The organism is Stenotrophomonas sp. 62841_Sma, from assembly GCF_056482945.1.
Genome location: NZ_CM151224.1, coordinates 762,950 through 818,048, shown reverse-complemented (window position 1 = coordinate 818,048; position 55,099 = coordinate 762,950). Strand labels below are relative to the sequence as shown.

The 55,099-nt window shown below is 67.6% G+C and carries 57 protein-coding genes (1 of these 57 only partly in view); 33 read left to right on the top strand and 24 right to left on the bottom strand.

Annotated features, from left to right (window positions below):
- Positions 1-199: 199 nt before the first annotated feature.
- A complete protein-coding gene (locus tag ACZK5G_RS03685; protein WP_478465383.1) occupies positions 200-1,660 on the bottom strand; it encodes an NAD(P)(+) transhydrogenase (Re/Si-specific) subunit beta in 1,461 nt (486 codons plus the stop codon).
- Complete coding sequence (locus ACZK5G_RS03680; RefSeq protein WP_005408173.1) at positions 1,657-1,977, bottom strand: NAD(P) transhydrogenase subunit alpha part 2; 321 nt, start codon at positions 1,975-1,977, stop codon at positions 1,657-1,659. The genes ACZK5G_RS03685 and ACZK5G_RS03680 overlap by 4 nt, the downstream gene beginning before the upstream one ends.
- A 98-nt stretch (positions 1,978-2,075) precedes the next feature.
- Between ACZK5G_RS03680 and ACZK5G_RS03675 the strand changes: the two genes are divergently transcribed.
- The 3 genes from ACZK5G_RS03675 to ACZK5G_RS03665 are packed head-to-tail and all read left to right on the top strand — an operon-like array spanning position 2,076 to position 3,448.
- A complete protein-coding gene (locus tag ACZK5G_RS03675; RefSeq protein WP_478465381.1) occupies positions 2,076-2,660 on the top strand; it encodes an RNA polymerase sigma factor in 585 nt (194 codons plus the stop codon).
- Positions 2,657-2,983: a hypothetical protein gene (locus ACZK5G_RS03670; protein WP_197617095.1), complete on the top strand. Its 327-nt coding sequence runs from the start codon at positions 2,657-2,659 to the stop codon at positions 2,981-2,983. The genes ACZK5G_RS03675 and ACZK5G_RS03670 overlap by 4 nt, the downstream gene beginning before the upstream one ends.
- A gap of 3 nt (positions 2,984-2,986) precedes the next feature.
- Entirely contained in the window at positions 2,987-3,448 is a 462-nt protein-coding gene (locus ACZK5G_RS03665) for a DUF3106 domain-containing protein (protein WP_279912948.1), read from the top strand.
- 100 nt (positions 3,449-3,548) lie between these two features.
- Here the strand turns inward: ACZK5G_RS03665 and ACZK5G_RS03660 are convergent, their stop codons facing one another.
- Complete coding sequence (locus tag ACZK5G_RS03660) at positions 3,549-4,628, bottom strand: NAD(P) transhydrogenase subunit alpha (RefSeq protein WP_478465380.1); 1,080 nt, start codon at positions 4,626-4,628, stop codon at positions 3,549-3,551.
- Between the two features lie 52 nt (positions 4,629-4,680).
- Entirely contained in the window at positions 4,681-7,002 is a 2,322-nt protein-coding gene (locus ACZK5G_RS03655; RefSeq protein ID WP_049422876.1) for a DUF1631 domain-containing protein, read from the bottom strand.
- Positions 7,003-7,333: 331 nt separating this feature from the next.
- Here ACZK5G_RS03655 and ACZK5G_RS03650 point away from each other — a divergent pair, with 331 nt between their 5' ends.
- The 4 genes from ACZK5G_RS03650 to ACZK5G_RS03635 are packed head-to-tail and all read left to right on the top strand — an operon-like array spanning position 7,334 to position 10,203.
- Positions 7,334-7,915, top strand: coding sequence for a nitroreductase family protein (locus tag ACZK5G_RS03650; protein ID WP_049399990.1), 582 nt, complete (start codon positions 7,334-7,336; stop codon positions 7,913-7,915).
- Positions 7,912-8,862, top strand: coding sequence for a 5'-3' exonuclease (locus tag ACZK5G_RS03645; protein ID WP_478465378.1), 951 nt, complete (start codon positions 7,912-7,914; stop codon positions 8,860-8,862). Before ACZK5G_RS03650 ends, ACZK5G_RS03645 begins: the two co-directional genes overlap by 4 nt.
- Positions 8,859-9,413 (top strand): NUDIX hydrolase, encoded by a 555-nt coding sequence (locus ACZK5G_RS03640; RefSeq protein WP_075675308.1) that lies wholly within the window; start codon positions 8,859-8,861, stop codon positions 9,411-9,413. Before ACZK5G_RS03645 ends, ACZK5G_RS03640 begins: the two co-directional genes overlap by 4 nt.
- Positions 9,406-10,203 carry an N-formylglutamate amidohydrolase gene (locus ACZK5G_RS03635; RefSeq protein ID WP_478465376.1) on the top strand — a complete coding sequence of 266 codons (798 nt, stop codon included), beginning with the start codon at positions 9,406-9,408 and terminating at the stop codon, positions 10,201-10,203. Before ACZK5G_RS03640 ends, ACZK5G_RS03635 begins: the two co-directional genes overlap by 8 nt.
- A 71-nt stretch (positions 10,204-10,274) precedes the next feature.
- On the opposite strand, the gene ACZK5G_RS03630 is transcribed toward ACZK5G_RS03635, so the two are convergent.
- Positions 10,275-10,946, bottom strand: a complete 672-nt coding sequence (locus ACZK5G_RS03630) for a DUF7716 domain-containing protein (RefSeq protein ID WP_478465374.1) — start codon at positions 10,944-10,946, stop codon at positions 10,275-10,277.
- A complete protein-coding gene (locus ACZK5G_RS03625; RefSeq protein WP_478465372.1) occupies positions 10,943-12,355 on the bottom strand; it encodes an MFS transporter in 1,413 nt (470 codons plus the stop codon). Before ACZK5G_RS03625 ends, ACZK5G_RS03630 begins: the two co-directional genes overlap by 4 nt.
- 105 nt (positions 12,356-12,460) lie before the next feature.
- On the opposite strand from ACZK5G_RS03625, the gene ACZK5G_RS03620 reads away from it, so the two are divergent.
- Positions 12,461-13,345 carry a LysR family transcriptional regulator gene (locus ACZK5G_RS03620; protein WP_478466484.1) on the top strand — a complete coding sequence of 295 codons (885 nt, stop codon included), beginning with the start codon at positions 12,461-12,463 and terminating at the stop codon, positions 13,343-13,345.
- A gap of 139 nt (positions 13,346-13,484) precedes the next feature.
- Here ACZK5G_RS03620 and pip read toward each other — a convergent pair whose 3' ends face one another.
- Together pip and prmC are read right to left on the bottom strand one after the other, a co-directional pair.
- Entirely contained in the window at positions 13,485-14,426 is a 942-nt protein-coding gene (pip, locus tag ACZK5G_RS03615) for a prolyl aminopeptidase (RefSeq protein ID WP_478465370.1), read from the bottom strand.
- Positions 14,427-14,474: 48 nt separating this feature from the next.
- Positions 14,475-15,332, bottom strand: coding sequence for a peptide chain release factor N(5)-glutamine methyltransferase (gene prmC / locus ACZK5G_RS03610; RefSeq protein ID WP_478465369.1), 858 nt, complete (start codon positions 15,330-15,332; stop codon positions 14,475-14,477).
- 350 nt (positions 15,333-15,682) lie between these two features.
- On the opposite strand from prmC, the gene ahpC reads away from it, so the two are divergent.
- The 5 genes from ahpC (at position 15,683) to ACZK5G_RS03585 (ending at position 20,647) form a co-directional block, all read left to right on the top strand.
- Positions 15,683-16,246: an alkyl hydroperoxide reductase subunit C gene (gene ahpC / locus ACZK5G_RS03605; protein WP_004144811.1), complete on the top strand. Its 564-nt coding sequence runs from the start codon at positions 15,683-15,685 to the stop codon at positions 16,244-16,246.
- 225 nt (positions 16,247-16,471) lie between these two features.
- Positions 16,472-18,064, top strand: a complete 1,593-nt coding sequence (gene ahpF, locus ACZK5G_RS03600) for an alkyl hydroperoxide reductase subunit F (RefSeq protein WP_478465367.1) — start codon at positions 16,472-16,474, stop codon at positions 18,062-18,064.
- Positions 18,065-18,149: 85 nt separating this feature from the next.
- Positions 18,150-19,112: a LysR substrate-binding domain-containing protein gene (locus ACZK5G_RS03595; RefSeq protein WP_032129919.1), complete on the top strand. Its 963-nt coding sequence runs from the start codon at positions 18,150-18,152 to the stop codon at positions 19,110-19,112.
- Between the two features lie 123 nt (positions 19,113-19,235).
- Positions 19,236-19,640 carry a nucleoside diphosphate kinase regulator gene (rnk, locus tag ACZK5G_RS03590; protein WP_005408156.1) on the top strand — a complete coding sequence of 135 codons (405 nt, stop codon included), beginning with the start codon at positions 19,236-19,238 and terminating at the stop codon, positions 19,638-19,640.
- Between the two features lie 50 nt (positions 19,641-19,690).
- Positions 19,691-20,647 carry a transaldolase gene (locus ACZK5G_RS03585; protein WP_049399989.1) on the top strand — a complete coding sequence of 319 codons (957 nt, stop codon included), beginning with the start codon at positions 19,691-19,693 and terminating at the stop codon, positions 20,645-20,647.
- 593 nt (positions 20,648-21,240) lie between these two features.
- On the opposite strand, the gene msrA is transcribed toward ACZK5G_RS03585, so the two are convergent.
- Both msrA and ACZK5G_RS03575 read right to left on the bottom strand, forming a co-directional pair.
- Complete coding sequence (gene msrA / locus ACZK5G_RS03580; RefSeq protein WP_432593201.1) at positions 21,241-21,906, bottom strand: peptide-methionine (S)-S-oxide reductase MsrA; 666 nt, start codon at positions 21,904-21,906, stop codon at positions 21,241-21,243.
- A 30-nt stretch (positions 21,907-21,936) separates the two neighbouring features.
- A complete protein-coding gene (locus ACZK5G_RS03575) occupies positions 21,937-22,200 on the bottom strand; it encodes a putative signal transducing protein (RefSeq protein ID WP_478465365.1) in 264 nt (87 codons plus the stop codon).
- Positions 22,201-22,459: 259 nt separating this feature from the next.
- Here ACZK5G_RS03575 and ACZK5G_RS03570 point away from each other — a divergent pair, with 259 nt between their 5' ends.
- The 6 genes from ACZK5G_RS03570 to ACZK5G_RS03545 all read left to right on the top strand — a co-directional run bounded on the left by ACZK5G_RS03570 (position 22,460) and on the right by ACZK5G_RS03545 (position 27,831).
- Complete coding sequence (locus ACZK5G_RS03570) at positions 22,460-24,208, top strand: glutamine--tRNA ligase/YqeY domain fusion protein (RefSeq protein WP_336686015.1); 1,749 nt, start codon at positions 22,460-22,462, stop codon at positions 24,206-24,208.
- Between the two features lie 43 nt (positions 24,209-24,251).
- Positions 24,252-24,905 carry a hypothetical protein gene (locus tag ACZK5G_RS03565; RefSeq protein WP_478466482.1) on the top strand — a complete coding sequence of 218 codons (654 nt, stop codon included), beginning with the start codon at positions 24,252-24,254 and terminating at the stop codon, positions 24,903-24,905.
- A 50-nt stretch (positions 24,906-24,955) separates the two neighbouring features.
- Positions 24,956-25,678, top strand: coding sequence for a DUF6348 family protein (locus ACZK5G_RS03560; RefSeq protein WP_478465363.1), 723 nt, complete (start codon positions 24,956-24,958; stop codon positions 25,676-25,678).
- Between the two features lie 98 nt (positions 25,679-25,776).
- On the top strand, positions 25,777-26,337 hold the full coding sequence (locus ACZK5G_RS03555) for a nucleoside deaminase (RefSeq protein WP_004154307.1): 561 nt from the start codon (positions 25,777-25,779) through the stop codon (positions 26,335-26,337).
- A complete protein-coding gene (rlmM, locus tag ACZK5G_RS03550; protein ID WP_478465362.1) occupies positions 26,321-27,388 on the top strand; it encodes a 23S rRNA (cytidine(2498)-2'-O)-methyltransferase RlmM in 1,068 nt (355 codons plus the stop codon). Before ACZK5G_RS03555 ends, rlmM begins: the two co-directional genes overlap by 17 nt.
- Before the next feature lie 47 nt (positions 27,389-27,435).
- Positions 27,436-27,831: an EF-hand domain-containing protein gene (locus ACZK5G_RS03545; protein ID WP_478445450.1), complete on the top strand. Its 396-nt coding sequence runs from the start codon at positions 27,436-27,438 to the stop codon at positions 27,829-27,831.
- A gap of 202 nt (positions 27,832-28,033) precedes the next feature.
- Here the strand turns inward: ACZK5G_RS03545 and ACZK5G_RS03540 are convergent, their stop codons facing one another.
- A complete protein-coding gene (locus tag ACZK5G_RS03540; protein WP_049398145.1) occupies positions 28,034-29,215 on the bottom strand; it encodes a UbiH/UbiF family hydroxylase in 1,182 nt (393 codons plus the stop codon).
- Positions 29,212-30,420: a 2-octaprenyl-6-methoxyphenyl hydroxylase gene (gene ubiH, locus ACZK5G_RS03535; RefSeq protein ID WP_032129910.1), complete on the bottom strand. Its 1,209-nt coding sequence runs from the start codon at positions 30,418-30,420 to the stop codon at positions 29,212-29,214. The genes ACZK5G_RS03540 and ubiH overlap by 4 nt, the downstream gene beginning before the upstream one ends.
- A 106-nt stretch (positions 30,421-30,526) precedes the next feature.
- Between ubiH and ACZK5G_RS03530 the strand changes: the two genes are divergently transcribed.
- From ACZK5G_RS03530 to ACZK5G_RS03480, 11 genes are all read left to right on the top strand, one after another.
- Complete coding sequence (locus ACZK5G_RS03530; protein WP_049398144.1) at positions 30,527-31,111, top strand: hypothetical protein; 585 nt, start codon at positions 30,527-30,529, stop codon at positions 31,109-31,111.
- Positions 31,112-31,119: 8 nt separating this feature from the next.
- Positions 31,120-31,674 carry a cob(I)yrinic acid a,c-diamide adenosyltransferase gene (locus ACZK5G_RS03525; RefSeq protein ID WP_049398143.1) on the top strand — a complete coding sequence of 185 codons (555 nt, stop codon included), beginning with the start codon at positions 31,120-31,122 and terminating at the stop codon, positions 31,672-31,674.
- Between the two features lie 9 nt (positions 31,675-31,683).
- On the top strand, positions 31,684-32,622 hold the full coding sequence (locus ACZK5G_RS03520; protein WP_010481827.1) for a histone deacetylase family protein: 939 nt from the start codon (positions 31,684-31,686) through the stop codon (positions 32,620-32,622).
- A gap of 89 nt (positions 32,623-32,711) precedes the next feature.
- Positions 32,712-35,192 carry an LPS-assembly protein LptD gene (gene lptD, locus ACZK5G_RS03515; protein WP_478465360.1) on the top strand — a complete coding sequence of 827 codons (2,481 nt, stop codon included), beginning with the start codon at positions 32,712-32,714 and terminating at the stop codon, positions 35,190-35,192.
- Positions 35,189-36,535 (top strand): peptidylprolyl isomerase, encoded by a 1,347-nt coding sequence (locus ACZK5G_RS03510; RefSeq protein WP_032129906.1) that lies wholly within the window; start codon positions 35,189-35,191, stop codon positions 36,533-36,535. Before lptD ends, ACZK5G_RS03510 begins: the two co-directional genes overlap by 4 nt.
- Before the next feature lie 3 nt (positions 36,536-36,538).
- Positions 36,539-37,519: a 4-hydroxythreonine-4-phosphate dehydrogenase PdxA gene (pdxA, locus tag ACZK5G_RS03505; RefSeq protein ID WP_049398141.1), complete on the top strand. Its 981-nt coding sequence runs from the start codon at positions 36,539-36,541 to the stop codon at positions 37,517-37,519.
- The gene (gene rsmA, locus ACZK5G_RS03500) at positions 37,516-38,319 is read left to right on the top strand and encodes a 16S rRNA (adenine(1518)-N(6)/adenine(1519)-N(6))-dimethyltransferase RsmA (protein WP_049398140.1); all 804 of its coding nucleotides are present in this window, start codon (positions 37,516-37,518) and stop codon (positions 38,317-38,319) included. The genes pdxA and rsmA overlap by 4 nt, the downstream gene beginning before the upstream one ends.
- A gap of 13 nt (positions 38,320-38,332) precedes the next feature.
- Positions 38,333-38,716, top strand: a complete 384-nt coding sequence (gene apaG / locus ACZK5G_RS03495; RefSeq protein ID WP_005412297.1) for a Co2+/Mg2+ efflux protein ApaG — start codon at positions 38,333-38,335, stop codon at positions 38,714-38,716.
- 15 nt (positions 38,717-38,731) lie between these two features.
- Positions 38,732-39,757: a symmetrical bis(5'-nucleosyl)-tetraphosphatase gene (locus ACZK5G_RS03490; protein ID WP_478465358.1), complete on the top strand. Its 1,026-nt coding sequence runs from the start codon at positions 38,732-38,734 to the stop codon at positions 39,755-39,757.
- Positions 39,754-40,407: a DUF1287 domain-containing protein gene (locus ACZK5G_RS03485; protein ID WP_478465356.1), complete on the top strand. Its 654-nt coding sequence runs from the start codon at positions 39,754-39,756 to the stop codon at positions 40,405-40,407. Before ACZK5G_RS03490 ends, ACZK5G_RS03485 begins: the two co-directional genes overlap by 4 nt.
- Positions 40,408-40,707: 300 nt before the next feature.
- The gene (locus ACZK5G_RS03480; RefSeq protein WP_032130373.1) at positions 40,708-41,673 is read left to right on the top strand and encodes an IS110-like element ISStma4 family transposase; all 966 of its coding nucleotides are present in this window, start codon (positions 40,708-40,710) and stop codon (positions 41,671-41,673) included.
- A gap of 38 nt (positions 41,674-41,711) precedes the next feature.
- Here ACZK5G_RS03480 and ACZK5G_RS03475 read toward each other — a convergent pair whose 3' ends face one another.
- From ACZK5G_RS03475 to ACZK5G_RS03435, 9 genes are all read right to left on the bottom strand, one after another.
- Positions 41,712-42,203: a dihydrofolate reductase gene (locus ACZK5G_RS03475; RefSeq protein ID WP_478466480.1), complete on the bottom strand. Its 492-nt coding sequence runs from the start codon at positions 42,201-42,203 to the stop codon at positions 41,712-41,714.
- Positions 42,204-42,208: 5 nt separating this feature from the next.
- Positions 42,209-43,003, bottom strand: coding sequence for a thymidylate synthase (locus ACZK5G_RS03470; RefSeq protein WP_253145621.1), 795 nt, complete (start codon positions 43,001-43,003; stop codon positions 42,209-42,211).
- Positions 43,000-43,887 (bottom strand): prolipoprotein diacylglyceryl transferase, encoded by an 888-nt coding sequence (lgt, locus tag ACZK5G_RS03465; protein WP_478465354.1) that lies wholly within the window; start codon positions 43,885-43,887, stop codon positions 43,000-43,002. Before lgt ends, ACZK5G_RS03470 begins: the two co-directional genes overlap by 4 nt.
- A gap of 51 nt (positions 43,888-43,938) precedes the next feature.
- Positions 43,939-44,433, bottom strand: coding sequence for a TPM domain-containing protein (locus ACZK5G_RS03460; RefSeq protein WP_060380614.1), 495 nt, complete (start codon positions 44,431-44,433; stop codon positions 43,939-43,941).
- Complete coding sequence (locus tag ACZK5G_RS03455; protein WP_100437906.1) at positions 44,433-45,320, bottom strand: TPM domain-containing protein; 888 nt, start codon at positions 45,318-45,320, stop codon at positions 44,433-44,435. Before ACZK5G_RS03455 ends, ACZK5G_RS03460 begins: the two co-directional genes overlap by 1 nt.
- A gap of 3 nt (positions 45,321-45,323) precedes the next feature.
- Positions 45,324-45,944 (bottom strand): LemA family protein, encoded by a 621-nt coding sequence (locus ACZK5G_RS03450; protein WP_032130538.1) that lies wholly within the window; start codon positions 45,942-45,944, stop codon positions 45,324-45,326.
- Between the two features lie 531 nt (positions 45,945-46,475).
- On the bottom strand, positions 46,476-47,636 hold the full coding sequence (locus tag ACZK5G_RS03445) for an MFS transporter (RefSeq protein WP_032129923.1): 1,161 nt from the start codon (positions 47,634-47,636) through the stop codon (positions 46,476-46,478).
- Positions 47,637-47,856: 220 nt separating this feature from the next.
- The gene (locus ACZK5G_RS03440) at positions 47,857-48,606 is read right to left on the bottom strand and encodes a TerC family protein (protein ID WP_004144462.1); all 750 of its coding nucleotides are present in this window, start codon (positions 48,604-48,606) and stop codon (positions 47,857-47,859) included.
- Positions 48,607-48,638: 32 nt separating this feature from the next.
- Positions 48,639-49,034 carry a diacylglycerol kinase gene (locus ACZK5G_RS03435; RefSeq protein ID WP_032129924.1) on the bottom strand — a complete coding sequence of 132 codons (396 nt, stop codon included), beginning with the start codon at positions 49,032-49,034 and terminating at the stop codon, positions 48,639-48,641.
- A 213-nt stretch (positions 49,035-49,247) separates the two neighbouring features.
- Here ACZK5G_RS03435 and ACZK5G_RS03430 point away from each other — a divergent pair, with 213 nt between their 5' ends.
- A complete protein-coding gene (locus ACZK5G_RS03430; protein WP_478465352.1) occupies positions 49,248-49,949 on the top strand; it encodes an SGNH/GDSL hydrolase family protein in 702 nt (233 codons plus the stop codon).
- 231 nt (positions 49,950-50,180) lie between these two features.
- On the opposite strand, the gene ACZK5G_RS03425 is transcribed toward ACZK5G_RS03430, so the two are convergent.
- The 3 genes from ACZK5G_RS03425 to ACZK5G_RS03415 all read right to left on the bottom strand — a co-directional run bounded on the left by ACZK5G_RS03425 (position 50,181) and on the right by ACZK5G_RS03415 (position 53,053).
- Entirely contained in the window at positions 50,181-51,452 is a 1,272-nt protein-coding gene (locus ACZK5G_RS03425; RefSeq protein WP_032129926.1) for a sensor histidine kinase, read from the bottom strand.
- Between the two features lie 155 nt (positions 51,453-51,607).
- Positions 51,608-52,321 (bottom strand): response regulator transcription factor, encoded by a 714-nt coding sequence (locus ACZK5G_RS03420; protein ID WP_002811889.1) that lies wholly within the window; start codon positions 52,319-52,321, stop codon positions 51,608-51,610.
- Positions 52,322-52,408: 87 nt separating this feature from the next.
- The gene (locus tag ACZK5G_RS03415; RefSeq protein ID WP_049422849.1) at positions 52,409-53,053 is read right to left on the bottom strand and encodes an arylesterase; all 645 of its coding nucleotides are present in this window, start codon (positions 53,051-53,053) and stop codon (positions 52,409-52,411) included.
- 75 nt (positions 53,054-53,128) lie between these two features.
- Here ACZK5G_RS03415 and ACZK5G_RS03410 point away from each other — a divergent pair, with 75 nt between their 5' ends.
- Together ACZK5G_RS03410 and ACZK5G_RS03405 are read left to right on the top strand one after the other, a co-directional pair.
- Positions 53,129-53,776 carry an ABC transporter ATP-binding protein gene (locus ACZK5G_RS03410; RefSeq protein WP_154262358.1) on the top strand — a complete coding sequence of 216 codons (648 nt, stop codon included), beginning with the start codon at positions 53,129-53,131 and terminating at the stop codon, positions 53,774-53,776.
- Positions 53,773-55,099: the 5' portion of an ABC transporter permease gene (locus ACZK5G_RS03405; protein ID WP_478465350.1), read on the top strand. Its footprint extends 1,190 nt past the window's final position; 1,327 of the gene's 2,517 nt are visible here — the first part of the coding sequence; the start codon lies at positions 53,773-53,775; the stop codon falls past the right edge of the window. The genes ACZK5G_RS03410 and ACZK5G_RS03405 overlap by 4 nt, the downstream gene beginning before the upstream one ends.

Sequence of the window (55,099 nt, the reverse complement as noted above, 5' to 3'; positions counted from 1 at the left end):
CGTGCGGACCAAGGTCCGCACCTACCGGGCGCAGCCGCCATGCGTGGATTCGGTAGTGCCGGCCGCTGGCCGGCAGAAGCGTGCGGACCAAGGTCCGCACCTACCCGATGCAACCACCACGCATGGATTCGGTAGTGCCGGCCGCTGGCCGGCAGAAGCATGCGGACCAAGGTCCGCACCTACCCGATGCAGCCGCCGCTCAATGCCCGCCGTCGAGCGCCTTCAGTTCGCTCACCAGCGAGGCCGCCGCTTCCGCACCATCGCCGTACAGCATGCGGGTGTTGTCGGCGTAGAACAGCGCATTCTCGATGCCGGCAAAACCGGTGCCCTTGCCGCGCTTGATCACCACCACGTTGCGCGCGTTGACCACATCCAGCACCGGCATGCCGTAGATCGGGCTGGCCGGGTCGGTACGCGCGACCGGATTGACCACGTCGTTGGCCCCGATCACCAGCACCACATCGGTGTTGGCGAATTCCGGGTTGATGTCGTCCATGTCGGCGATCAGGTCGTAGGGCACACCCGCTTCGGCCAGCAACACGTTCATGTGCCCAGGCATGCGCCCAGCCACCGGGTGGATCGCGAACTTCACCTTCACCCCGCGCTGGCCCAACCGCTGTGCCAGCTCCCAGATCTTGTGCTGGGCCTCGGCCACGGCCATGCCGTAGCCGGGCACGATCACCACGCGTTCGGCGAAGGCCATCATCGCCGCCACGTCAGCTGCTTCGATCGGCTTCTGCGAACCGGAAATCGCCTGCGCCTCGCCCGCCGCAGCGCCGCCGAAATTGGAGAACAGCACGTTGCGGATCGGCCGGTTCATCGCCTTGGCCATCAGCCGGGTCAGCAGGATGCCCGCCGCGCCGACCATCATGCCGGCGATGATCAGCGCCTCGTTGCCCAGCACATAGCCTTCGAACGACACCGCCAGGCCGGTGAACGCGTTGTACAGCGAGATCACCACCGGCATGTCGGCGCCACCGATCGGCAGCGTCATCAGCACGCCCAGTGCCAGTGCCAGCACGAAGAACGCGACGATCGCCCAGGTGTTGAGCGTGCTGGCCGCGATGATCGCCAGCACCACCACCGCCAGTGCCACCAGCAGGTTCATCACCTGCTGGCCCGGCCAGGTCACGCGCTTGTCCAGGCGGCCATCGAGCTTGGCCCAGGCAATCACCGAGCCGGACAGCGACACCGCACCGATGGCCGCGCCGACCACCGCCAGCAGCAGCACCATGCCCGAGGGTTGGCGGGCAGCGAGGTCGGCCAGCGCCTGTGCGCTCCAGTGGCTGGTATCACGGTTGGCGAGGAAGGCGTAGCGCAGCAGTTCCACTGCACCGATGGCCGCGGCCGAGCCGCCGCCCATGCCGTTGTACAGCGCCACCATCTGCGGCATGTCGGTGATGGCAACCTTGCCGGCCGACCACCAGGCCAGGCCCGCGCCAAGCAGCAGCGCCACCAGGATCAGCGGCACGTTATGCAGTTCGGGCAGGAAGAACGTCGCCACCGTGGCCAGCAGCATGCCCAGCCCGGCCCAGCGGATGCCGCTGCGCGCGGTCAGCGGCGAGGCCATGCGCTGCAGGCCCAGCAGGAACAGCGTGGCGGCGACGAGGTAGCTGGCCTTGACCAGCCAATCGAGCAGTTCGACGGTGCTGATGTTCAAGCCTGCGGCTCCTTCGGCTCGTCCTTGCCGCCCTTGGGCGCGCTCGGCTTGAACATTTCCAGCATGCGCGCGGTGACCACGTAGCCACCGGCGGCGTTGCCGGCACCAAGCACCACGGCGAGGAAGCCCAGGGCTTTCTCCAGCGGTGTCTGCGCGTGCCCCAGCACCACCATCGCACCGATCAGCACGATGCCGTGGATGAAGTTGGAGCCCGACATCAGCGGGGTATGCAGGATCACCGGCACCCGCGAAATGATCACGTGGCCGGCGATGGCTGCCAGCATGAAGATGTACAGCGCTACGAACCCGTCACTCACCGGCAACGCTCCTGCTCTGTCTTCGTCGTCCCATCATAACCATGGGCTGAACCCGGTGCGCGCCCGGCGTCAACCGAAGCCGCGCTCACGCGTTGTCGATGGTGACCCCGAGCGAGGAACCGTACCCTGTGCTGGTGAGCAGCCCCGTCCCCCCGAGCGCCGAGACCGATGCCCTGCCGGCGTCGCTGGAGGCGTTCCTGGCCAGTGTTGGCCCGAGCGCGTTCCGCTTCGCCGAGGCCGGCCTGCGCCAGCGCGAAGACGCCATGGACGCGGTGCAGGACGCGCTGCTGCGCATGCTGGACTACGCCGACAAGCCGGCTGCCGAATGGGCCCCGCTGTTCTGGAGCATCCTGCGCCGGCGCGTGATCGACGTGCAGCGCCGGCGCCGCTTCCGACTGCCGTTCTGGCGCGACAACCAGGACGCGGAAGGCGGCGAGATCGACTGGGCCGACCCCGGCCCGGACCCGGCACAGGCGCACGAACAGCGCCAGCAGTACCAACAGCTGGTGGACGCGTTGCGCCGCCTGCCCGCCCGCCAGCGCGAGGCCTTCACCCTGCGCGTGCTGCAGGACCTGGACGGGGCCACCACCGCCCGCGCCATGGGCTGCAGCGAAGGCGCGGTAAAAACCCATCTGGCACGCGCCCGCCAGGCGCTGCAGGATTATCTGGAGACCCATCCGTGAACCGCTCCCTGCCTTCCGATGACACCCTGCGCAGCCTGCACGCGCAGTCGCTGCAGGCGTTGTCGCCGGCAACGCTGGCCCGGCTGCGCCAGGCTCGCCATGGCGCCATGGCCGCCCATCGCGGGCGCTGGCGCTGGTGGCTGGCCAGTGCCTGTTCACTGGTGGTGGCACTGGGTATCGGCCTGCAGTTCACCGGCCACGGCACCCTGACGGGCCCTGCGCCGGCACCTGTGCTTGCCTCGGCAGAAGACAACAGCGCGCTCTACGACGAAAATCCCGATCTGTACCTGTGGCTGGGCGATACCGACCTGGCGATGGAGTGAATCATGTCCCGACTGCACACCCTGCCCCTGCTGATGACCCTGTTGCTGCTGCCGGCCTTCCCGGCACTGGCGCAGAGCGCCGCGCCCGCATCTGCCGCACGCCCTGCGCCGGCCGCACCGCTGCCGGCGTGGGAACACCTGAGCGAAGCGCAGCGCGAATCCCTGCTGGCGCCGCTGCGCGACCGCTGGAACAGCGCCGATGCCGGCCAGCGCCAGCGCATGCTTTCGCATGGCCAGCGCTGGCAGTCGATGAGCCCTGAGGAGCGTGACAAGGCCCGCCGTGGCCTGCGCCGTTTCGAGCACATGAACCCGGAACAGCGTGAGCAGGCCCGGGCCCTGTTCGGTCAGATGCGGAACATGCCGCCGGAACAGCGCGACGCCCTGCGCGAGCGCTGGTCGCAGATGACGCCGGAACAACGCAAGGACTGGGTGCGCGACAACCCGCCGCCGGCGAAGCCGCGGTAACGCCGGCATCCGCAGGGTGGGTGCGGACCCTGGTCCGCACGCTGGGCCGTTCCTCCACGCATGGCGTGGATCTACCGGGAAGGCAACCGGCGCTGCCGGCTCACGCCTGCCAGCGTGTCTTCGCCAGCAACTCGTCGTCCCAGTCGAAACTGAGCTCCCCTTCGCGCACGAACAAGGCGACGAAGTTGAGCAGGTTGCGCGCGTACATCTCGCTGGCCTGGGTCGCGCCGCGGCTGGCCAGGCCCAGCGGGCCATCGATGGTCACGCCCTGATGTTCGATGCACTGCCCCGGCTGGGTCAGTGCGCAGTTGCCGCCGCTCTCTGCCGCCAGATCGACAATGACGCTGCCGGTGGCCATGCCTTCCACCATCGCGGCAGTCACGATCGTCGGCGCCGGTCGCCCCGGTACCGCTGCCGTGCAGATCACCACATCCACGCTGCGCAGGTGGTCGGCCAGCCGGCGCTGCTGCTCGGCGCGTTCCTCATCGGTCAACGCACGCGCATAGCCGCCTTCACCGGCTGCACTCACACCAAGATCAAGGAAGCGCGCGCCCAGCGACTGGATCTGCTCGCGGGTTTCCGGGCGCACGTCGAAACCTTCCACCTGTGCACCGAGACGACGTGCGGTAGCGATGGCCTGCAGACCGGCCACACCGGCACCGATCACCAGCACCTTGGCCGGGCGCACGGTACCGGCGGCGGTGGTCAGCATCGGGAAGAAACGCGGCGCACGCTCGGCCGCGATCAGTGCCGCCTTGTAACCGGCCATGCCGGCCTGCGAGCTGAGTACATCCATCGCCTGCGCGCGGGTGGTGCGCGGCAGCTGCTGCAGTGGGAACAGGTGCAGGCGGTCGCCAGCGGCCAATGCCGCAAGCGCCGGATCACTGGCCGGAATCAGCAGGCCGACCACGCTGGCAGCGGGCTTGAGCTGCTCCAGGACCGCCACCGGCGGTGCCTGCACGCACAGCAGGATATCGATCTCGGCCCAGCGACCTTCATCGAACACACGTGCACCGGCGTCGTCATAGGCAGCATCGGTAAATCCCGCCGCCAGACCGGCGCCGGCCTCATACCAGACAGTGATGCCCAAGGCACCGAGCTTGCGCGCGGTTTCCGGCGTCAACGCCACGCGCCGTTCGCCCGGCGCGGTCTCCTTGATCCCCAGCAACGCCACGGCCATGCAGGTCCCCGCTGATCGGTGAGTTTTCCCGATCCTAGCAGGCGGCCACGGCTCAGTGCAGTGTTGCGCTGCCCGGGTCCAGCCGATCGATCACACCCTGCATCGCGCTGTCGAAGGCGCCATCGTCGACGTGGGCGCGCAGGCGGCCCAGCCGCACCATCACCGCCAGTTCTTCCGGCGAGGCCACGCAGAAGCGCACGCCGCGGCGGTTGACGAACAGCAGGCGCGAGGAAATCGGGCTGACCCAGGACAGCTTGCCGGCCTGCACCTTGCCGTCCTTGTCGACGAAGTCCAGCCAGTTGCCGATTTCCATGCGTCGGAAGCGGTCGGCGTCGGCGTTGTCGAAATCGTCGGCGTCGATCTGCCCGCCGAGCTCCACCGCTGGCGACTCAGCCACCGGCGGCGCCGGCAAGGCAACCTGCGGCAGCTCCGGCAGCGCGCGCTGCAGTTCCGGTCGCGATTCCGCAATGCCCTGCAGGGTGTCGTGCAGGGCGTCGATGGCACCGGTGGCGGCATCGCCGTGCACGCCGACACTGGCAAATACCTTGGCCAGCACCGGCTGCCAGGCCTGCAGCCACGGCTTGCCGACGATCTGGCGGCGGGCCTCGGCCACTTCCTCCAGCAGGCCGTCAGCCAGGCTCAGTGCCTCGGCCACCGACGCGCCCTCCTCGCCCTCGCGCAGCAGCGCCAGGGTCAGGTGGTGCTGCCATGGCTGGCGCAGGAACTCAGCGATGGCCGGCGGCAGGGTGGCATCGCCGATGCGGCGATCCAGTTCGGCACCCGCCCGGCTGCGGGCCATTTCCAGCTTCTCCTGGCCGCGCTGCGTTTCGGCGGCGCGGCGCTCGGCGATTTCCACGCGGCGGCGGTGCTGCACGAGGAACTCGCGGAATTCTTCTTCCAGGGTCAGGAAGATCGCCAGGTTCTCGTTGAACTCAGCCACCAGGCGCTCGATGATTTCCTCGACCTTGGCCATCAGCATGCGCTCGGCCTGGCTTTCGCCGGTATTGCCCTCGCAGGCTTCGGCCAGCGAGTTGAGCAGCTTGCGGGCCGGGTGGGTCTTCTGCACGAACATGCGGCGGTCGAGCATCGCCACCTTGACGAAGGGCACCACCAGGCGGCCGATCAGCTCGCGCGAGCGGCCCTCCAGTTCGCGTTCGTCCAGCATCACGTCGAACAGCATGCCGACCAGATCGATCGCATCTTCGTCCTGCGGGTCCAGCCGGGTCTGGCCAGGATCGACGCCGAGACGGGTGGCGCTGGACAGCACTTCACTCTTCAGCCGCTGCGCCAGTGATTCGCCGTCCTCGCCGATGGCCGCACGCAGGGTGGCGCTGGGCGTGGCCTGCAGCAGCGACAGCACCGACATCATCTCGCGCTGGCTCAACGGGCGGTGCTGACCAACCGCGACCTGCGCGGCCGAGGTGGCGTCCTCGCGGACATGACGGGTCTGCTGCAGCAGCTCATGCAGGGCCTCCAGCAGCATTCCCTGCTGGCCGGCATACGCCTCGCCGTTGCCGGCATCCTCGCTCCCGAGGTGCTGCTGCATGTGGCCACGGCGCTCGGACCAGCGCGCAGCGAAGCGCTGTGCCCAGGCCGGCGCGGCCTGTTCATCATCGCTGAATTCGGATTCGAAGCCCGCCGCGTGGCGCGGCTCGACCAGATCGTCCGACCCGGGCGCCATGCGCGGGTCGGGCGCGGCCGACAATGGACGCCGCGGCGCCCCCATCTGCGACATCACGCCAGCGGCGGCCAGCTGCTCGTCCAGCTTCTCGTAGATGCGGCCCACCGGCGCGCGCAGGTCGCGCTCGCACAGCTTGATCAGCACCAGGTGCACTTCCGGCGCCAGTTCGCAGCCGGCAAAGGCCTCATGGATGGCCACGCCCAGATGTTCGGGGCTGACCGGGTTGTGATCGGCATCCAGCTCGGCGCCGCCGATCAGGCGGCCGAGGCGGCGGTCCAGCCGCGCCAGCACCGGCTTGAAGTCACGCAGCAGCACGGTGGCGAAATTGCGCACCGCCAGCCGCGATTCCAGTACATGTTCAGCCAGCAGGCTCAGGCCATCCTCGGCCGGCCCGGACAGGGTGGCTTCGGCCGACAACGGCTCGCCACTGGCCAGTGCATCCCAGGCCCGCTGCAGGTGGCCGGCGAAGGCGGCGGCGATGTCCTCACGGCGACGGCGCAGCTCGCGCATCGCATCCAGGAACAGCAGCTGCGACGAGCCAGCATTGCCGGCGCGGTCGAACAGTGCATCGTCGAAACGCGCCAGTGCGGCCCCGAAGGCCTGGCACAGCGCCGGCAGGACCATGTCCCGGGCACGCTGAAGCTGGACCGGGTCACGGCCCGGCGATCCCATCGGTGTGGGCGCGCTCATCATTCGGGAAGGCTCCCCACCTTCTCTGGTACGACAGACAGCATGGACATCGCGACGGCCGGCACACCCCATGTACCGGTACGTCGATGGTAGGCCGGCCAGCCCGTCACGGACAGTGAAACAGTCCTCACTTCAAACCTCATGACCGGCGGCCCGGCAAGATAGATATCGTAAGCCGTGCGAGGCCCACGAGGCGAGAGGAAGCGGTCGTCCCTTTCCCGCCAGTGGCATGATGTTCATCACAGTTTGATATTCAGGGGCGGGACGCGACACAGACGGCGTCATTGACCACCCCGACTATAATCAAACACCCGTGATGACCGGTTCAGACTCCATGCCCGACCCCGCTGCCCTGCTTGCCCTGGATGCCCGCCGCTCGGTGCCCTCGCGGCAACTGGGCGAGCCCGGACCGGATCCGGCCACCCTGCAGCGCATGCTGGCCTCGGCCGTGCGCGTGCCCGACCACGGCAAGCGCGTACCGTTCCGCTTCCTGAAGATTGCCGGCGATGCACGTCACACTCTGGGCGACTTCCTGGCCGAGCGCAGCCGCCAGCGCGACCCGCATGCCGGCGAGGCGGTATTCGAGAAGGACCGCCAGCGTTTCAGCCATGCGCCGCTGGTGATCGTGGTGGTGGCCAGCCCGCGGCCGGACCCGAAGGTGCCCGAGCAGGAACAGCTGATGACCGCCGGCTGCGTCTGCTTCGCCCTGCTGCAGGCCGCGCAGGCGCTGGGCTTCGGCGCGCAGTGGCTGACCGCCTGGATGGCCTTCGATCCGGCGGTACAGGCCCACCTGGGCCTGGTCGAAGGCGAACGCATCGCCGGCTTCATCCACATCGGTACACCCAAGGCCGATGTACCTGAGCGCGAGCGCCCCGATCCGGCGGCCCTGCTGCGCGACTGGACGCCACCGGCATGAGCCTGCCGGCACCACCGCCATCGCTGTATCTGGTCGACGCCAGCATCTACGTGTTCCGCGCCTGGCACTCGCTGCCGGACCAGTTCCAGGACGCGCAGGGCTGGCCGACCAACGCCGTGCACGGCTTCGCCCGCTTCCTGCTCGATCTGCTCGAACGCGAGCGCCCGCGGCACATCGCCATCGCCTTCGACGAAGCACTCGACAGCGGCTTCCGCCACCGGCTGTATCCGGCCTACAAGGCCAATCGGGACCCGGCGCCGGAAGCGCTCAAGCGTCAGTTCGTACACTGCAAGGCGCTGTGCGCGGCGTTGGGCCTTGCGGTGCTTGCCCACCACGAATACGAAGCCGATGACCTGATCGGCAGCGCCCTGCACGTGCACCGTGGCAGCCACCGCGGGGTGATCATCTCCGCCGACAAGGACCTGTCGCAGCTGCTGCTGGATCACGACGAGCAGTGGGACTACGCACGCAACCAGCGTTGGGACGTAGCCGGAGTGAAGGCGCGGCACGGCGTGCACGCGCACCAGATCGCCGATTACCTGGCACTGTGCGGCGATGCGGTGGACAACATTCCCGGTGTCAGTGGTGTCGGCAGCAAGTCCGCCGCCGTGCTGCTGGCCCACTTCGGCAGCATGGATGCGCTGTACGAACGCCTGGACGAAGTGCCGTTCCTGCGCCTGCGCGGCGCGGCACAGATGGCGGTGCGCCTGCGCGAGCAGCGCGAGCACGCCCAGCTCTGGCGCCAGCTGACCACCATCGCGCTGGACGCGCCGCTGGACGGCAGCCAGCCCGGGCTGCTGCGCCAGGCAGCCGATCCGGAGCTGCTTGGTGGCCTGTGCCAGACCCTGCGCTTCGGCCCGATGACCCGCCGCCGGCTGTTCGATGCCGCCGGCGTGGCCGACCCCGTTCCCACTCCATCCTTTTCCAATTCCAGCGAGCCCGCATGAGCCAGCGCAACACCGAAGCCCCGCGCGTCGTCTATGAAGGCAAGTACCAGCGCATGCTGGTGCGCGGCACCTGGGAATACAGCGAACGCACCCACGCCGGTGGCCTGGCGGCGATCATCATCGCCGTCACCCCGGAGGACAAGGTGCTGTTCGTCGAGCAGTTCCGCGTGCCGCTGCAGGCACCCACCATCGAGATGCCGGCCGGCCTGGTCGGCGACATCGATGCCGGCGAGTCGATCGAAGTCTCGGCCGTGCGCGAACTGGAAGAAGAAACCGGCTGGACCGCCGATCACGCCGAAGTGCTGATGATCGGCCCGACGTCGTCCGGTGCCAGCAGCGAGAAGATCGCCTTCGTACGCGCCACCGGCCTGCGCCGGATCGGCGAAGGTGGCGGCGATGACAGCGAAGACATCACCGTGCACGAGATTCCGCGCGCGCAGGCGGCAGCGTGGCTGGTGCAGAAGATGGGCGAAGGCTACGAGCTGGATGCCAAGCTGTGGGCCGGCCTGTGGATGATCGAGCACCACCTGGACGGGCGCCCGCGTGGCTGACGCCGACCTGCATGCGCTGCCGGCGCTGCTCGGCGCCGACGACCCGGCAATCTACGCGATTCACCGGCCGCAGGGCGCTTCGCCGTATCTGCTGCTGGCCGACCATGCCGGCCAACAGGTGCCGGGTGCCCTCGCCGGCCTGGGCTTGCCACAGGCCGAACTGGATCGCCACATCGGCTGGGACATCGGCATTGCCGGCACCACCCGCGCGCTGGCCGAACGGCTGGATGCCTGGGCGATCGAACAGACCTATTCGCGGCTGCTGATCGACTGCAACCGCCCACTGGCCTCGCCGACGCTGATTCCGGAAGTAAGCGACCACACCGTGGTCCCGGGCAATGCCGGGCTGTCGGCGGCGCAGCGGCAACAGCGCATTGATGCGATCCACGCGCCGTACCACGCACGCATCGACGCCGAACTGGACGCACGCCGCGATGCGGGTCGCCCCACCCTGCTGGTGATGATGCACAGCTTCACGCCAGCGATGAACGGCATGCAGCGGCCGTGGCATGCCGGCGTGCTGTACCACCAGGACACGCGCTTTGCGCATGCACTGCTGCAGGCACTGCGCGACGAAGGCGACCTGGTGGTGGGTGACAACGAACCCTATTCGGTCAGCAGCACCAGCGACTACGCGGTGCCGGTGCATGGCGAAGGCCGCGGGCTGGTGCACGTGGAACTGGAGATCCGCCAGGACCTGATCGCCGATGCCGCCGGGCAGCAGGCATGGGCGGAGCGGCTGGCGCGGATCTTCAGCGCGCTGCAACCGCAGTTGCTGGCCCTGGCATGATCCCATCCACGCATGGCGTGGATCTACTCGCGATACCCCAGTAGATCCACGCCATGCGTGGATGGTGTTGTTCAATGCAATACGGGCGCGTCCATCCACGGGAACGGCTTGAAGCCGTACACCTGTACGGTCGCGCCGATGGCTTCGAATTCATCCTTGATGGCCTGCGCGCGGTTGCGATCCAGGGCTTGCCCCAGCAGCAGGGGCAACGCACGGCAGCGTGCCAGCGCTTCACCCACCGGCACCTCGTGCTGGTGCGCCACGGCCTGCGCCGTGGCCTTCAGCTGTTCATCCCCGCACGCCAGCAACCACAGGTCGAACGACGTAAAGATGTCCGCCCCAACACCGGCATAGCGCGCGGCCAGTCGGTCAGCCTCCGTAGCTTCCCCCAGCGCTTCGTCGACACCTTCTACTTCCAGGAACGCGTCGTGCTCGCAGTAGTGCTCCAGAGCCTTTGCGTACTCCTCCACAGTGGATAGCGGACGCTGGCGCTTCTGTACAAAAAGCACACCCGCAAAGTTGCCAGGTTCGAGATACTCGCGCAGCCCAAGCGCGCGCGCCTCGGCCGGCACCTCGTCGTCGTCATCAAAGGCGGCTTCCTCATCGGGCGGCAACCAGAAGCGCGCCTGCATCGGCTCGCCGTCGGTGGCGTACACCCAGCCGAAGGACAGGGATACGTCGTAGTCATCATTGCAGGCAGCGAACGCGTGCAGGGTCTGTTGCAGGTCGAGCAGTTCGATCATGCGTTGTTGGCCTGTCCATCAAGGGAACTGCAGTCTACCGGTGCCGGGCGCAGGCCCAGCGCGATGACCACGCCGAACAGGGCGAACAGCGCGGCGCCGTACTCGGAACGGACCAGCCCGGCCAGCGCACTGGGCGAGCCTGCAACGCCGGCGCCGGCATTGGCCACCATCACCAGCACTGCAAGCCCCAGGGCACCGCCGATCTGCTGCGCGGTTGCCGCCATGCCAGATGCGACACCCTGCTGTGCAGCCGGCACGCCCTGCCCGGCCACGATCCACATCGAGGTCCAGGTCATGCCCTGACCGATGCTCAGCACAACGACGCCCGGCAACAGCGGCCAGAAGTTCCAGGCGTACGGCAGGGTTGCCGCCACCCAGGCGATGCCGATGGCACCGGCCAGCTGGCCGAGCACCAGCACCTTGCGTGCGCTCCAGCGCTTCAGCGCCCACTCGGCCAGCTGGATGCCCACGGTGCATACCGCGGTGGCCGGCAGGAACGCCAGGCCGGCCTGCAGCGGACTCCAGCCGTAGCCGTCCTGGAAATACAGCGCCATGAAGTAGTACTGCACGCCATAGCTGCTCATGAAGGCGAAGGTGAGGCCGAGCGCGGCACGCAGGCCGGGCAGGCGCAACAGCGAAAACTGCATCAGCGGGTCACGGCTGCGCTTTTCGATCTGTACGAACACCGTCAACAATACGGCTGAAAGCAGCAGGCAGATGAGCGTAGCCGGCGCCGTCCAGCCCCACTCCGGCCCTTGCACCAGGGTGGTGACCAGCAGGCTGCCGCCGGCGGTGACGGTGAGGCAACCGGCCAGATCGAAGGAACGGCCCTGCACGCGTGGACCATCGGCCGGCAGCCATGTACCGGCCGCGACCGCGCACGCCGTGGCCAGCGGCACGATCACCGCCAGCACCGCCGGCCAGCCGAACGCCTGGGTCAGCACGCCACCGAGCAGCGTGCCCAGCGCCAGGCCGACCGCGCTGGCCATGCTCCAGATCGCCAGCGCACGATTGCGTATCGGGCCTTCGGCGTACAGCGTGTTGATCAGCGCCAGCGTGGCCGGGAACAGCAGCGCCGCCCCGACGCCTTGTGCGGCGCGCGCGATGATCAACAGCGTGGCGTTCGGCGCCAGCGCACCGAGCAGCGAGGCCAGCGCGAACAGCAGCATGCCCAGCCGGTAGAAGCGGCGGCGGCCGATGAGGTCGGCGGCACGGCCACCCAGCAGCAGGCTGCCGCCGAAGGCCACGGTGTAGGCACTGACCACCCATTGCAGCTGCTGCGCGTTGATCTGCAGCGCGCGGCCCATGTCATGCAGGGCAACGAAGATGATGGTGGCATCCAGGGCGATGATCAGCTGGGCGGTGGCCAGCAGGGTCAGCGCCCAGCGCGGGTATTTGAGGGGAGGCATCGGCGGTCTGGCGCGGTGGGGGAGCGCAGTCTCATTGATGCAGCCCAATCAATAAACCCCTAAGCGACCATATCTGTCATGATTTTCAGCATGAATGCAGCCTCGATGGACCTCAATGCGGTGCGCATGCTGGTGCAGGTGGCCGAAGCCCGCAGCTTCACCGTGGCCGCCGGCCAGCTCGGCCTGAGCCAATCCGGCCTGTCGCGCGCGATCGGAAGGCTGGAAGCCACGCTGGGGGTGAAGCTGCTGCAGCGGAACACCCGCAACGTGGCGCTGACCCCGGATGGCCGCCAGTTCGTGGAACAGGTGGCACCACTGCTGACCGGCCTGGACGATGCCGAACGGCAACTGGCCGACCGCCCGTGCACGCCCTCGGGCACATTGAAGATCAGTGCGCCGTCGATGTTCGGGCGCAAGGTGCTGGTGCCGATGCTGGCGCCGTTGCTGCAACAGCATCCGCAGCTGCAGGTGGAAGCGGTGCTCAGCGACCGCCTGGTCGATCTGGTCGAGGAAGGCTTCGATGCCGCGCTGCGCACCGGCGTCATCGCCGACCAGCGCATCGTCGCGCGGCCATTGCGGCCGCTGCGCTGGGTGACGGTGGCCAGCCCCGCCTATCTGGCCCGCTGTGGCGCACCGGACGATGTGGCCGCGCTGCAGGACCATGCCTGCCTGGCGGTGCGCAACCTGCGCAGTGGCCGGCTGGTGGACTGGCAGTTCCTGCAGGACGGGCAACTGCGCGAGTTCACGCCGCCGACGCGGATGGTGTTCGACAGCGGCGATCCGCTGGTGGAAGCGGCCATCGCCGGTATCGGCATCGTGCAGGTGATGGATTTCGCCGTGGCCGATGCGTTGGCCGATGGCCGCCTGCAGCGCGTGCTGCAGCCGTTCGAAGGCCGCAGCCGCGAACTGTCATTGATCTACCCACCGTCGCGCCAGCATTCGCCGAAGTTGCAGGTACTGGCCGACGCGTTGCTGGCCGGGGAGTGGTAGCGCCGGCCGCTGGCCGGCGTCTCCAGCAATCCAACCGTCTCAGGTTTGCCGGCCAGCGGCCGGCACTACCCGGCTGCGGTAGATCCACGCCATGCGCGGATGAGGGCCGATAGCACCGGGCATGGCCCGGCGTTACCGATCAGGCGAAGCTATCGGTGGCGCGCACCAGCGCGTCCACGTTTTCGGCTTCGAACGCCGAGTGGCCCGAAGCCGGCGTAATTTCCAGCTTGGCCTTCGGCCACACCCTGGTCAGGTCCCAGGCGTTGGCCAGCGGGCAGACCACGTCATAGCGGCCGTGCACGATCACGCCGGGAATGTCAGCGATGCGGTGCGCGTCGCGCAGCAGCTGGTCTTCCACCTCGAAGAAGCCGCCGTTGACGAAGTAATGGTTCTCGATGCGGGCAAAGGCCAGCGCGAAGTGCGGGTCTTCGTGGCTGTTGATGAAGTCGTCGTCGACGTGCAGGAAGCTGGTCGCGCCTTCCCACACCGCCCAGGCTTTGGCCGCTTCCAGGCGGGTGGTTTCGTCTTCGCTGGTCAGGCGGCGGTGGAAGGCCGAGATCAGGTCATGACGCTCCACCGACGGAATCGGCTTGAGGTAGTGCTCCCACGCATCCGGGAACAAGCGGTTGGCGCCTTCCTGGTAGAACCATTCCAGCTCCCAGCGACGCAGCATGAAGATGCCGCGCAGGACCAGTTCGGTCACGCGCTGCGGGTGGGTTTCGGCATAGGCCAGCGCCAGGGTCGAACCCCAGCTTCCGCCGAACACCTGCCAGCGATCAACCTTGAGGTGCTCGCGCAGCTTCTCGATATCGGCGACGAGGTCCCAGGTGGTGTTGTCCACCAGGTCCGCGTGCGGGGTGGAACGGCCGGCACCGCGCTGGTCGAACAGGATGATGCGGTACTTGGACGGGTCGTGGAACTGGCGCATCTTGTCGCTGCAGCCGCCGCCCGGGCCACCGTGCAGCATCACCACCGGCTTGCCGTCCGGGTTGCCGCACTGTTCGAAGTACAGCGTGTGGCGGTCGTCGACCTTCAGGGTGCCAACGTCGTAGGGGGTGATGGCGGGGTACAGCGTACGCATGCTTGCAGCTCCAGGGTGATGCCCTGCCGGGGCAGGAGAACCTCCATTCTAGGCCGGACGCCGGCCCAGGGTGATGCGGTCGCGCTGCTCCAGATCCTGTACGGTCTGCACCTCCGTAAAACCCGCCGCGTCGAACAGCGCGCGGATCGCCGCGCCCTGGTCCCAACCGTGCTCGATCAGCAGCCAACCGCCGGGCAGCAGGTGGGCCTGGCCACCGTCTACGATGCGACGGATGTCATCCAGGCCATCCACGCCGGAGGCCAGCGCGGTGGCCGGTTCAAAACGCAGGTCGCCCTGCTCCAGATGCGGGTCGTCGCTGGCGATATAGGGCGGGTTGCTGGCGATCAGGTCGAAGCGCAGGCCTTGCAGCGGCGCATACCAGTCGTGCCCGCCCTCGGCGAAGCGGACGTTGTGCAGTTCATGGCGAGCAGCATTGCGCGCGGCCACGGCCAGCGCGCCCGGGCTGGCATCGGTAGCCAGCACCTGCGCTTGGGGCCGTTCGCTGGCCAGTGCAAGTGCAATCGCACCGCTGCCGGTGCCCAGGTCAGCCAGCTGCAGCGCCTGGTCCTGCGGCAGGCGCCCCAGCGCCAGCTCGACCAGCAGTTCGGTTTCCGGGCGCGGGATCAGCGTGGTTGGATCGACTTCCAGGTCCAGCGTCCAGAAACCGCGGCGGCCGGTCAGGTAGGCCACCGGCTCGCCGGCCACGCGGCGGGCCAGCAACGCTTCGAAGGTGGCCTGGTCGGCGGCGGCCAGCGGATCGGTGGCATGTGCGAACAGCCAGCTTCGCGGGCGGTCCAGCACATGCAGCAGCAGCAGTTCGGCCTCGTGGCGGGCCTCGACGCCGCCGAGGCGGGTACTGGCCTCGGCCACGACCTGGCGCAGGGAAGGTTCGGGTTGGAAAGGCATTCCGTAATTGTAGAGCCGAGCCCATGCTCGGCTGCTTCTGGCGCAGTCGAGCTACACATCCACAGGTCCGCAGTCGAGCATGACTCGACTCTACAAAAGGCTGCAATCCGTTCAGGTTCTGCCCGAGCGGATAAGGAGGGACTATTGGCCCTATTCAGCCGTTCCGGAAGATTTTCCTTGTCACACAGGCAGTTGCAGGATGAAAGCGTCCGGGTTCAGTACCTGCTCAGTACATTTTGATAGACTGCATCTATCAAATAGATGCAATCAATGGATTGTTCTTATCGATAGCGAGTCGGTACTCTAGGTCCTGTCGATTCACCCACTCCCCTTCACCCAGAGGAAAAACGATGTCCCTGATCAACACCCAGATCCAGCCGTTCGAAGCCAATGCTTACCTGAATGGCGAGTTCATCAAGGTTTCCGACAGCACCCTGAAGGGCCAGTGGTCGGTCCTGATCTTCATGCCGGCCGCCTTCACCTTCAACTGCCCGACCGAGATCGAAGACGCCGCTGACCATTACGCCGAGTTCAAGAAGGCCGGCGCCGAGGTCTACATCGTCACCACCGACACCCACTTCTCGCACAAGGTGTGGCACGAAACCTCGCCGGCCGTCGGCAAGGCCCAGTTCCCGCTGGTCGGCGACCCGACCCACCAGCTGACCAACGCCTTCGGCGTGCACATTCCGGAAGAAGGCCTGGCCCTGCGCGGCACCTTCATCATCAACCCGGAAGGCGTGATCAAGACCCTGGAGATCCACTCCAACGAGATCGCCCGTGACGTCTCCGAGACCCTGCGCAAGCTGAAGGCTGCCCAGTTCACCGCCGCCAACCCGAACCAGGTCTGCCCGGCCAAGTGGAAGGAAGGCGAGAAGACCCTGACCCCGTCGCTGGACCTGGTCGGCAAGATCTAAAGCGGTACCGGCCTGCCGTGGCCCCACGCCACGGCGCGCCTTTCATCCCCGTGCCGGTCCCCCCGCCGGCGTGGGGGTGAACCCAAGACAGCCAACGCTCGCCCGCCTTGGCCAGCCAGCCCCTTCCACGGTCGCTGTCTTGGGTTCACCCCTACCCCCTGCTGGTCCGCTACCTTCTACAGCGGTGCCACGCCCCCTGTTTGCCTGAAGCCAGGAGATGACCCGATGTTGGACGCCAACCTGCAGTCGCAGCTGAAGACCTATCTGGAGCGCGTGACCCGCCCGATCCAGATCACCGCGCACGCCGACGACGGCGCCAAGTCGCAGGAAATGCTGGAACTGCTGCAGACCCTGGACAGCCTGTCGGACAAGATCTCGCTGCAGGTGCTGCGCGATGGCCAGGGCCGCGTGCCGTCCTTCGACCTGGGCACCCCGGGCCAGGATATCCACCTGACCTTCGCCGGCCTGCCGATGGGCCACGAGTTCACCTCGCTGGTGCTGGCTCTGCTGCAGGTCGGCGGCCACCCGTCCAAGGCCACCGCCGAGCTGATCGAGCAGGTGCAGAACCTGGAAGGTGAATACAGGTTCGAAACCTACTTCTCGCTGTCCTGCCAGAACTGCCCGGACGTGGTGCAGGCGCTGAACCTGGCCGCGGTACTCAACCCGCGCATCCAGCACGTGGCCATCGACGGTGCCCTGTTCCAGGACGAAGTCGAGAAGCGCGAGATCATGTCGGTGCCGACCGTGTACCTCAACGGTGAAGTCTTCGACCAGGGTCGCATGACCCTCGAGCAGATCGTCGCCAAGCTGGATACCAACGCCAGCAAGCGCGATGCCGAGAAGATCGCCGCCAAGGATGCCTTCGACGTGCTGGTGGTGGGCGGTGGCCCGGCCGGCGCGGCAGCAGCGATCTATGCTGCACGCAAGGGCATCCGCACCGGCATCGCCGCCGAACGTTTCGGTGGCCAGGTGCTGGACACCATGGCGATCGAGAACTTCATCTCGGTGAAGGAGACCGAGGGCCCGAAGCTGGCCACGGCGCTGGAACAGCACGTGCGCGAGTACGAGGTGGACATCATGAACCTGCAGCGCGCCAGTGCGCTGGTGCCGGCCGGTGAAGACGGCCTGGTGCAGGTGCAGCTGGAGAACGGCGCGGTGCTGAAGTCGCGCTCGGTGATCCTGTCCACCGGCGCGCGCTGGCGGCAGATGAACGTGCCGGGCGAAGACCAGTACCGCAACAAGGGCGTGGCCTACTGCCCGCATTGCGATGGTCCGCTGTTCAAGGGCAAGCGCGTGGCGGTGATCGGCGGCGGCAACTCCGGCGTGGAAGCGGCCATCGACCTGGCCGGCATCGTGTCGCATGTAACCCTGCTGGAGTTCGATTCCAGCCTGCGCGCCGATGAAGTGCTGCAGAAGAAGCTGCGCAGCCTGGGCAACGTCACCGTGCTGACCAGCGCGCAGACCACCGAAGTGCTGGGCGACGGCAGCCGCGTCACCGGCCTGGTCTACAAGGACCGCGTCGGCGGCGATGCCCACCGCGTCGAGCTGGAAGGCATCTTCGTGCAGATCGGCCTGCTGCCCAACACCGAGTGGCTGAAGGACACCGTGGCGCTGTCGCCGCGTGGCGAGGTCGTCATCGATGACCGCGGCCAGACCAACCTGCCGGGCGTGTTCGCTGCTGGCGATTGCACGACGGTACCCTACAAGCAGATCATCATTGCCATGGGCGCCGGTTCGACCGCCGCACTGAGCGCGTTCGACCACCTGATCCGCTCGTCGGTGAGCAGCAGCAGTGGTGCCGTTGCTGAAGCTGCCTGATCCACCGTTCCCAGATCACCGGGAACATTGTCTGCCTGTCGGGTAACCATGCCGTCAGCCGGTCCGTTACCCCTGGGGTGTAAGGATGAACCTACGTGATCTGAAGTACCTGGTAGCCCTGGCCGACCACAAGCATTTCGGCCGGGCTGCCGCCTCCTGCTTCGTCAGCCAGCCGACGCTGTCCACGCAGATCCGCAAGCTGGAAGAAGAGCTGGGCCTGCCGCTGGTGGAACGTGCACCGCGCAAGGTGATGCTGACCCCGGCCGGCCAGGAAGCAGCAGCACGGGCACGGGTGATCGTGTCCGAAGTGGAACAGCTGAAGGAAGCGGCACGTCGCAGCCGCGATCCGGAAGCCGGTACGGTGCGCCTGGGGATCTTCCCGACCCTGGGCCCGTACCTGCTGCCGCATGTGATTCCGCGCATCCGCGATCGCTTCCCGGAGCTGGAACTGCTGCTGGTCGAGGAAAAGAGCGATGTGCTGCTGGACCGCCTGCGCGAAGGCAAGCTCGACGCTGCACTGCTGGCCCTGCCGGTGATCGACGACCAGCTGCATGCCGAGTTTCTGTTCGAGGAACCCTTCCTGCTGGCCGTATCCGGGCGCCACCCGCTGGCCCGTCGCGAACACCTGGACGTGCAGGAGCTGGCCACGCAGAAGCTGCTGCTGCTGGAAGATGGCCATTGCCTGCGCGACCAGGCACTGGAAGTCTGCCGCCTTTTCGGCGCGAACGAGAAGTCCGAGTTCCGCGCCACCAGCCTGGAAACGCTGCGGCAGATGGTCGCCGCCGACGTCGGCATCACCCTGCTGCCGAGCCTGTCGGTGCAGCCGCCGGTGCCGCGCTCGAACAACATCCGCCTGCTCGACTTCACCGGCGAAGGACGCCCCAGCCGCCGCATCGCCATGATCTGGCGCCGCAGCTCGGCCATGAACGACTTCCTGATGGAGCTGGCCGATCAGTTCAAGCGCCTGCCGCAGGCGCTGTTCACCCTGGAAGCGGTCAACGCCGCCGGCGACACGACCGCCCTGCCCGGCCCCGCGCTGAACGGCTGAACCCCCGCAGCACCGGCCTGGAATCGGCAGGAGTCGATTCCAGTCGCATTTGTCCCCACAATACAGACAGGCGGCGCCAGCAGGTGCCGCCTTTTGCATGGCTTTCAACCAAGGAGCTTCACCATGAGTACCGCCAGCGGCCTGCCGCCGTCGATCACCGTTTCCACCTTCGACATGGACCGCCTGGACGCCATGCTCGAATCCCCTGCGCTGAGCCAGACGCCTGCCGCGCTCGCGCTTGCTGAAGAACTCAACCGTGCCACCGTGCTGGCACCGGACCAGATTCCCGAAGGCATCGTCATGATGCATTCGCGCGTGGAGTGCGAAGATGAAGTGTCGGGCGAGAAGCACGTCCTGACCCTGGTCTTCCCCCGCGAAGCCAACGTCGATGAAGGCAAGGTTTCCGTGCTGGCCCCGGTCGGCAGTGCCCTGCTCGGCCTTTCGATCGGCCAGAGCATCGACTGGAACGCGCCCGGCGGCCGCAAGCTGCGCCTGCGCGTGACCGCGGTCCACAACGACCGTCCCTGATTACCGCTGCGCACCGCGCGCGATTCGATCCCCCTGCACCAGGAGCCGTAATGAGTACCCCGTCCAAACTGTCCCAGCTGCGCGAACTGTCCGTGGTCGTTGCCGATACCGGTGACTACGAGGCGATCAAGCGCCTGCAGCCGGTGGACTGCACCACCAACCCGACCCTGGTGAAGAAGGCGCTGGACCTGCCGGTCTACGCCGAGCTGATCGAACGCGAACTAGCCTGGGGCCGCCAGCAGAGTGGCGACCGCGAAGCCGTGGTGCACGCCGTGGCCGACCGCCTGACCATCGGCGTCGGCGCGCTGCTGAGCACGCTGGTGCCGGGCCGCGTGTCCACCGAAGTGGATGCCGACCAGGCCCACGACACCGCTGCCACCGTAGCCAAGGCCCGCCAGTTCATCCAGATGTACGCCGATGCCGGCGTGCCGCGCGAGAAGATCCTGATCAAGATCGCCGCGACCTGGGAAGGCGTGGAAGCCGCGCGCATCCTGCAGGCCGAGGGCATCGACTGCAACCTGACCCTGATCTTCAACCCGACCCAGGCGCTGGCCTGCAGCGAAGCCGGCGCGTTCCTGATCTCGCCGTTCGTCGGCCGCATCCTGGACTGGTACGTGGCCAACGGCCAGACCCCGGCCAACATCGATGAAGACCCGGGCGTGAAGTTCGTGCGCGGCGTGTATGCCGAATTCAAGCGCCGCGGTTCGCCGACGGTGGTGATGGGCGCCTCGTTCCGTTCGACCGCGCAGATCGAAGCGCTGGCCGGCTGCGACCGCCTGACGATTTCGCCGGACCTGCTGGAGAAGCTGGACGCCGACCACGGCGAGCTGCCGCGCAAGCTGGTGGCCGGTGCGGCGGATGGCGCGGCGGTGACCCCGATCGATGCGGCGAAGTTCGCAGCGGATCTGGCGGCCGATCCGATGGCGACCGAGAAGCTGGCGACCGGCATCGATGCGTTTGCCAAGGATCTGCAGGCGCTGCGCGAGCGCATTCGTTCGGAACTGTGATTCCGGCGAACGGCTGAGCCCCTCGTGGCGGATCGATTTGTAGAGTCGAGCTTGCTCGACTGACTGCTAAAGCAAAAGCCGCGCTGGGTCGGGCGGGTTGGGTTCGCGGGAGACGCCGTGAATCCGTCCCTGGAGGCTTGGCCGCCGCATCCATGCGGCGGACACTCCCGCGAACCCAACCCGCCCGCCCTCTGACAGTTTCCGGCGGCCGCCCGCCACGGATGAAAGAAAGAAGAGCAAAGCGGGTCGCGCGCTTCGCTTGCTCGCAGCCGAGCATGGCTCGGCTCTACAGAAAGCACTGCAGGACCAAACAAAAAGGACGCGGCGAAGGCCGCGTCCTTTTTGTTTTCCTTCAGTTCGTCAGTTACCCATGCTCTTGCCCACCGTCACCGGGAAACTGTCGGGGGTGGGGCGGTGTGGGTTGGCAGGACCGTTGGCGCCATGGATGGCGCCATCGAGCCCCCAAGGACGGGTTTACGGCGTGTCCTGCCAACCCACACCGCCCCGCCCAACCCGCAGAAACGCAGAGCCGCTTTGGCTTTGGCTTTGGCTTCTGCCGTAGATTCTGCCCGCCGCAGGCGGACCACCGCGCGTCAGCGCGGCGCCTCCACATCCAACCCGATCGGGCAGCTCACCCCGGTGCCGCCGATGCCGCAGTAACCGTTCGGGTTCTTCGCCAGGTACTGCTGGTGATAGTCCTCGGCGTAGTAGTACGCCGGTGCCGGGTACTCGATCTCGGTGGTGATCGGGCCGTAGCCGGCCGCATCCAGCTGCGCCTGGTAGGCCTCGCGGCTGGCCAGCGCGGTGGCGTACTGCGCCTCGTCGGTGGCGTGGATCGCCGAACGGTACTGGGTGCCGGTGTCGTTGCCCTGGCGCATGCCCTGGGTCGGGTCGTGGCTTTCCCAGAACAGCTGCAGCAGCCGCTCCAGGCTCACCACCGCCGGGTCGAACACCACCTGCACCACTTCGGTGTGGCCGGTCAGGCCCGAGCACACCTCTTCATAGGTCGGGTTCGGGGTGATGCCGCCAGCATAGCCCACCGACGTACTGTACACGCCCGGTTCGGTCCAGAACTTGCGCTCGGCGCCCCAGAAGCAGCCCAGCGCGAAACGGATCTGCTGCAGGCCGGCAAAACGGTCCTTCAGCGGATGGCTGTTCACGAAGTGCTGGTTGCTGTGCAGCGGCAACGGCTGCTCGCGGCCCGGCAGTGCTTCTTCCGGGCGCGGCAGGCGCTGCTTGAAGGCGCCGATGCCGAGGATGCCCTGGCCAATTCCCAACATGATGCGCTCCTACGCCGGAAGGCCGGCTATGTCGTCTGCATCGGAAATGGGGGCGTCCGGCGCGTGGCCCAAGTCCAGCGCGGCCACGATGTCCTCGGCCTGCGGCCGTGCCGCATCAGGGATGCCCACCCGCAGCACGCCGAACAGTGGCAGCTCGCCCATGCCGCCCAGCAACGACTCGCCGAACACGAAGGCCGGGACGCCGGCATCCTCCAGCGCGTGCTTGACCAGGTGGGCGTCGAACAGGTTGTCGGCCTTGTACACGATGTGCATGCGGCAGCTCCGTGGGACAGGGTTCCAGCATACGCCCGGGGGCTGAATGGTGGTGGTGACGGCGCATGACCGTTCTGCCGGCCAGCGGCCGGCACTACCCAATTGCACGGCGATCCACATTCCGCCGGCCAGCGGCCGGCGCTACCGGGAAGGGGGCCTGGTAGTGCCGGCCGCTGGCCGGCATCCCCACACCCTACCGGGCAGCCCTGCCCCGTACGCGTTAGACTGGCGATCTTTCTGCCTTTCTTTTCGCCGACTCATGTCCGAGCACACCCCCGCCAGCCCCGAGACCCCCGCCGACAGCCACGAAAAGCGCGATTTCATCCGCCAGATCGTGCGCGAGGACCTGGCCAGCGGAAAGCACCAGGCGATCAAGACCCGTTTCCCGCCGGAACCGAACGGCTACCTGCACATCGGCCATGCCAAGTCGATCTGCCTGAACTTCGGCATCGCCGGCGAGTTCAGCGGCGTCTGCAACCTGCGCTTCGATGACACCAACCCGGCCAAGGAAGACCCGGAATACGTGGCCGCGATCCAGGATGACGTGCGCTGGCTGGGCTTCGAGTGGAACGAGCTGCGCCACGCCTCGGACTATTTCCAGACCTACTACCTGGCCGCCGAGAAGCTGATCGAACAGGGCAAGGCCTATGTCTGCGACCTGTCGGCCGAGGAAGTGCGCGCCTACCGCGGCACCCTGACCGAGCCGGGCCGCCCGTCGCCGTGGCGCGACCGCAGCGTCGAGGAAAACCTCGACCTGTTCCGCCGCATGCGCGCCGGTGAATTCCCGGATGGCGCGCGCACCCTGCGCGCGAAGATCGACATGGCCAGCGGCAACATCAACCTGCGCGATCCGGCGCTGTACCGCATCAAGCACGTCGAGCACCAGAACACCGGCAACGCGTGGCCGATCTACCCGATGTACGACTTCGCGCACGCGCTGGGCGACTCGATCGAGGGCATCACCCACTCGCTGTGCACGCTGGAATTCGAAGACCACCGCCCGCTGTACGACTGGTGCGTGGACAACGTCGATTTCGCCCATGACGACACGCTGACCCAGCCGCTGGTCGACGCCGGCCTGCCGCGCGAAGCCGCCAAGCCGCGCCAGATCGAGTTCTCGCGCCTGAACATCAACTACACGGTGATGAGCAAGCGCAAGCTGATGGCGCTGGTTACCGAGCAGCTGGTGGACGGCTGGGAAGACCCGCGCATGCCGACCCTGCAGGGCCTGCGTCGCCGTGGCTACACCCCGGCCGCGATGCGCCTGTTCGCCGAGCGCGTGGGCATCAGCAAGCAGAATTCGCTGATCGACTTCAGCGTGCTGGAAGGCGCGCTGCGCGAAGACCTGGACAGCGCCGCGCCGCGCCGCATGGCCGTGGTCGACCCGGTCAAGCTGGTGCTGACCAACCTGCCGGAAGGCCACGAAGAACAGCTGACCTTCAGCAACCACCCGAAGGACGAGAGCTTCGGCAGCCGCGAAGTGCCGTTCGCACGCGAAGTGTGGATCGACCGCGAGGACTTCGCCGAAGTGCCGCCGAAGGGCTGGAAGCGCCTGGTCCCGGGTGGCGAAGTGCGCCTGCGCGGTGCCGGCATCATCCGCTGCGATGAAGTGATCAAGGATGCCGACGGCACCATCACCGAGCTGCGTGGCTGGCTGGATCCGGAATCGCGTCCGGGCATGGAAGGCGCCAACCGCAAGGTCAAGGGCACCATCCACTGGGTCAGCGCCGTACATGGCGTGCCGGCCGAGATCCGCCTGTACGACCGCCTGTTCTCGGTGCCGAACCCCGACGACGAATCGGAAGGCAAGACCTATCGTGATTACCTCAATCCGGAATCGCGCCGCACCGTCACCGGCTATGTCGAACCGGCCGCGGCCAGCGCTGCGCCGGAGCAGTCGTTCCAGTTCGAACGCACCGGCTACTTCGTGGCCGACCGCCGCGACCACACCGAAGCCAAGCCGGTGTTCAACCGCAGCGTGACCCTGCGCGACACCTGGTCGGCCTGAGGACCTGCGCGGGCGCCAGCACGGCGCCCGCATGACCCCGACGATGATCACCGCCCTCTCCGTCCTGCTCTGGTTCATCTCGCAGCATCCGCTGCTGACGTTCTTTTCGGCGATGGTGCTGGCCGGGCTGGTCTCGTGGTGGCGGCGCTTTCCAGGCTACGCCATCGTGGTGTTCCCGCTGGCGATGCTCAACATCTTCCTCGGCCACTTCCTCAACGCCGCCTTCCTCAACGTGGTGGGCGAGCGTGGTGAAGCGGTGATCGTGAAGTCCGAGCGCACCAGTTCGACGATGAACGAGCAGTACATCTGGCGCTACGAAGGGGTGCTGCGCACCGCCGAGGGCCGCGACGTGGAGGTGGTGTTCCACACCAACACCGCCTCGCTGTGGCCGCTGGAGAACGCGATCCGCATCCCGGCGCCCGACCAGCCGTTCGTGGTCAAGTACACGCCGGGTTTCCCGCGCAACTTCGTCATCCTCACCAATGAATCGCCGCACGGCATCGCCCAGGCCCGGGCCAGCGCGCGCGAGCGGGTGGAAGTGGCGGCGCGCAAGCTGCACTTCAGCCCGGGCAATGCCGATTTCCGCGCGGACTATCGCCGCGAGCTGGAAACCTGGCTGCGCGACCACGGCAACGATCCGCAGCAGCAGTCCGACGCGCAGCGATATCGCGCCGAACTTGACGCGCTCGACCGCTAGATCCCCAGGCCTTGCCTGGATGTTCCACCCCATCCATCCACAGGCCTGACATGACCACGACCTCCACCGACCTCCTCCCGCTGCTGCAGCAGGTCCTGCAGGAGGCCGGCATCGCCAGCCACGTCGACGGCGACGCCCTGCTGCTGGACAGCGGCCTGCGCCTGACCCCGCATGCGATGGCCGCGCACGCGCGCGACAACGGCGGCTGGCAGACCTCTACCGTCATCGAGAGCCAGCATCCGCTGCTGTTCGCCGATGGCCTGTTCGAGTACCAGCACGCCAACGGTGCCGATGAGCAGGCATCGCTGCTGTCCGGCTTCCAGACCTGGGTGCGGGTGGACCTGGCGACGCTGCAGACCGCGATCGGCGCCGAAGACGCGCAGGGCCTGCCGATGATGGGCCTGACCTATCCGGCCGGTGACGATGGCGAGGAACACGAGCGCACCGTGGTGCTGGGGCCGTTGGCGCACTACCGTGCACAGGAGGTGGATGCCTCCACCTGCAGCGAAGACGATCATGGTTCCTGCCCCTGCTGCCTGTTCACCCGCAGCATGGACGCCTTCGACGAGCTGCTGAAGGCCCGCCAATTCCTCGCCATCCGCCTGTTCGCCTCGCGCGATGCCGACGGCCTGTGCGAAGCCGACTGCCGGGTCAACGGCCACGACTTCGCCGCCGCCCTGCCCCTGCTGCGCGCCTATGCCGCCAGCTGGCCGCAGGCCGGGCTGGAGTTCCGCAAGCAGTACGTAGTGATCCGCACCGGCTCGCCGGGCTGACCCGCCGCCACACCCGATACAGGCCGGTGCAGCTACACTGCGCGCCGGTTTCCCAAGCAACCGCACCTTCTTCCATCCCATTACGAGGCACCCCCGCGATGCTGTACGCGCAAGTCCACCTGACCCTTCCCGCCTGGATCCACGACCAGATCGACCTGGATCGTCGATATCCGGGCGATGAGGCCAAGGTCGCGCTGGCGATCGAGCTGTCGCGGCTGAACGTCGAGCACGCCAGTGGCGGCCCGTTCGGCGCCGTGGTGTTCGGCCCGGATGACAAGGTCATCGCCGCCGGCGTGAACCGGGTGATGCCGCACGCGACCTCGCTGGCGCACGCCGAGAACATGGCCTACATGCTGGCCCAGCAGCGCCTGCAGACCCCGCGCCTGAACGCGGTGCTGTCGCCGGTCACCCTGGCCACCAGTTCGCAGCCGTGCTGCCAGTGCTACGGCGCCACCGTGTGGGCCGGCATCGACCGCCTGCTGATCGGTGCCAACTCGGCCGACGTCGAAGAGCTGACCCCGTTCGACGAAGGCCCGCTGCCGGCCGACTGGGTGGGTGAACTCAACAAGCGCGGCATCGAAGTGGTGCAGGGCCTGAACCGCGACGCCGCGCGCAGCGTGCTGCGTGCCTATGGGGAAAGCGATGGCGCCCGTTACTGAGACCGGCATCGGCCTGCTGTGCCTGTGCCGGCAGGGCTTCGAGCCCGAGCTGGCCGGCGAACTGCAGTTCCGCGCCGGTGAAGCCGGTTTCGCCGGTTATGCGCGCACCCAGCGCAATGATGGCTACTTGCTGTTCATGTGCGACGAAGCTGCGGCACTGGCGCCGCGCCTGCGCTGGCGCGAACTGATCTTCGCGCGGCAGAAGCTGGTGGTGCTGGCCGAGCTGCCGCAGCTGGACCCAGCCGACCGCATCACCCCGATGCTGGAGGTGCTGGCCGATGCGCCGCGCTTCGGTGACCTGTGGGTGGAACATCCCGATTCGGACGCCGGCAAGCCGCTGTCCGGGCTGGCCCGTGCCTTCGGCAATGCGCTGCGCCCGGCGCTGCGCAAGGCCGGCAAGCTCACCGACAAGCCGAACGACCGCCTGCCGCGCCTGCACGTGGTGTTCGTCGACGGCACCCACGCCTTCGTCTGCGTAGCCGACCCGGCCGACAGCGCACCGTGGGCATTGGGCATCCCGCGATTGAAGCTGCTGCCCGAAGCGCCGTCGCGTTCGGCACTGAAGCTGGACGAAGCCCTGCTGACCCTGCTGGCGCCGGAAGAACGCGAAGCGCTGGCCAGGCCCGGCATGCGCGCGGCCGACCTGGGTGCCGCACCGGGCGGCTGGACCTGGGTCCTGACCCGCCAGCACATGCACGTGCTGAGCATCGACAACGGCCCGCTGCGCCAGCACGTGCTGGACACCGGCCTGGTCGAGCACCTGCGCGCCGATGGCTTCCACTGGCACCCGGAACAGCCGCTGGACTGGATGGTCTGCGACATGGTCGAGCAGCCGCGGCGCGTGGCCGAACGCATGGCCACCTGGTTCCGCGAAGGCTGGTGCAGGCACGCGATCTTCAATCTGAAGCTGCCGATGAAGAAGCGCTGGGACGAAACCCGCTTGTGCCTGGACCTGTTCCAGGAGCAGGCCGGCAAGCCGCTGGTGGTCCGCGCCAAGCAGCTCTATCACGACCGTGAGGAGATCACGGTACTGGCCTCGCCGCTGCGCTGAGGAACATGCCCGCCGGGCATGGCCCGGCGCTACCGAGGAAGGGAACCATGCGATACCACCCGCTCGCCATGCTGATCACCGTGCTGGCAGCCACACCGGCCATTGCCCAGCAGCTGCCGCACACCCCTGCACAGAGCCAGCCACTGGGCCCGACCGGCGGCGCGATCCGCCAGCAACCGCTGGATGCCGGCCGGGTCAGCGGCAGCGTCGAGATTGCACGGCCGGCCGGCGAGGCACAGGTGACCGTGCGTTCGCTGGAACCGAGCAGCGTGGTCGGCCAGTACCGCATCCACTTCGCCGCGCTGGATGTGAACGGTGATGGCTTCATCAGCCGCGAGGAAGCGCAGGCCAATCCGGCGCTGGCCGATGAGTTCAATGCGTTGGACGTGAAGCGTCGCGGCAAGCTGGATCGTGCCGACCTGGCTGGTTGGCTGGTTGATTGATCCACCGGCGCGATCTTCATCCACGCATGGCGTGGATCAACGGCGGTAGCGGAGCCCGCTTCTGGTAGGTGCCAACCTTGGTTGGCACATCCATCAGGCATCCTGGGCCCAGATGAGGCGAGGGTATTTCCAGCCTTGTGCCAACCAAGGTTGGCACCTACCAGAGCGGCGTTGGCACCTGCCAGAGCGACCTGTATTCCGGTCAGACCCCGGCGGCGCGCTTCCAGAACGCCTGCACCAGCGGCGGCCATTTGCCAACGCAGCCCAGTGCGCGTCCACGGGCCAGGGTCAGGTGCATTTCGTCGTTGGAGAACAGCCGATTGATCGCATCGAAACTGTAGGCGGCGATGTGGTTGTCGCTGCGCCGTTCGCGTGCCCAGCGCTGCAGGCGCTGCGGCGACAGCCGCGGCTGGCCGCGGCGTTCGGCCGACGGCGCCAGCCACTGCTGCAGGGCGGCGACATCGCGCAGGCCCAGGTTCACGCCCTGCCCGGCCAGCGGATGCACCACATGCGCAGCATCACCCAGCGCCAGCACGCGGCCAGCCACGTAGTGACGGGCCAGCTGGCGACGCAGCGGGAAGGCCGCACGCGGTGACGCCAATCGCAGTTCGCCCAGGCGCGCAGCGAAGGCACGGGTCAGTTCGCGGTTGAAGGCGTCCTCGTCCAGGGCCAGCACGCGAGCCGCTTCATCCTCGGGCAGGGTCCAGACGATCGAACTGCGACGCTCGGCCACCGGCAGCAGCGCCAGCGGCCCGGTCGGCAGGAAGCGCTGCCATGCGGTGGCCTGGTTGGGAAGATCGCTGTCCACATAGGCCACCACGCCACGCTGGTGGTAGTCATGCTTTTCAACCTCGATCCCGGCCAGCTGGCGCAGGGTTGACTCGGCACCGTCGGCGGCCACCGCCAGCGCCGCTTCCAGGCGGCGCCCGTCATCCAGCCGCAGGCGCACGCCGTCTTCATCCTGTTCCAGCGCTTCCACCCGTGCCGGGCAGTGCAGCTGCACGCCCGCCGCCGGCAGCGCCGCCCACAGGCGATCCTGCAGCAGGCCGTTCTCGACGATGTAGCCCAGCTCACGACGGCCGAAGCGATCGGCGTCGAACAACAGATCCTCGCCACCCGCGGCATCCCACACCTGCATGCGCCGGTAAGGCCAGGCGCGGGCCTGCGCGATGGCTGGCCACACACCCAGGCGGTTCAACAGCTGCACGTTGTCGGCGGCGAAGGCGAACACGCGCAGGTCCGGCTGTGCGGCCTGCCACGGTGCCGGTTCGCGGCCTTCCACCAGCGCAACCGACAGGCCGGCATCGGCCAGCGCCAGCGCACACGCGGCACCGACCACGCCACCACCAACGATGGCCACATCAAGACGCGTGCGCCGGCTCATGCGGCTTCTCCGCGGCACAGGCGCGGCACGTCACCACGGAAGCCCATCGCACCACCAACCAGCATCGACTGCACCGACGCGCGCTGCGCGGCCACCAGGCCGAGGCTGCGCAGCGGCCGCATCAGCGGTGCCGGGTTGCTGGTCAATCGTGCCAGCCCACCGGAGAACGCCACCGTCTGCCGGCGATCTTCCTCGCGACGCGCGACGTAGGCCTTCAGCAGTGCATCACTGCCGGCATCCTCATGCGCATCCTCCAGCAGTTCGGCCAGGGTCAGCGCATCGCGAAGGCCCAGGTTGAAGCCCTGTGCGCCCAGCGGATGGATGGTCTGCGCGGCATTGCCGAGCAGCACCGTGCGCTCACCGGCCAGCGCGCGCGCCAGCACCTGGATGAGCGGGTAGGCGCTGCGCGGGCCGGACTCGAGCAGGCGGCCGGCACGCCAGCCGATCGCGCTCTGCAGGCGTTGCAGCCAGGCCGCATCGTCCAACGCCATCACCGCATCGGCCTGGTCGCGCGCTACGCCGTGCACGGTGCCGAAGTGACGATCGCCACGCGGCAGCAGGGCGGTTGGGCCGGTATCGGTGAAGCGTTCCCAGGCGGTGCCATCCGGCGCGCGCTGGCTGCGCACGCGGGCCACGAACAGGGTCTGCTGGAAATCATGGCGGTCGACCTCGATGCCCAGCGCGCCACGCACGCCGCTGGTGGTGCCATCGGCCCCGACCACCAGCCGTGCCAGCAGCACGCGCTCGCCAGCCTCGTCAGCCACCCGTACCTGGCGGTAACCATCGACCACCTCACCCAGCCCCAGGAACCGCATCGGCCGGTAGCGGCGCAGGCGCGGCAGTTCCTGCAGGCGCGCTTCCAGCGCCTGGCCGAAATCGCGCGCGACCACCACCTGGCCGAACCACGGCCGGTCGTAATCGGCCGCTTCGAGCTGCACACGGCCGAAATCGCCGGCACGGCTGACATGGATGCGCCGGATCGGGCCCGGTGCCATCGCCAGCTTCTGCATCACCCCCAGCGCGGTCAGCGCATTGACGGTGGCAGCGGCGAAACTGAGATTGCGCTGGTCGAACACCGCAGGCAGCTCGCCGGCCGGGCTGGCCTCAAGCAGGCCCACGTCGCGGCCCAGGCGGTCCAGGGCGATGGCCAGGCTGGCACCCACCAGGCCACCACCGACAATCAGCACGTCATGTCGTTCACTCATGTGTTCATGATACGCGCTCGCCCCGACTGTACGCCGAACGGGCGGCACCTGCGCCAACCTGCGCGGCGGGCTAGAATGAAACCTGAATCCGCTCCGGGCCCCCACCATGTCCGATACCGCCAACCGCGCCTTCGTCCTGTCCGTACTCGTACTGCTGCTGGCGGCGACCCGGGTCAATCACTTCGCGGCCATTCCGGATGCCTCCTGGGCCGTGTTCTTCATCGGTGGCTTCTACCTGGCGCGCTGGACACGCTGGGCGTTCCCGCTGCTGATGGTGTTCGCGGTGCTGGTGGACTGGATCGTGATCCGCAGCAGCGGTCTGGATTTCTGGCAGCACTACTGCGTGTCGCCGGGCTACTGGCTGCTGCTGCCGGCCTACTTCTCTTTGTGGGCCGGCGGCATGCTGCTGGGCCGCAACTACCAGAGCGCGCGCTGGCCGGTACTGGCCAAGGGCGCAGTGCTGCTGGTCGCTTCGGTGGCGGTCTGCCACCTGCTGGCACAGGGCGGTTTCTACTGGAGCAGCCGCAACGTGGCCGAGCCGACCCTGGCCGGCTGGGCACAGAACTACGCGCAGTGGTTCGGGCCCTACCTGCGCACCACGGCGATCTATGTGGCGCTGGCCGCCGCCCTGCAGCTGGCCGTGGAGCAGGTGCTGAAGCTCCAGCAGGCCCGCCGCGACATCCGCCACTGAGCCGCGCCATGGGTCATCGCCTCTCGCGCATCTACACCCGCACCGGCGACGACGGCAGTACCGGCCTTGGCGACGGCCAGCGCGTAGCCAAGGATGACGCACGCGTGGCGTCCTTCGGCACCGTCGACGAGGCCAATGCCGCGCTCGGCCTGCTGCTGGCCGCGCCCCTGCCCGAGGATGTGCGCGCGCTGGTGGTGCATCTGCAGCACCAGTTGTTCGACCTGGGCGCCGAGCTGTGCATTCCCGGCCATGCCGCGATCCACGCCGCCGACGTCTCGGCCCTGGAACAGCAGCTGGACCATTACAACGCCGACCTGCCGATGCTGAAGGAATTCATCCTGCCGGCCGGCGGCGAAGCCGCCGCGCGCTGCCATCTGGCCCGCACCATCGTCCGCCGCGCCGAGCGCGAAACGGTCACCCTGGCCCGCCACGAGGCCGTGCGCAGCGAGGCGCTGCAGTACCTCAACCGACTGTCGGACCTGCTGTTCGTGCTGGCCCGGGTGCTGGCCCGTGCCGATGGCCACGGCGAAGCGCTGTGGCAGCCACAGCAGCGCCAGCGCTGAGTCGGCACGATGCTGGTCTATACCCACCCGTCCTGCCTGCTGCATGACCCCGGCCCCGGCCATCCCGAGTGCCCGCAACGCCTGCAGCATGTTCTGGACGCGCTGCACGCCGCCTTCCCCGGCCAGCTGGACTGGCGCGAGGCGCCGCCGGCCAAGTTCGGCGAACTGACCCGGGTCCACGACAGCGCCCTGCTCGACTTCGTGCTGCAGCCGCAGACCGCGCCGCTGCGCCAGCTGGACATGGACACCTGGACCTCGCCAGGTTCGGCCAGCGCCGCCGTGCACGCCGCCGGTGCCGGCGTGGCCGCGGTCGATGCGGTGATGCTGGGCGAGGACCCGCTGGCCTTCTGCGCGGTACGCCCGCCGGGCCACCACGCCACCAGCAGCACGGCGATGGGCTTCTGCCTGCTGAACAACATCGCCATCGCTGCCGCCTATGCCCGTGACCGCCATGGCCTGGAGCGGATCGCGGTGGTCGATTTCGACGTCCACCACGGCAATGGCACCCAGGACATCTTCCAGCACGATGCCCGGGTCTCCTACTACAGCACCCACCAGGCCGGGCTGTTCCCCAATTCCGGCCTGCGCCGCGACCGCGGTGCCGGCAACCTGATGAACATCCTGTTGCCACCGGGCAGCGGCGGCTTCCGCTTCCGCAACGTCTGGGCCGACGAGATGCTGCCAGCCATCGACGACTTCCGTCCGCAGCTGCTGCTGATCTCCGCCGGCTTCGACGCCCACCTGCGCGACCCGCAGGCGGACCTGATGCTGGAGACCGACGATTTCGCCTGGATCACCCGTGAACTGCATGCGCTGGCACGCCGTCACGCCGCCGGCCGGGTGGTCTCGATGCTGGAGGGCGGCTACGACCTGCAGGCCCTGGCCGAGTGCAGCGTGGCCCATGTCCAGGCCCTGATCACCCCCTCTGCGGGTGCCTCCGCCGGATGAACCCGAACCGGCAGGCTCCGGCGCCCTTCATTGCCCCTATGCAAGGGATGGGGCAAGCTACCGTCCGTTTTCGCCCGAATCCGAACCGCGTGCGCCGAGCCCTCCGCCTGCTTCCCCTGCCTCTGAGCATCGCCATCAGCCTGCCGGCGATGGCCGATGATAAGCCGCTCAACTGGGGCCTGTGCCCGGCCACCGACGTCATTCCCGCGTTCACCGACGCCCCCACCCCGGTCCCGGCCCAGGACAAGGCTGCTGCCGCAGCCGCCCGCGAGAACCAGCCGACCGACATCGAAGGCGACCAGCTGCTGGGCACCACCACGGTGCCGCAGTACGAGGGCAACGTGGCGCTGCGCCGGGGTGACCAGTTCGTCGGTACCGACAAGCTCAGCTTCGACACCGAGACCGGCAACTACATCGCCGACGGCAATGTCCGCTACCAGGACGGGTCGATCCGGATGGTCGCCAAGCGCGCCGAAGGCAACCAGGAAAGCGACACCCACAAGATCTCCGACATCAAGTACCAGCTGGTGTCGCGCCGGGGCAACGGTGATGCCGAGTCGGTCGACCTGCAGGGCGCGGTCGGCCAGATGCACCGCTCCACCTACACCACCTGCGACCCGTCGCAGCCGGTATGGAAGCTGTCGGCGCCGCAGATCGAAGTGGACAACGACGAAGGCTTCGGCACGGCCCGCAACGCCGTGCTGCGCATCGGCAAGGTGCCGGTGCTGTGGGCGCCCTACTTCAAGTTCCCGATCGATGACCGCCGCAAGACCGGCCTGCTGTTCCCGCAGCTGGGCATGTCCGGGCGCAATGGCTTCGATTATGCGCAGCCGATCTATTTCAACCTGGCGCCGAACTACGACGACACCCTGACCCCGCGCTACATGAGCCGGCGCGGCCTGCTGCTCGACAACGAGTTCCGCTACCTCTACAACGGCGGCCGTGGCGAGGTGCTGACCAGCTACATGCCCAACGACAAGCTGCGCGACCGCGACCGCGGCCGGGTGATGTTCGACGGCTACCACAACGTGAACAGCCACTGGCAGGCCCGCGCCAACCTGGCCTGGGTGAGCGACGAACGCTATGTCGAGGACTTCGCCAACCGCCTGGTGGGGGTGACCGCCTCCAACCTGCAGAGCACCATCGGCCTGTACGGCACAGGCCAGAACTGGACGGCCGGCATCATGGCCGACCGCTGGCAGCTGACCGACTACACCCTCGACGAGCGCGCCCTGCCCTACAACCGCGAGCCACGCCTGTTCTTCAACTGGAACAAGCCGGTGCTGCCGTGGCTGGAAACCGGCATCTACACCGAAGCGGTGCGCTTCACCCACGACGACGTCAACTTCAAGTACGACGCCAGTGCCGGCACCGACCTGCAGTACACCCGCAACGGGCAGGTGCAGCGCATGTTCGGTGGTTCGCGCCTGGACGTGAAGCCGTACGTGTCGTTCCCGATCAGTGGCGCGGCCTGGTACGTCACCCCGACCCTGGCCTACCGCTACACCGGCTATGACCTGGACCAGGGCCTGGCCGACAGCGTCCGCCGCAACGTGCTGGTTTCGCAGGGCATCGACCCGAACACGGCCACGCCGGAGCAGCTGCGCGGCAACAAATCGCCCAGCCGCAGCCTGCCGATCGGCAGCATCGACGCCGGCCTGTTCTTCGATCGCGAGACCACCATCGGTGGCAAGTCGTTCCTGCATACGCTGGAGCCGCGCCTGTTCTACCTGCGCACGCCCTACCGCAACCAGGACGAGCTGCCGATCTTCGACACCCGTGACTTCACCTTCAGCTGGGGCCAGCTGTTCCGCGACTCGCGCTATACCGGCGCCGACCGCCAGAACGATGCCAACCAGCTGACCCTGGCACTGGGCACCCGCTTCATCGACCAGACCACCGGCAAGGAACGCTTCTCGGCCGCGATCGGCCAGATCCAGTACTTCGACGAATCGCGGGTGAGCACCACGCCGGGCGGCGCGCCGGTGGAGAAGGGCAAGTCGGCGTGGATCGCCGACGGCAACTACATGATCAACGACCGCTGGACCCTGGGCGCCACCTACCAGTGGGACCCGAAGTACAAGCGCGAGGATCTGGCCAGCGTCCGCGCCCGTTATCTGATGCCCAACGATGGCGTGATCAACCTCAGCTACCGCTACCGCATCAATGCCGGCGCCCCGGCAACCGCCAACAAGCATGACCGGACCCTGCTGGAGCAGGCCGACCTGTCGTTCCTGTACCCGCTGAATGCGCGCTGGAGCCTGGTGGGCCGGTATTACTACTCGCTGCAGGACAAGGAACCGCTGGAGATCATCGCCGGCGTGCAGTGGGACAGCTGCTGCCTGGCCGTGCGTGCAGTGGCCCGCCGCTACGTGCGCAACCGCGAAGGCGACATGAACAATTCCATCCAGCTGGAGTTCGTCCTCAAGGGCCTCAGCTCCATCGGCCAGGACACGGACCGTACGCTGCGCCGTGCTATCCTCGGCTACAACCGCGACGACCTCTATCTCGTGCCGCCCAGCAACACCGGGGCGACCCGGGATGACTACGATCCGAATCAGATCCCATGACCAAGCGCTTCCCCGTTCTTCTCGCCTCCCTGCTGGCGGTGTCCAGCGTGTCCGCCCCCCTGCAGGTGCTCGCGCAGGAGGCGCAGCCGTTGGACCGCATCGCCGCCGTCGTCGACGAGGACGTGATCCTGCAGAGCGAGCTCCAGCGTGCGATCGCCAACATCAAGGCGCAGTACGCCGGCCGTGAAAACCAGCTGCCGCCGGAAGACGTGCTCAGCCGCCAGGTACTCGAGCGCCTGGTGCTGGTCAAGCTGCAGGTGGCCCGCGCCCAGGGCAGCGGCATCCGCGTTAGCGACCAGGAGCTGAACCAGGCGATGAATGCCATCGCCCAGCAGAACGGCTCGAACCTGGATGCACTGCGCCAGCGCCTGGCCCACGACGGCATCGACTTCAACGATTTCCGCGCTTCAGTGCGCGATGAAATCACCGTGCAGCGCCTGCGCCAGAGCTTTGCGCAGAGCCGCATCAGCGTCAGCGAGGGCGAAGTCGACGCCGCCCTGAAGCAGCAGGCCACGGTTGGCAACCAGTACCACCTGGCGCACATCCTGATCGCCCTGCCCGACGGCTCCAACGCCGACCAGATCGCCACCGGCCAGAAGAAGGCCGAAGGCGTGAAGGCCCTGCTGGACAAGGGTGAGCTGGACTTCAACGCCGCCGCCGTGCGTTATTCGGACAGCCCCAACGCGCTGGAAGGCGGCGACCTGGGCTGGCGCAGCCTGGACGAAATCCCGCAGGCCTTCGCGCAGATGATGGAAAAGATGAAGCCCGGCGAAGTGGTCGGCCCGATCCGCGGCCCCAGCGGCTTCCAGCTGCTGAAGCTGGTGGAAGTGCGTGATGCCAGCGCCGCCAGCGGTGGCGAGCACACGGTCACCGAGTACCACGGCCGCCACATCCTGGTGCGCGTGGACGATCACCAGACCGACGCTGCCGCCAAGGCCAAGATCGATACCCTGCGTGCCCGCATCGCCGGTGGCGCGGACTTCGAGACCGTGGCCAAGGAGTCCTCCGAGGACAACAACAGCAAGGGCCAGGGCGGCGATCTGGGCTGGTTCCCGGCCGACGCGTTCGGTCCGGCGTTCGGCCAGCAGGTGTCCGGCATCCAGGACGGTGGCGTCAGCCAGCCGTTCCGCACCGATGCCGGCTGGCACATCGTGCAGCGCGTGGGCACCCGCCAGACCGACGTGACCACTGACAACCAGCGTGCCCAGGTCCGCGAGACCATCGGCCGCCGCAAGCTGGAAGACGAGTACAACCGCTTCCTGCAGGAACTGCGTGGCGAAGCCTACGTCAGCTTCCGCAGCGGCGACCGCGCGGAAAACACCGCCACGCCGCCGCAGTCCTGACCGATGCGCCCCGAGCTCGCTCTGGTACCGGGCGAGCCCGCCGGGATCGGCCCGGAGCTGTGTGTCCGCCTCGTCCAGCAGCCGCGTGAAGATTGCCGGCTGCTGGCCTTCGCCGACCCGGATACCCTGCGCGCGGCCGCGGCCGCGCTGAACCTGCCCCTGCAGCTGTTGCCCGAGGACGCCGAAGCACGCGTCCCCGGCGATCTGCGTGTGCGCGTGGTGGCCAATACCGTGCCCAGCCACTTCGGCCAGGCCAATCCGGCCAACGCCGGCGCCGTCATCGGCGCCCTGCTCGGTGCCGGCCAGGCCTGTCTGTCCGGCGAACTGCACGGCGTAGTCACCGGCCCGGTGCACAAGGCGGTCATCAACGAAGGCGGCATCGCCTACAGCGGCACCACCGAACTGCTGGCCGACCAGGCCGGGGTGAAGGTGGTGATGATGCTGGCCAACCACATCGTGCGCGTGGCCCTGGCCACCACCCACCTGCCACTGCGCGAGGTGGCCGACGCGATCACCGCGCCCGGCCTGGAACACACCCTGCGCACCGTGCACGCTGCGCTGCGCCGCGAATTCGGCCTGCCCGCGCCACGCATCGCCGTGCTCGGCCTGAACCCGCATGCCGGTGAAGACGGTCATCTGGGCCGCGAGGAACTGGACCTGGTCATCCCGCTGCTGCAGCGCCTGCGCGCGGAGGGCATGGACCTGATCGGGCCGCTGCCGGCCGATACCGCCTTCCTGCCGGCCAAGCTGGCAGGCTTCGACACCGTGCTGGCGATGTACCACGACCAGGGCCTGCCGGTGCTGAAGTATTCGGGCTTCGAGCAGGCGGTGAACCTGACCCTGGGTCTGCCCTACCCGCGCGTGGCGGTGGACCATGGCACCGCGCTGGACCTTGCCGGCCGCGGCATTGCCGATCCTTCCAGCCTGCAGGCGGCAACGACGCTGTGTGCGCAGCTTGCGCGGCAACGTACACTGAGCGCATGAATTCCCCGCATTCCCCCTCCGGCCCGGTGTTCACCGCCCCGGCCAAGAAGCAGCTTGGCCAGCATTTCCTGGCCGACCGCCACTACATCGACAAGATCGTGATGGCGGTCAACCCGAAAGACGGTGACCGCCTGGTCGAGATCGGCCCCGGCCAGGGCGCGATCACCCTGCCGCTGCTGCGCGTGCATCCGAAACTGACGGTGATCGAGTTCGACCGCGACCTGATCGCGCCACTGACCGCCGCCGCCGAGCCGCTGGGCGAGCTGACCATCGTCCACCGCGACGTGCTGCGCGTGGACTTCACCGAGCTGGCTGCCGGCCAGCCGATCCGCCTGGTCGGCAACCTGCCCTACAACATCTCCTCGCCGATCCTGTTCCATGCACTGGAACATGCGGCGGTGATCCGCGACATGCACTTCATGCTGCAGAAGGAAGTGGTCGACCGCATGGCCGCCGGCCCCGGCAGCAAGGTGTACGGCCGGCTCAGCGTGATGCTGCAGGCCTACTGCCAGGTGACCTCGCTGTTCGTGGTGCCGCCGGGCGCGTTCCGGCCGCCGCCGAAGGTCGATTCGGCCGTGGTGCGGCTGGTGCCGCGTGACCCGGCCACGATCAACATCCACGACCACAAGCGTTTCGCCGAGGTGGTCAAGGCCGCCTTCGGGCAGCGCCGCAAGACCCTGCGCAACGCCCTGAACAACGTGGTGTCCGCCGAACAGTTCGTTGCCGCCGGCGTGCGTCCCGATGCCCGCGCCGAACAGCTGGACGTGGCCGAATTCATCGCTTTGGCCAATGCCTCCTGATTACACTGCCGGTATGGAAGACGCTGACGTTTATGCCATCTCCGTCGAAGTCGCACCGCGCTTCCTCGACGATCAATCCGCGCCGGAAGACGGGCGCTATGCGTTCGCCTACACGATCCGCATCCACAACCAGGGGCGTGTTGCCGCGCGCCTGGTCGCACGCCACTGGCGTATCACCGATGCCAACGGCCGCGTCGAGCATGTCGATGGTGACGGGGTGATCGGCGAGCAGCCGCGCCTGCGTCCCGGTGAAGACTTCCATTACACGTCCGGTGTCATGCTGGGGACCGATCACGGGACCATGCAGGGCCACTACGACATGGTCGCCGACGACGGCACCGAATTTGCCGCGCCGGTCGCACCTTTCGTGCTGGCCATCCCGCGTACCCTGCACTGACACGGAGGCCGAACGATGAGTGTGTGGGCGATCGGCGACCTGCAGGGCTGCTATGACGTCACCCAGCGACTGCTGGAGAAGATCCGTTTCGACCCGGTGCAGGACACCCTGTGGTTCTGCGGCGACCTGGTCAACCGCGGTGGCCAGTCACTGGAAACGCTGCGGCTGGTGCATTCGCTGCGCGAGCACAGCGTAGTGGTGCTGGGCAACCATGACCTTTCACTGCTGGCCGTCGGTGCGCGCACCGAAGAGGAACAGCGCAAGGTCAACCCGGACCTGCTGCGCATCGTGCAGGCCGAGGACCGCGACGAACTGCTGGACTGGCTGCGCCTGCAGAAGCTGGTGCACGTGGACCGCGAGCTGGGCTGGATGATGGTGCACGCCGGCCTGGCGCCGAAGTGGACCACGCAGATGGCCGAGAAGCATGCAGCCGAAGTCGAGGTGCAGCTGCACGGCGCTGGCTACCGCAAGCTGTTCCGCAACATGTACGGCGACAAGCCGAGCTGGGCACCGAACCTGTCCGGCTACGACCGCTCGCGCGCGATCATCAACGTGCTCACCCGCATGCGCTACTGCACCCCGCGCGGGCGTATCGGCATCGAGGACAAGGGCACGCCGGGCACCCAGGAACAGGGGCTGTATCCCTGGTTCGAAGTGCCGGGCCGGGTCGAGCGTGACCTCAAGGTCGTCTGCGGCCACTGGTCGGCGCTGGGCCTGACCATCACCCAGGGCGTGCACGCCATCGACACCGGCGCGGTCTGGGGCGGCAAGCTGACCGCGATCCAGCTCGATACCGATGAACTGCGCGTGGTGCAGGTGCCAGGCCGCGATGTACCGGCACCCGTGCCCAACGCCCGCCCGCCAGCGCGCCCGGCGCACGAGCGCCCGGCTGCACCGGCGCAGGGCAAGGAACAGGGCGGCGGCAATGCTCCGGCCGCCAACCCGGGCAACCGCGGCCCGCGCCGTCGTCGTCGCCGTGGTGGCGGTGGTGGTGGTGGCTCCGGCGGTCCCAACAACAACAGCACCCCGCCGCAGGCATGACGCGGCACGGCTGGGCACCATGGACGGTGCTGCTGCTGACGCTGGCCCTGGCCAGCGGCTGCCAGCCCGGCTCGCCGACTGCTCCCACGGCTGCGGACAGCGCTGAACGCACACCGACGCCACCACAGGCGCCTTCGCCGCCACTGGTGGCTGCGGCGCGCGCGCAGATCGGCGTCACCACCCGCTACGACCCTGCCTATCAAGTGCTGGCCTATCCCGGCGGCGACGTGCCACTGGATCGTGGCGTGTGCACCGATGTGGTGGTGCGCGCCCTGCGCAGCCAGGGCCTGGACCTGCAGGCACGCGTGCATGAAGACATGCGCGGCAACTTCAGTGCCTATCCGGCGATCTGGGGCCTGTCACGGCCGGACCGCAACATCGATCATCGTCGTGTACCGAACCTGATGCGCTGGTTCGAACGGCAGGGCTGGCAGCAACCGATCACCGCCCTCGCCACCGACTATGCGGCCGGTGACATCGTTGCCTGGAAGCTCAACGGCAACGGCCTGCTGCATGTGGGCATCGTCTCCGACCGGCAACTGGCCGATGGCACGCCGCTGGTGCTGCACAACATCGCGCGCGGCACGCGGGAAGAGAACCTGTTGTTCCAGCACACGATCATCGGGCATTACCGGATGCCCGGGCCATAGAGTCGAGCTTGCTCGACTATGCCCTGTGTATCCGTCAAGAGCTGTCGAGCAAGCTCGGCTCTTGTGTCTTGGATCGTGCCCTGATCAGGCACAATCCCCCGGTGACCCGGGAGGCTCCGATGACGCTGCCTCGGCTCTTAAGCCTTCGAGCTTGCAAAGTAGATTCAGCGCGTCGGCGGCCTGACACCGCCATGGAACTTGAACGGTATCTTAGGCCCGCCATCGGGTGAGAGCCTGTACTCACAAGGGCAAGTCTGGCGGCTTCCGATCACGATCGTAAGTTCAAGCTGGAGCGAAATCATGCAATTTATCGGCATCGACGCAGCCAAGGCGACTTTTGACATCGCCCTGCCTCTATCTCACGGCAAGTATCGAACCAAGGCCAAACTCCCCAATACGCCAAAGGGTTTTGATGAGCTTCTGGCTTGGCGCGCCAAACATGCGCCGAACGCGGCGGTAGGTATGGAGGCTACAGGCATCTATCACGAGGCCTTGGCTCAAGCACTGGTGGAGGCAGGGGTCGTGGTTCATGTGGCCAATCCCGCCCGAGTAAAGGCGTTTGGGCAGGCGGAGGGGATGCGGACCAAGACTGACCGCAGCGACGCCAAGCTGATTGCCCGTTTTTTTGAGGCACAACGCTCGGAAAAGCTATATCCCTACGTTCCACCGACGCCCTCGGAGGTGAAGCTGCGCGCCTTGGTACGGCGTCGAGATGACCTCCAGGAAATGCTGCAGATGGAGCACAACCGCCTGGACGTTGCCGATATCTCGGTCCAGCAAGGGATCAAGGATGTGATCCGGACGTTGGAAGAGCAGATCAAGCAGGTCCAGAAGGCGATTGAGGACCATATCGATAACGATCCGGACCTGCGCCGGCGTCATCAACTGCTTACCAGCATCCCCGGTGTAGGCAACACCAGCAGTGCCCAGCTGTTGGCCATTCTGGGGGATCTAAGCAAATACAGCGACGTGCGCCAGGTGGTTGCCCACGCGGGCCTGAATCCGGCCCAGCGTCAATCAGGAAACTACGAAGGCAAATGCCGGATATCACGCGTCGGCGACGCCAATTTCCGCAAAAAGCTGTACATGCCGGCGCTGACCGGGAAGACCCACAACCCCACACTGAAGTCCTTTGCAGACCGGCTCAGCGCGAAAGGCAAGCCCTTCAAGGTCGTCATGTGTGCAGTGATGCGCAAGCTCATCCATCTGATTTGGGGCGTACTGAGAAGTGGCCGACCCTTTGAGCCTGACGTCGCCCTTGCCTAGGCGAGGGCGACACGGTATCTACAGGTACGTTGCGACGATCAGCGGCGCACGTAGTGCACGAAGCGGAACGCGTAGGCGTGGCGCGCATCGGCCGGGTGCGGCTCGCTGCTCACTTCCCGCCAGTCCTGCACGTCCACTTCGGGGAAATGGGTATCGGCGGGGACTTCGGCATCCACCCAGGTCAGGTACAGGTCACTGGCCTGCTCCAGCAGCTGGTGGAAGATCTCGCCGCCGCCGATGATGCACAGCTCGCTGGCGCCCTCGCCTTCGGCAATCAACTTCGCTTCGTCCAGCGACGCCACCGCACGCATGCCCTCGAACGGCACCTGGCCGCTGCGGGTCAGCACCAGGTTGGTCCGCCCCGGCAGCACGCGGCCGATCGACTCGGCGGTCTTGCGCCCCATCAGGATCGGCTTGCCCAGGGTGAGCGCCTTGAAATGCTTGAAATCATCCGGCAGATGCCAGGGCATGGCATTGCCCTGGCCGATGCCACGGTTGCGGTCCAGCGCCACGATCATCGACAGCTTCATTGCGCTCATACCGCCACCGGCGCCTTGATGGCCGGATGCGGATCGTAGCCGTCGATGCGGATGTCGTCGAACTGGAAGCCGAACAGGTCGGTCACCTCCGGGTTCAACCACAGCGTCGGCAGCGCGCGCGGTTCACGCGACAGCTGCTCGCGGGCCTGCTCGAAGTGGTTCGAATACAGGTGCGCATCGCCCAGCGTGTGCACGAAGTCACCCACGCCCAGGCCGGTGGCCTGCGCCACCATGTGGGTCAGCAACGCGTAGCTGGCAATGTTGAACGGCACGCCGAGGAAGATGTCGCCGCTGCGCTGGTACAGCTGGCAGCTGAGCTTGCCATCCACCACGTAGAACTGGAACAGGTTGTGGCACGGCATCAGCGCCATCTGCGAAAGCTCGCCCACGTTCCAGGCGCTGACCACCAGCCGGCGCGAATCGGGGTTGCGCTTGATCTCGTCCACCAGCCACTGCATCTGGTCGATCTCACCGCCATCGGCGGTAGCCCAGCTACGCCACTGCTTGCCGTAGACCGGGCCGAGGTCGCCGTTCTCGTCGGCCCACTCGTCCCAGATCCGCACCTGGTTGTCCTTCAGGTAGCCGATGTTGGTGTCGCCCTTCAGGAACCACAGCAGCTCGTGGATGATCGAGCGCAGGTGCAGTTTCTTGGTGGTGACCAGCGGGAAGCCTTCGGCCAGGTTGAAACGCATCTGCCAGCCAAACACGCTGCGGGTGCCGGTGCCGGTGCGATCACTTTTCTCGGCGCCGTGTTCCAGCACGTGCGAGAGCAGGTCCAGGTAAGCCTTCATGCCTTGCCCTCGGCAGCTACCGGCGGCTGCGGCTGCAGTACCGGCGCGCGGCGCGACATCACCAGCAGCACCAGGCCGAAGGCGATCAGCGGCAGGCTGAGGATCTGGCCACGGGTCAGCCAGTCGAAGGCCACGTAGACGCCGTTGTCGGGCATGCGCACAAACTCCACCGCGAAGCGGAACAGGCCGTACAGCAGCGCGAACAGGCCACCGACCAGGTAGCGATGACGCGGCTTGGCCGACACCGCCCACAGCACCACGAACATCACCAGGCCTTCCAGCAACGCCTCATACAGCTGCGAGGGATGGCGGGCGAACTGGTTCAACGCACCGGTGGCGAACTGCGCCTGCAGGGTGGCGTGGTCAAGCTGGTTCAGCGGCGCCGGCAGGCCGGACGGGAACACCACGCCCCAGCTGCCGTCGGTGTACTTGCCCCACAGCTCGGCACCGATGAAGTTGCCGATACGGCCGAAGCCCAGGCCCAGCGGCACCAGCGGCGCCATGAAATCCATGGTGTCGAAGAAATGCAGCTTGTGCTTGCGCGACCACCACCAGCAGGCGGCAATCACGCCCAACAGGCCGCCGTGGAAACTCATGCCGCCATCCCAGACCTTGAAGAGCAGCAGCGGGTTATGCAGGAAATCGCCCAGCGCGTAGAACAGCATGTAGCCGATGCGCCCGCCCAGCACCACGCCGAGCATGGCGTAGAACAGCAGGTCGGAGAAGCCGTTGGCATCGACACCCGGCAGGCGCCCGTCGGCGATGCGCTTGCGGCCCAGCAGCCAGGCTGCGGTGAAGCCGAGCAGGTACATGATGCCGTACCAGTGCACCTTGATCGGCCCCAGCGAGAGGGCGATGGGGTCGATGTCGTGGAAATAGATCATGGAAGGTGCCTTGCGGTTGAACGCCTATTCTCGGGCCAGTGCCGCCCCGGCTCAACCAAGGAGCTGGGGCGAGTTCGGCAACGCGTCATCGTTCGACCGCGTCGAGGCCGGAAAGTGCCCTTCGATCAGGCTGGAGACCTCGTCGATGGCATCCTGCAGCGCTTCCACCGGATGGGAACCACGCAGGCCCTCGCGCAGGTGGGTGCAGACCCGCTGCCACTGTGCCGGGCTGACCCGGCCCTGCAGGCCACGGTCGGCAACGATCTCGATCGCGTGATCGGCCAGCAGCAGGTAGATCAGTACACCGTTGTTGTGGGTGGTATCCCAGGTGCGCAGGCGCGCAAAGGCATGCTCGGCGGCCTGGCGCGGGGTCACCCTGTGCCACAGCGCGGCCAGCGGCAGGTCCGCTTCCACCGCGAACATCACCTGCCCGCCGTGGCGCTGCTCACCGGCCGCAATGGCCTCGGTGATCGCCTGCAATGTGGCGGGCGGGAACGCGCGCCGTACCGACGGCGAAAACACGTGCCGACATAGACGTTGGATCATCACCAGCCCCCCGAAGCACCGCCACCACCGGAGCGGCCACCACCGCCACCCCAGCCGCCGCCGCCACCAAATCCACCGCCCCCGCCGAAGCCGCCTCCGCCACCCCAGCTGCCACCGCCCCAGCCGCCGCCACCGGCAAAGCGGCCCGGATGACCGGAGAGCATGGCCACGATCAGCCCTACGACGCCTGCCAGGCCACTGGCCAGCAGCGTGGACGTGAACAGGAACGCCGCCAGCGCTGCACCGGCGCCGCCGAGAAGGCCTCGCAGCGGTCGCGGCACGCGCGAGAACACGCCGCGCAGGATGCTGCCGGCGAACACACCGATGAACAACGCCAGGAACCAGGTATCGCCGCCACCGCTGGGCTCACGCCCGCGATGGCCGCTGACCGGTGCCGGCAGCGTTTCGCCGTCGATCAGCTTGACCAGCACCGCCGTGGCGTCGGTGATGCCACCGGCGTAGTCGCCGCTGCGGAAGCGCGGCACCAGGTATTCCTGGATGACCCGGTTGGCGATGGCATCGGGAATGGCGCCTTCCAGACCGTAGCCCGGCTCGATGCGCACGCGCCGGTCGTCCTTGGCCACCACCAGCAGCACCCCGTCATCCACGCCCTTGCGGCCGATCTGCCACTGGTCGAAGACCCGCGTGGTGTACTGCGCGATGTCCTCCGGCTGGGTGGTCGGCACCACCAGCACCTGCAGCTGGCTGCCCTTGCGCTGCTGCAGTTCGATCGCCTGCTGCACCAGCGCCTGCTTCTGCGCGGCATCCAGCGTGCCGGTGGTATCGACCACCGGCGAATCCAGCGCAGGAACCGGCGCCAGCTGCTGCGCATGCGAGGCCAGCGGCAGCCACAGCAGCAGGGCCAGCAGCGCAGAGGCCAGGCGCATCGATCAGGTCCCCGGCTGCGGTGCCGGCTGCTGCTGCGGCGCGTTGCCGAAATCGACCGCCGGCGCGTTGGAGATCTGCGCTTCGTTGTCCACGGTGAAGTTCGGCTTGGTCTTGTAGCCGAAGATCTTGGCGGTGATCACCTGCGGGAACGAGCGGATGTAGGTGTTGTAGTCCTGCACCTGCTGGATGTAACGGCCACGGGCGACGGTGACCCGGTTCTCGGTACCTTCCAGCTGCGCCTGCAGGTCGCGGAAGTTCTGGTTCGACTTCAGCTCCGGGTAGTTCTCGGTGACCACCAGCAGCCGCGACAGCGCGCTGCCAAGTTCGCCCTGGGCCTGCTGGAACTGCTTGAGCGAGGCTTCGTCGTCGGCATTGACGTTGATCTGGCCGACACGCGAACGGGCGTTGGTCACTTCAGTCAGCACACGCTCTTCCTGGCTGGCGAAGCCCTTCACGGTCTGCACCAGGTTGGGCACCAGGTCGGCGCGGCGCTTGTACTGGTTGATGACCTCCGACCAGCTGGCCTTGACCGCTTCATCCTTCTGCTGGATGGCGTTGTAGCCGCAGCCGGAGAGCAGGGAGGCCAACAGCATCAGGGGCAGGACACGGGTGAACAGGCGCATGGCGGAGGTTCCGGGTGGGCTTGGCGCCGAGCATGCCATGGTTCGGGTGAAAGACCGGCCATCGGGCGCCGCCCCCTCCGCGGTGGTTGGCGGGTTCTCTGTGGTTGGCCGGGAGGGTGGGTTGGCTGGGGGGCGCTGCAAGTACGTCCATGTAAGCTCGATCGCCGCATCCATGCGGCTCACGCCCCCAGCCAACCCACCCTCCCGACCAGGGACAATTTCCTGCCACCGCGGGAAAGATCAAAAGAAAAAACAAAAGCAAAAGCCGGTTCTTCAGGCATTCGTGTCGACCAAGGTCGACACCTACCAAAGCAGAACGACGTTCCGACAGACCGCGGAAAACTGTCGAAGGCGGGGTGGGTCCGATTGCGGGGGTGTCCGCGGCATGGATGCCGCGGCCAAGCCTCCATGGACGGATTCACGGCGTCCCCCGCAACCGGACCCACCCCGCCAACCCACGGAATGCAGGCTTTTGCTGTTGCTGTTGCTTCGGCGGGTGCAGGGCGCAGCCCTGCCGGAAACCCTCCCCTCTCAGCAAGCCTCAGCCACCGCAGTGCGCGGACGCCCCAGCCACGCCAGCAGCAACCCCGAGGCCGCCAGCAGGCCACCGGCCACCGGAATGGCGGCATAGCCCAGGCCCGAACTGATCACCGCACCGCCCAGCGCCGCACCCACGGCATTGCCCAGGTTGAACGCACCGACGTTGATCGACGACGCCAGTCCCGGCGCCTCGCTGGCCGCCTGCATCACCCGGATCTGCAACGGCGGCACGATGGCGAACGTCGCCGCACCGAACAGCAGCACGCCCAGCGCCGCCGTGGCGTGATTCATGAAGGCCAGCGGCAGCACGAACATCAACACGGCCAGGACCGCCAGCAGGATGCGGGTGGCACCATCCAGCGACCAGTCGGCCATGCGCCCACCGATGCCATTGCCGAAGGTGAAGCCGATACCGATCAGCGCCAGCGACATCGCGATGAAGGCGTTGGAGGCACCGGTCAGTTCGGTCAGCACCGGTGCCACGTAGGTATAGAGGGTGAACATCGCGCCGGCGCCAAGCACGGTGGTAGCCATCGCCAGCAGCACCTGCGGCTGCAGGATCGCTCTCAGTTCGCGGCGCACGTCCGGGCGCGGCCCCGGCGCGGATGCCGGCAGCGCGAGGCCGAGCGCGGTGATCGCGACCAGGCCCAGCACCGCCGTGCCGGCGAAGGACAGACGCCAGCCCAGCTGCTGGCCCACCCAGGTGGCCAGCGGCACACCGCCGATGTTGGCGATGGTCAGGCCCATGAACATGGTGGCCACGGCGGCAGCCTGCTTGTCCTTCGGCACCAGGCTGGCGGCAACCACCGCACCGATGCCGAAGAAGGCACCGTGATTGAGGCTGGTGACCAGACGCGACAGCAACAGCAGGCCGTAGTTCGGGGCCAGTGCCGAGAGCAGGTTGCCGACCACGAAGATCGACATCAGCAGCATCAGCGCGGTGCGCTTGCCAAACCGTCCCATCAGCAGGGTCATCACCGGCGCGCCCAGCATCACGCCCACGGCATAGGCGGTGATCAGCATGCCGGCGGTGGGAATGTTCACGCCGACGCCGTCGGCAATGACAGGCAGCAGGCCCATCGGCGCGAATTCAGTGGTGCCGATGGCGAAGGCGCCGACGGCAAGGGCCAACAAGGCGGCTCTGGAGTTCATGGGGTCATCCTGCGTGGGGCAGGTCCTGGAAAAGAGCGCGTAGCCTGCGCGCTTTGCTGCCGCGGATTAAGCCTCGCCCCGGGAAAACACTGTTGACCTCAATTCACAGCTGGCGGGAACCTCCCCGCCGGGCATGGCCCTGCGAGCCCAATGGGTCCCATAACGCAGAACCCCCGGCGCTGGCCGGGGGTTCTGGGACACACATTTGCCTGTGATCTGCTTACCAGTCGCCAGCACCCGGCACGTGGTGATCGCGTGCGCGGCGGCGCATCAGCAGGTTCAGCCATTCCACCAGCACCGAGAAGCCCATGGCGGCATAGATGTAGGGCTTGGGCACGTGCACGTCCAGGCCATCCAGGATCAGCACCGCACCGATCAGCAGGATGAAGGCCAGTGCCAGCATCTTCACGGTCGGGTTTGCGTCGATGAAGCGGCCCAGCGGGTTGGCGGCCAGCAGCATCACCAGCACCGACAGCAGGATGGCGGCGACCATCACCGGGATGTGATCGGCGATGCCGACGGCGGTGATCACCGAGTCCAGCGAGAACACGATGTCGATGATGGCGATCTGCAGGATGACCATGCCGAATACACCCGAGGCCTTGCTGGTGGCCGGGTTCTCGTCTTCGCCACCGGTGATCAGTTCCTTGATCTCCATGTAGCCCTTGATGATCAGGAACAGGCCACCGACGATCAGCACCAGGTCGCGGATGGAGATGCCCATACCAGCCACGGTGAACAGGTTGGCGGACATGTGCGCCAGATAGGCCAGCGACACCAGCAGGGCGATGCGGGTGATGCAGGCCACGGCGATGCCGAGCTTGCGCGCGAACGGGCGACGCTCTTCCGGCAGCTTGCTGACCGCGATGGAAATGAACACCAGGTTGTCGATGCCGAGCACGATTTCCAGTGCGCTCAGGGTGAACAGGGTCACCCAGGCATTGGGGTCGGCGAGGAACTCAAAGGACATGGAAACTCTTCAGGGCAGTGGGGGAATGGGGATCAGCCGTAATTGCCGGCCATTGCATGCGGGACCACGACCAGCGCCCAGCACAGAAGCACGTTCATCATCAGCACGAACACTGCCGCCGAACCCATGTCCTTGGCGCGGCCGGCCAGCTCGTGGATCTCGCTGCCGTAACGTTCGATCACCGCCTCGATGGCCGAGTTGGCCAGTTCCATCGCCAGCACCAGCAGCATCGAGCCGATCAGCAGCGCGCGCTCGACCGGGGTCTGGCCCAGCCAGACCGCGACCGGGGTCAGCAGGATCAGCAGGTAGACCTCCAGCCGGAACGAGGACTCATGCAGCCAGGCGGCGCGCAGGCCCTGCCAGGACCAGCGGGCGGCCTGGAAGATGCGGCGCGGGCCGCGGGGCAGATGGCCGAACTGATCAGCCACGGGTGGAACATCCAGCAACAGGGGCGCGGCGCAGCGACCGCTCAGACGCACGGCAGGGAATCATGGGTGCACAGGGATAGGCAGATGGCCGCCATTTTGCCACAAGGCCGCCAGCCGCATCCCGGCACCGGCCCGGTGAATGGACTGCCAGGGGCAAGCCCCGGCCCGCCCCAGCTTCTATGATGGCTTTCCCCTTCCCTGCTGGAGCGCCTGATGTCCCGTCGCCGTACCTGCCTGCTGATGCTGGGCCTGCTGACCGCCGCCCCCCTGGCCCAGGCGCTGAGCCCGGCCAAGCCGCCGCGCGTGCCCGAGCAGGTCTCCAACGTGGCCTGGGCCGGCGACATGGCCCACTTTGCCAGCGCCGACCAGGCCAGCCCGCCGCCACGGGGCGGCATCGAGTTCATCGGCAGCTCCTCGATCCGCATGTGGGAAGGCCTGGCCACCGACTTCCCCGGCGAGCCGGTGTTCAACCGTGGTTTCGGCGGTTCGGAAGTGCGCGACAGCACCTGGTATGCCGACCGCATCGTGGTGCCGTATGCACCGTGCAAGGTGTTCTTCTACGCCGGTGACAACGACCTCAACAGCGGCCGCAGCGCCGTGCAGGTGCGCGACGATGTGGTTGCCTTCGTGCAGCGCGTGCATCGCGACCTGCCGAAGACGAAGGTGGAGTACCTGTCGATCAAGCCAAGCCCGTCGCGCGCGCACCTGCTGCCGGCGATCAACGAGGCCAACACGCTGATCAAGGCAGCCCTGGCCAGGCTGCCCAACACCGGTTTCACCGACGTCTACACGCCGATGCTCGGCGCCGACGGCCAGCCGGATGCGTCGCTGTTCCGCGAGGACATGCTGCACATGACCCCGGCCGGCTATGCGATCTGGACCAAGGCGCTGGCGCCGAAGGTGAAGTGCAACTGAGCAACCCCATCCACGCATGGCGTGGATCTACTGCGGATCGCGGGAAACTGTCGAAGGCGGGGCGGTGTGGGTTTGCAGGACCGTTGGCGCCATGGATGGCGCCATCGAGCCCCCATGGACGGGTTTACGGCGTGTCCTGCAAACCCACACCGCCCCGCCATTTCACGGAATGCCCGCTTTTGATGTTGATGTCGCCTCGGCGGGTGCCGGGCGCAGCCCGGCAAAAGCCCTCTACCGGAAGATCACCGTCGCCTCGGTGCCCTGACCCGGCTCGCTGGCCAGGCTGACCTTCCAGCCGAAGCGGTCGCACAGCCGGCGCACGATCGACAGGCCCAGGCCGGTGCCCTGCGGGCGGCTCGGCTCGGCGCGGTAGAACGGCTCGAAGGCCCGCGACAGTGCGTCGGCCGACATGCCGATACCGGTATCGCGCACCACCACCCGGTCGTTGTGCACATGCACGTCGATGCGCCCCTCATCGGTGTAACTGCACGCGTTGCGCACCAGATTGCTGACCACCACCTGCAGCACCCGCGGCGGCGCATGCAGCTGCACCGGGCCATCGCTGTGCAGGTGCACCGACACCGGGCGCGTACCCAGCAGTTCGTTGGCGTTGTCCACTTCGTAGCGGACGATGTCGTTGACGTCGAACAGCTCGACCTGGGGCTCGACGTCGGCCTCGCGGGCCAGGATCAGGAAGGCATCGATCACCGCCTCCATGTCACGGCCGGCACGCTGGATGCGCTGCAGGCTGCGGCGCAGGCGCGGCTCCAGGCTGTCATCGCCCAGCGCCATGTCGCTGGCCACGCGGATGACGGTCAGCGGTGTGCGCAGTTCATGGCTGGCATCGCGGGTGAAATTGCGCTCGCGCGCCACGTGTGCGCTGACCCGGTTGGCCAGCGAATGCAGTGCGGCCGCCAGCTGGCGGGTCTCGCCCTGCATGTCCGCCGGCAGCTTGTTCGGCTCCAGGTCGGCCGCCTCCGGGTGGCCCGGGTCCCAGCGCGAGACGCGTCGCGCCAGCCAGTTCACCGGCGATACCAGGCGCTTGGACGCACGATAGGTGACCCAACTGGCGCCATACACCGCCAGCAGGGTCAGCAGCACCGGCACGATGCCGAACCAGAACGCCAGCATCTCCGCACGCGAACGCAGGAATACCAGGTAGAGGCGGCCGGCCGGGCGTACATCGACCAGCACCAGCTGGTCGTCCTTGGGCAGTTCGTGGAAGCCGGGCTCCAGGTTGCGCAGATTGGCCGGCAACGACAGGGCCGACTGCCCGCTTTCCAGCAGGTAGCCACGGATGTTCTGGGTGTTGGGTGGCGGCTGCACCGGCGAGGCCTCGTGCAGCGTCCAGAAGTACGCCGCCTCCTCGCGCAGGGCGGCGCCGACCAGGCTGTGCTTGATCACCAGCGAAACCAGCCACGCACCGAGCAGGATGCCCAGGCTGGCCAGCACTGCCTGCAGGATGAAAGCGATTCGGATCTTGCGCGGCAGGCCGTGCGGCATTGCGGGGTCCCGGTCAGAGCGCTGCGATTATAGGCAGCGCACCGCGCCGTTGGGATGCACGGGCGATGACCGGCGGCACTGCCGGACGGTCATCCCCTGCCCTTGTGCCTGGCCGCAGCCCGGCCCGGCCTGCGGCTGCACCGGCGCGGGCCTGCTCAGGCCATCGGCTGGGCGATGTCGGCAATGCGGTAGCCGGCACTCTGCACGGTATGCAGCAGCGGACGGTCGAACGGCTTGTCGATGATCTTGCGCAGGTTGTACAGGTGGCTGCGCAGGGTGTCCGAATCCGGCAGGCCGTTGCCCCAGATCTCGCGTTCGATCTCCTGGCGGGTGACCACGCGCGGCGATTCGCGCATCAGGATGGTCAGCAGGCGCAGGCCGATCGGCGACAGCTGCAGCTCGGTACCGGCACGGGTGGCACGCATGCTGACCGGATCGAGCACCAGGTCGGCGACCTTCAGCACTTCCGAACCCACCTGGCGACGCTCGCGGCGGATCAGCGCGCGCAGGCGGGCTTCCAGCTCCTGGATCGCGAACGGCTTGGTCAGGTAGTCATCGGCGCCGAAACCGAGGCCGGTGAGCTTGTCGTCCAGCGTGTCGCGTGCCGTGAGCATCAGCACCGGGGTGGACTTGCGCGCATCGTTGCGCAGGCGACGGCACACTTCGATGCCATCCAGGCGCGGCAACATCAAGTCGAGCACCACGACGTCATAGCTGTTCTCCGCCGCAAGGCGGTAGCCATCCAGGCCGTCCTGTGCATAGTCGACTTCGAAGCCGCGACCTTCCAGGTATTCCCCGATCATCTCGGAGATGTTGCGGTTGTCTTCGACCACCAGCACCAAGCCGGAGGTCTCCTTCGTCTGACGCATGTGATTCCCTCTAACTTCAGCTTTGTGAAACATGCCGGATCGACGGTGGACGCGATGTGAAGTTCCGTCAAGAGGTAAACAAACGGTTCAGAGCAGCGGTCTGAGCAGCGGCCAGACGTTGTCCAGCACCTTCGGCTGCGCCTGTGCGGTCGGGTGCAGCCCGTCGGCCTGCATCATGCCCGGCTGCAGGGCCACGCCCTCCAGCAGGAAGGGCAGCAGCGGCACCTTGTACTGCGTGGCCAGCGCCTTGTAGGCCGCCGCCAAGCGCTGGCGATAGGCTGGCCCGTAATTGGGCGGCACGTCGATGCCCAGCAGCAGCACCTTGGCACCGGCCTTCTGGCTGGCCTGCACCATCTTTTCCAGGTTGCCCTGCACCTGCGCCGGGGTCAGCCCGCGCAGTGCATCGTTGCCGCCGAGGGCAATCACCACCACGGTCGGCTTTTCCTTCGCCAGCAGGCCGGGCAGGCGGGTCAGCGCGCCGGCGGTGGTCTCCCCGCTCATGCTGGCGTTGACGATGCGCGCCGGTGTTTTCGACTGCTGCCTGACCCGCTGCTGCAGCAGGCTCACCCAGCCGGCGTCGGCAGGGATATTGTGGGCAGCACTGAGGCTGTCGCCGAGCACCAGCACGGTGCCAGCCGGACCTTTGGCACACGCCAGCCCAGGCAGCAGCAGGAACCCTAGCAGCAGCACCATCATCACGCCGGCTCGCCGGCTCCATCCCGTCTTGCGCATTGGAGTCTCCTCATCGACAGCCTGTCCCCCCGCAGCGCGTCCGTTGCCATCGCCGTCGACCAGGTCGGCAAATCCGTGCAGGGCCCGGAGGGTGAAGTCCACATACTGGACAACATCACCCTGACCGTCCATGAAGGGACCAGCGCGGCCATCGTCGGTGCCTCCGGTTCCGGCAAGACCACCCTGCTCGGCCTGCTGGCCGGGCTGGACCTGCCCAGCCGCGGCCGCATCGCGCTGGCCGGCCAGGACCTGGCGGCGCTGGACGAGGAGGCCCGCGCCCAGCTGCGCGCGCGTGAAGTCGGCTTCGTGTTCCAGAGCTTCCATCTGCTGCCGGCACTGACCGCCGCCGAGAATGTCGCGCTGCCGCTGGAACTGGCTGGGCGCGAAGACCGGGCGCGGGTCGATGAAGTGCTGGCCCAGGTCGGCCTGGCCCATCGCGCCCGCCACTATCCACGCCAGTTGTCGGGCGGCGAGCAGCAGCGCGTGGCACTGGCACGTGCCTTCGTCACCCGCCCGCGCATCCTGTTCGCCGACGAACCGACCGGCTCGCTGGACCACGCCACCGGCCAGCACATCAGCGACCTGCTGTTCGAACTGAACGCCGGCAGCGGCACCACCCTGGTGCTGGTCACTCACGACCTGCGCCTGGCCCAGCGTTGCCAGTACATCCACCGCATCGACGACGGCCGCCTGCTGCCGGTCGAGCGTGGGGCGCAGGCATGAACCTGCTGCGGCACGCGTGGCGCGCGCTGCGCCGCGAGGCGCTGGCCGGCGACCTGCTGACCGTGTTCGCCGCGCTGGTGCTGGGCGTGGCGGTGATGACCGCGGTCGGCACGCTGGTGAACCGGGTCAACCTGGCACTGACCGGCAGCGCAGCGGAAATGCTTGGCGGCGACCTCGGCATCGCCGGGCGCGATGACCCGCCGCAGGCGTTCGCCGACGAGGCGCAGCGGCGCGGACTGGCCTATACCCGTATCGCCAGCTTCGGCAGCGTGCTGTTCAACGGTGATGCCAGCCAGATGGCCAGCATCAAGGCGGTGCAGGCGGGCTATCCGCTGCGTGGCACGCTGCGGGTGCGGGCCACGCCCGGCGGCGCCCTGATCGACAACGCCGGCATGCCGGCCAAGGGCCAGGCCTATGCCGACCCGCGCCTGCTGCAGGGTCTGGGACTGAAAGCCGGTGACGACCTTGAATTCGGCGCTGGCACGCTGCGCATCGCCGGCATCATCGAGGCCGAGCCGGATACCGGCGGCGACCTGCTTACGCTTTCCCCCACCCTGCTGGTCAACCGCGCCGATGTGGAAGGCACCGGCCTGCTCGGTCCGGGCAGCCGCATCAACTACCGGCTGATGTTCGCCGGAGCAGCAGAGCCGATCGCGGCACTTCGGCAATGGCTGCTGCCGCAGGTGAAGGGCCTGCGCCTGCTGAGTGTGGACGACACCCAGCGTGGCGTGCGCCAGGCGTTCGACCTGGCCGGGCGCTTCCTCGGCCTCAGCGCGCTGCTGGCGGTGTTGCTGGCCGGTGTTGCCACGGCGCTGGCGGCGAACCGCTTCGCCCTGCGCCGCATCGACCAGGTGGCGATCCTGCGCTGCCTGGGCGCGCGCCAGCGCGACATCCTGTCCGGTCTGGCACTGCAGCTGCTGATGCTGGCGGTGCCGGCCTGCGCACTCGGCATCGGCCTGGGCATGGCGGCGCAGGAGGGCCTGGTGCAGGTGCTGGGCAGCCTGGTGCCGCAGCGCCTGCCGCTGCCCGAGGCAATGCCTGCGCTGACCGGTGCCGGCATCGGGCTGTTGCTGCTGTTCGGCTTCGGCCTGCCCCCGCTGCTGCGCCTGCGCGGGGTGCCGCCGATGCGGGTGCTCAACCGTTCCTTCGCCGCCCTGCCGCCGGCTTCGCTGCTGGCCTACGTGGCTGCCCTGGCGGCCAGCCTGCTGCTGGCGGTGCAGGTCACCGGTGATCTCAAGCTGGCGCTGTGGGTGCTGGGCGGGTTGGCCGCGCTGGCGGTGGCGGCCGGCGTGGTCGGCTTCGTGCTGCTGCAGCTGCTGCGCG

Bases quoted from the DNA above. Each gene is read 5' to 3' on its own strand.
- ACZK5G_RS03675 (WP_478465381.1), top strand. From the start codon at position 2,076: ATGGTGACCCCGAGCGAGGAACCGTACCCTGTGCTGGTGAGCAGCCCC.
- ACZK5G_RS03665 (WP_279912948.1), top strand. From the start codon at position 2,987: ATGTCCCGACTGCACACCCTGCCCCTGCTGATGACCCTGTTGCTGCTG.
- ACZK5G_RS03660 (WP_478465380.1), bottom strand. From the start codon at position 4,628: ATGGCCGTGGCGTTGCTGGGGATCAAGGAGACCGCGCCGGGCGAACGG.
- ACZK5G_RS03655 (WP_049422876.1), bottom strand. From the start codon at position 7,002: ATGATGAGCGCGCCCACACCGATGGGATCGCCGGGCCGTGACCCGGTC.
- ACZK5G_RS03650 (WP_049399990.1), top strand. From the start codon at position 7,334: ATGCCCGACCCCGCTGCCCTGCTTGCCCTGGATGCCCGCCGCTCGGTG.
- ACZK5G_RS03645 (WP_478465378.1), top strand. From the start codon at position 7,912: ATGAGCCTGCCGGCACCACCGCCATCGCTGTATCTGGTCGACGCCAGC.
- ACZK5G_RS03640 (WP_075675308.1), top strand. From the start codon at position 8,859: ATGAGCCAGCGCAACACCGAAGCCCCGCGCGTCGTCTATGAAGGCAAG.
- ACZK5G_RS03630 (WP_478465374.1), bottom strand. From the start codon at position 10,946: ATGATCGAACTGCTCGACCTGCAACAGACCCTGCACGCGTTCGCTGCC.
- ACZK5G_RS03625 (WP_478465372.1), bottom strand. From the start codon at position 12,355: ATGCCTCCCCTCAAATACCCGCGCTGGGCGCTGACCCTGCTGGCCACC.
- ACZK5G_RS03620 (WP_478466484.1), top strand. From the start codon at position 12,461: ATGGACCTCAATGCGGTGCGCATGCTGGTGCAGGTGGCCGAAGCCCGC.
- pip (WP_478465370.1), bottom strand. From the start codon at position 14,426: ATGCGTACGCTGTACCCCGCCATCACCCCCTACGACGTTGGCACCCTG.
- prmC (WP_478465369.1), bottom strand. From the start codon at position 15,332: ATGCCTTTCCAACCCGAACCTTCCCTGCGCCAGGTCGTGGCCGAGGCC.
- ahpC (WP_004144811.1), top strand. From the start codon at position 15,683: ATGTCCCTGATCAACACCCAGATCCAGCCGTTCGAAGCCAATGCTTAC.
- ahpF (WP_478465367.1), top strand. From the start codon at position 16,472: ATGTTGGACGCCAACCTGCAGTCGCAGCTGAAGACCTATCTGGAGCGC.
- ACZK5G_RS03595 (WP_032129919.1), top strand. From the start codon at position 18,150: ATGAACCTACGTGATCTGAAGTACCTGGTAGCCCTGGCCGACCACAAG.
- rnk (WP_005408156.1), top strand. From the start codon at position 19,236: ATGAGTACCGCCAGCGGCCTGCCGCCGTCGATCACCGTTTCCACCTTC.
- ACZK5G_RS03585 (WP_049399989.1), top strand. From the start codon at position 19,691: ATGAGTACCCCGTCCAAACTGTCCCAGCTGCGCGAACTGTCCGTGGTC.
- ACZK5G_RS03575 (WP_478465365.1), bottom strand. From the start codon at position 22,200: ATGCACATCGTGTACAAGGCCGACAACCTGTTCGACGCCCACCTGGTC.
- ACZK5G_RS03570 (WP_336686015.1), top strand. From the start codon at position 22,460: ATGTCCGAGCACACCCCCGCCAGCCCCGAGACCCCCGCCGACAGCCAC.
- ACZK5G_RS03565 (WP_478466482.1), top strand. From the start codon at position 24,252: ATGATCACCGCCCTCTCCGTCCTGCTCTGGTTCATCTCGCAGCATCCG.
- ACZK5G_RS03560 (WP_478465363.1), top strand. From the start codon at position 24,956: ATGACCACGACCTCCACCGACCTCCTCCCGCTGCTGCAGCAGGTCCTG.
- ACZK5G_RS03555 (WP_004154307.1), top strand. From the start codon at position 25,777: ATGCTGTACGCGCAAGTCCACCTGACCCTTCCCGCCTGGATCCACGAC.
- rlmM (WP_478465362.1), top strand. From the start codon at position 26,321: ATGGCGCCCGTTACTGAGACCGGCATCGGCCTGCTGTGCCTGTGCCGG.
- ACZK5G_RS03545 (WP_478445450.1), top strand. From the start codon at position 27,436: ATGCGATACCACCCGCTCGCCATGCTGATCACCGTGCTGGCAGCCACA.
- ACZK5G_RS03540 (WP_049398145.1), bottom strand. From the start codon at position 29,215: ATGAGCCGGCGCACGCGTCTTGATGTGGCCATCGTTGGTGGTGGCGTG.
- ubiH (WP_032129910.1), bottom strand. From the start codon at position 30,420: ATGAGTGAACGACATGACGTGCTGATTGTCGGTGGTGGCCTGGTGGGT.
- ACZK5G_RS03530 (WP_049398144.1), top strand. From the start codon at position 30,527: ATGTCCGATACCGCCAACCGCGCCTTCGTCCTGTCCGTACTCGTACTG.
- ACZK5G_RS03525 (WP_049398143.1), top strand. From the start codon at position 31,120: ATGGGTCATCGCCTCTCGCGCATCTACACCCGCACCGGCGACGACGGC.
- ACZK5G_RS03520 (WP_010481827.1), top strand. From the start codon at position 31,684: ATGCTGGTCTATACCCACCCGTCCTGCCTGCTGCATGACCCCGGCCCC.
- ACZK5G_RS03510 (WP_032129906.1), top strand. From the start codon at position 35,189: ATGACCAAGCGCTTCCCCGTTCTTCTCGCCTCCCTGCTGGCGGTGTCC.
- pdxA (WP_049398141.1), top strand. From the start codon at position 36,539: ATGCGCCCCGAGCTCGCTCTGGTACCGGGCGAGCCCGCCGGGATCGGC.
- rsmA (WP_049398140.1), top strand. From the start codon at position 37,516: ATGAATTCCCCGCATTCCCCCTCCGGCCCGGTGTTCACCGCCCCGGCC.
- apaG (WP_005412297.1), top strand. From the start codon at position 38,333: ATGGAAGACGCTGACGTTTATGCCATCTCCGTCGAAGTCGCACCGCGC.
- ACZK5G_RS03490 (WP_478465358.1), top strand. From the start codon at position 38,732: ATGAGTGTGTGGGCGATCGGCGACCTGCAGGGCTGCTATGACGTCACC.
- ACZK5G_RS03485 (WP_478465356.1), top strand. From the start codon at position 39,754: ATGACGCGGCACGGCTGGGCACCATGGACGGTGCTGCTGCTGACGCTG.
- ACZK5G_RS03480 (WP_032130373.1), top strand. From the start codon at position 40,708: ATGCAATTTATCGGCATCGACGCAGCCAAGGCGACTTTTGACATCGCC.
- ACZK5G_RS03475 (WP_478466480.1), bottom strand. From the start codon at position 42,203: ATGAAGCTGTCGATGATCGTGGCGCTGGACCGCAACCGTGGCATCGGC.
- ACZK5G_RS03470 (WP_253145621.1), bottom strand. From the start codon at position 43,003: ATGAAGGCTTACCTGGACCTGCTCTCGCACGTGCTGGAACACGGCGCC.
- lgt (WP_478465354.1), bottom strand. From the start codon at position 43,887: ATGATCTATTTCCACGACATCGACCCCATCGCCCTCTCGCTGGGGCCG.
- ACZK5G_RS03460 (WP_060380614.1), bottom strand. From the start codon at position 44,433: ATGATCCAACGTCTATGTCGGCACGTGTTTTCGCCGTCGGTACGGCGC.
- ACZK5G_RS03455 (WP_100437906.1), bottom strand. From the start codon at position 45,320: ATGCGCCTGGCCTCTGCGCTGCTGGCCCTGCTGCTGTGGCTGCCGCTG.
- ACZK5G_RS03450 (WP_032130538.1), bottom strand. From the start codon at position 45,944: ATGCGCCTGTTCACCCGTGTCCTGCCCCTGATGCTGTTGGCCTCCCTG.
- ACZK5G_RS03445 (WP_032129923.1), bottom strand. From the start codon at position 47,636: ATGAACTCCAGAGCCGCCTTGTTGGCCCTTGCCGTCGGCGCCTTCGCC.
- ACZK5G_RS03440 (WP_004144462.1), bottom strand. From the start codon at position 48,606: ATGTCCTTTGAGTTCCTCGCCGACCCCAATGCCTGGGTGACCCTGTTC.
- ACZK5G_RS03430 (WP_478465352.1), top strand. From the start codon at position 49,248: ATGTCCCGTCGCCGTACCTGCCTGCTGATGCTGGGCCTGCTGACCGCC.
- ACZK5G_RS03425 (WP_032129926.1), bottom strand. From the start codon at position 51,452: ATGCCGCACGGCCTGCCGCGCAAGATCCGAATCGCTTTCATCCTGCAG.
- ACZK5G_RS03420 (WP_002811889.1), bottom strand. From the start codon at position 52,321: ATGCGTCAGACGAAGGAGACCTCCGGCTTGGTGCTGGTGGTCGAAGAC.
- ACZK5G_RS03415 (WP_049422849.1), bottom strand. From the start codon at position 53,053: ATGCGCAAGACGGGATGGAGCCGGCGAGCCGGCGTGATGATGGTGCTG.